Below are 54,328 nucleotides of genomic sequence, written 5' to 3' on the forward strand. Positions count from 1 at the left end.
TCTTCTTCATCGTGTCCGTCCTGCAATCGGCCGGACTCTAATCGATGCTGGTGGGATTTTTCAGGGGCAGGTCACCGGAGCATCGCTCGAGCAACCGGCGGCCGAGTGATCACGGGCGTCAGGGCTACTGTCGTTCGAGATGACGAAGATTCTGGGCGCGTGACGTAACCTCTGCCAGTGATTTTTTGTTGAACGGCGCATTTTTACCGACGCGGAAGCGCGCGTCATAGAGAAGCTGCAAGCCGTTCTTCCCGGCGATGGCGTTGAGCGCCTTGGACATGGAGCCTGCCGGAATTCGGTTCGTCTGCACGACGCCGGCGCGCTGCTCGGCGGGAATGGACGCGCGTGCGAGCCCGACGCCCTTGCGGCTATGGTCGCGACGCTCATCGTCGCGATTGTGATCGTGGCCCCCATCCCGCGCTCGCCTCGAAGTTTGCGTCGCGCCAATCGCCGCTTTCCCTCTCTCGAATGAGGGGCGTCTCTCCCCTCATTCGAGTCACGCGGTCGAAGGCGCAAAGAGGACGTTTGCTGCGAAAAAATCTCCCGTGGCTATTCTTTGATGATGATCAGATATTTGGTCGGATAGATCGTGTGCAGGCCGAGCGCGGTTTCGATCTGCCGCAGAGCGGCGAGCGGATCATCGATGCGGAAGAGGCCCGTCACGCGCCGCTCCCTCGAGGCCGGATCGGCGAAATAGACGAAACCGCGGCGATGTCGCCCGAGAGCATCGGCGACCTCTCCCAAGCGCCGGTTCTCGAACATGAGCTGGCCATCGAACATGAACTGGCCATTCCGCCAGGCGGAAACGCGATCGAGATCGGTCGCAGCGGCGGCTTTCGTCGCCGCGCCACTGACATAGCTCGTCTCCAGGCCCTCGCCGACGACGGTCTCGCGTCCCCCGCTCGCGACCTTGACGCTATGCTGTTCGACGGCGACTTGCGCGGTCCCGCGCTCGAGCGACACGTCGAAGGCGGCGCCGAGCGCCGTGACCGTCTCGCCCGCCGCCTCGACGACGAAGGGACGGGCGCCACGTCGAACCAAGCCTCGCCTTCGAGTAGCACGAGGCGTCGCTTTTTGCCGCTGAAGCGCGCCGTGGCGGCACCCTAAGCCGGGGTGGAGGTTACCCCACCATTGCCCTCGCCGGGATCGTCCCGGCGAAGCATTCGCCTACGTGATTGAGAAGATGGTGGGCGCACAAGGGCTCGAACCTTGGACCCGCTGATTAAGAGTCAGCTGCTCTACCAACTGAGCTATGCGCCCGTCCGTCGCTTCGGCTTGCGCTGAATGAGCGGAACGAGGTGGCAAATACCCAATGACGCCGCTCATGTCCAGCTCTGAAAAGAAAAAATCGTCACATTTCTGTTTCGATCTCTCTTCGCCTCACGGCCGCCATTCCGGCGCGGGCTCGGCCGCTGTCGCCTCCTCATGCGCCGCTGTCTCCTTGGCGGCCGCCAGCGCGCGCAGGGCCGCCGTCACGCCTTCGTTGGTGGCGGAGGACAGCAGCAGCAGGGCAGGGCGCTCTGTGGCCCCCGCAGGGCCGGCGGAGGCCATTGCGCGTTTGAGCCGCTCTTTCTGCTTCTTCAAATGCTCGGGCTCGGCGGCGTCGATTTTCGAAAGCGCGACGATCTCCCGCTTCTCGTCGAGCTCGGCGCCATAGGCCGCGAGCTCGCGGCGGACGATCTTGTAATCCTTGCCGGCGTGCTCGCCGGTGGCGTCCACGAGATGCAGCAGCGCGCGGCAGCGCTCGACATGGCCGAGGAAGCGGTCGCCGAGCCCATGGCCGTCATGCGCGCCCTCTATGAGGCCGGGAATGTCGGCGAGCACGAATTCGCGATCGTCCACCCGCACCACGCCGAGGCCCGGATGCAAAGTGGTGAAGGGATAATCGGCGATCTTGGGCTTGGCGGCGCTGACCGTGGCCAGAAAGGTCGATTTGCCGGCGTTGGGCAGGCCGATCAGCCCGGCGTCGGCGATCAGCTTCAGCCGCAGGATCAGCGTGCGCTCTACCCCCTCCAGGCCGGGATTGGCGCGGCGCGGGGCGCGATTGGTCGAGGTGGTGAAATGCAGATTGCCGAAGCCGCCATTGCCGCCGCGCGCGATGATGGCGGTCTGCCCGACTTCGGTCAGATCGGCGATCAGCGTCTCGCCATCCTCCTCGAGGATCTGCGTGCCGGCGGGCACTTTCAGCACGGCGTCGGCGCCCTTGGCGCCGTGGCGGTTCTTGCCCATGCCATGGACGCCGGTCTTGGCCTTGAAATGCTGCTGGTAGCGATAGTCGATGAGCGTGTTGAGCCCATCGACGCAGATCGCCACCACATCGCCGCCGCGGCCGCCGTCGCCGCCGTCCGGCCCGCCGAACTCGATGAATTTCTCGCGACGGAAGGAGACGCAGCCGGCTCCGCCATCGCCCGAGCGCACGTAGATTTTCGCCTGATCCAGGAATTTCATGACTGTTTCGAGCTCATGTCGCTTGCAGCTTCGGACGCTTGGCGCCGAAGCTCGTCGGAATGGCGCCGCGCCGCAGGTCGAAAAGCTCCACATCGACCTCGCCGCCGCGCGCCGGCGCCGGGAATTTGCCCTGGCCCGCGCGGGTGAAGCCCAGCTTCTCATGCACCCGCAGCGAGGCGGCGTTGCTCGGCAGCGCGCTGGAGACGATTCGCTCCAGCCCTGTCATGCCGAACACCATGTCGATGAAGGCGCCCGCCGCTTCGCTCATCAATCCGCGCCCCCAATAGGGCCGTCCCAGCCAGAAGCCGATCATGCCCGCGCCGCGCGCATTCGCCCCATGCACGCCGATCACGCCGATCGCCTCGTCCGCCTGGCGCTTCTGCGTCAAGGCGAGGGTGAGGCCGGCGCCGCTGGCGTTCTCGGCGCGCGCGGCGAGAATGAAGCCTTCCGCGTGATAGGCCTCATATGGGTGCGGAATCCGCGCCGTCTTCAGGGCGACCTCGGGATCGCCGGCCAGACGGCAGATCGAGCCCTGGTCGGCGGCGCGCGGCCAGCGCAGCCACAGCCGCGAGGTCTCCAATCTGAAAATATCGTCGCGGGCAATTTCGGGAAACATCCGAGGCTCCATGGCGGCCGATGCGAAAAAGGGCCGAAAAAAAGACGAAGGGGAAGCGGGCGTTCCGCTTCCCCTATCGACCCTTTGAGGCCTTTTTTCGGATTTTGCGCCTGGAGCGTCGCCTTAATGGCGGTCGCTCGAGGACCAAATCCGCCGGGGATCGAAACGCCGGCGGAAGGTCCTCGCAGATCCTCCGCCTATTCGGCGGCTGCGGCCGCCGGCTCGACGACCGATACCGAAGCGCGGCCGCCGCTGGATTTGAACAGGACCACGCCGTCGACGAGCGCGAACAGCGTGTGATCCTTGCCGATGCCGACATTGCGGCCGGGATGCCATTTCGTGCCGCGTTGGCGCACGATGATGTTGCCGCTGATCACGGCCTCGCCGCCGAACTTCTTCACGCCGAGACGGCGACCGTCGGAGTCGCGACCGTTGCGCGACGAGCCGCCCGCTTTCTTGTGAGCCATTGTTCCTGCTCCTCAAAATTTCACGCCGAGCCGGCGCTCGCCGCTCGGGGGGGCCGCGCAGGGCGGCCGCTGAATTGGTGCGCGCGCCGGACGCGCGGCGCGCTTGGCTTCTTCTATACGCCGCCGGGCGGCGTCACGCCAATTCTCAGGCGCCGGCCTCGATGCCGGTGATGCGCACGATCGTCAGATCCTGACGATGGCCGCGCTTGCGCTTGGAGTTCTGGCGGCGGCGCTTCTTGAAGGCCAGCGTCTTGGGGCTGCGGGCCTGCTCGGCGATCTCGCCGGTGACGCTCGCGCCCGCGACCAGCGGCGCGCCGATCTTGGCGGAGCCCTCGGCGCCGACGAACAGCACCTCGTCGAAGGTGATCTTGTCGCCCGCCGCGCCCTCGAGGGCCATGACGGTTATCGTGTCTCCGGCGGTGACGCTATATTGCTTCCCGCCGGTCTTGATGACTGCGAACATCTCTTTTTCCTGTGTTCGTCCCGGCTCTGGCGACGATGCGCCGGCCGGCTTTTTTGCAGTAGACCGGTTTTCGCTCCGCTCCTCGCGCCGAAGCGTCGACGCAAAAAGAAAATCGCGGCGAAACCGCCGCGACGAAGCGGGAAAGCCCTAGACGGGCGCGGCGTCTTTGTCAATCGCCGTTCGGGGCGCCGATTCGGCCGCCGCCTCGATCTTCTGCCGCTCATAGGCGGAGATGATCGACTGCACCATGGGGCCGAAGCGCTCGGCCAGCTCTGCGCAGCGCGTGGAATTGATGAGCTCCACGCCGCGGCGCTCGCTGCGGATGAGCCCGGCCTCCCGCAAAATGCGAAAATGCTGGGAAAGCGTCGATTTGGCGAGCGGCGCCTGATCGAGAACATTCAGGAATTGCGAGCAGTTCTGCGCGCATTCCGACGCCGCCAGCCGGGTGAATATCTGCACCCGCACAGGATCGGCCAGGGCGTAGAGAATCCCTTCGACTGTGATCTCTTCCGGCCGCGGATGGTGGAGCTTCCTCATGCGTCACACTAGCACGATTGACATTCATTCAGTAGTTCCGTATTCCTGAACTAATGAATTTAGCGCGAAAGGAGCGCGAGCATGGGTCGTCTTTCAGGAAAAATCGCGGTCGTCACCGGCGGCAATAGCGGCATAGGCCTCGCCACGGCGGAGCTTTTCGCCAAGGAGGGCGCTCAGGTCGTCGTCACCGGCCGGCGGAAGGCGGAGCTCGACGCCGCGGTCGCGCGCATCGGCTCCGGCGTCGTCGGCGTGCAGGGGGACGTTTCGTCGCTCGCCGATCTCGATCGGCTCTTTGCCGAGGTGAAGCAGCGCTTCGGCCGCATCGACATTCTGTTCGCCAACGCCGGCGTCGTCCGTCTCGCGCCGGTCGAGCAGGTGGACGAGGCCTTCTTCGATCATATGTTCGACATCAACGTCAAAGGCCTGCTGTTCACCGTGCAGAAGGCGCTGCCGCTGTTTTCGGACGGCGGCGCGATCGTGCTCAACTCGTCGATCGCCAATACGGTCGGCACGCCCGGCTTCGGCGTCTATTCGGCGACCAAAGCGGCGGTGCGCTCCTTCGCCCGCACCTGGACGGCCGAGCTGAAAGCCCGCAAGATTCGCGTCAATGTGGTGAGTCCCGGCCCGATCGAGACGCCGATTTTCGACACGATGGGCCTCTCCGAGCAGCAGCACGACGAATTGGCGGGGCAATTGGCGACCAGCGTTCCGCTCGGACGCTTCGGCAAAGCGGAGGAGGTGGCGGAGGCTGTCCTGTTCCTCGCCTCCGATGCGAGCAGCTATGTCGCCGGCGTCGATCTCTATGTCGATGGCGGGCTGGTGGCGGTCTGATCGACGAGCGGAGGACGAGGCGATGTCGGAGCTCGACGGAAAAATCGCCGTTGTCACCGGCGGCGCGAGCGGCATAGGGCTCGCGACCGCCGCGCTCTTCGTCGAGCGCGGCGCGGAGGTCATCGTGACGGGTCGTCGTGCACGCGAGCTGGAGGAGGCCGTCGCGCGGCTCGGTGCGAAGGCGCATGGCGTCTGCGGCGACGTCTCGAAGCTCGCCGATCTCGATGCGCTCTATGCAGAGGTCGCTCGAAAATTCGGTCGCATCGATATTTTGTTCGCCAATGCGGCGATCGCGGAATTCGCGCCGATCGGCGCGGTTTCCGAGGAGCATTTCGACCGACTGTTCGACATAAATGTGAAGGGCCTGCTGTTCACTGTGCAAAAGGCGCTGCCGCTGCTGGTCGAGGGCGGCGCGATCATTCTCGATTCCTCGAACGCCAGTGTCGAGGGAACTCCGGCCTTCGGCGTCTATTCGGCGGGCAAGGCCGCCGTCCGTTCCTTCGCGCGCAGTTGGACGAAGGAGTTCGCGCATCGCCGAATTCGCGTCAATGTCGTCAGTCCAGGCGCGACGGAGACGCCGATCTACGGCAAGCTCGGTCTGACGGAAGATCAAGTCGCCGAGCTGCGCGCATATCTGACGACGCGTACCCCCTTGGGGCGCATCGGCAGGCCGGAGGAGGTCGCGCAGGCCGTGCTGTTCCTCGCGACCAATGGTTATGTCGCCGGCGCCGATCTCCTCGTGGATGGCGGCATGTCGAGCGTCTGAGCATCACTTTCGTAGCGGAGCGCCGAGCCGTTTCCCGGCGCTCCGTCTTGCAATTTTGCTTCACGCGCCGAGATCGCGCCGGATCTCGTCATTGGCTCGGGCGAGATGACGCTCGACAGTGCGCAGGGACACGCCGACGCGCGCCGCGATCTCGGCGCTGGTCAGATGCTCGAGGCGTTTCAGCAGAAGTATCTCGCGATAGAGCGGCGGCAGCCGCTCCAGCGCGGCGCGCAGCTTTTGAAATTCCATGAGCGTGGCGATCGCGTCGCCGGAGTTCGACATCTCCGCCTGATCGGCGTCGCGCGCGGCTTCCTCGGTGTAGCGCGAGCGGATGCGATTCCGGCGCATGGCGTCGACCGAGAGATTGGCGGCGATGCGGAAGAGATAGGCGCGCGGGCTCTCGAGCTTGGCGACATCGACGCGCTGCAGCGCGTGGAGATAAATATCCTGCACAATATCTTCCGACTCTTGCATGCCGACGCGGCGACGCGCGAAGCGGCGCAGCGCCGGCGCATAGTCCTGATAGAGCGCGCCGAGGGCTTTGTCCGGGGCGGTCATCGCGCGCCCTCCTGCGTCCCGATGTCAGAAAGTCTCGCGGCGCGGCCGCTCGTGGATTTCAGTCTCGGCATTGGAAAATCCCTTCATCGAGGGCGAGGCTCCGTCGAGCCGCCGATGTCTTGAAAAAAAAGCGAAGTCGGGCGCTGCGCGCGACGAGCGTCGCGCGCGACAAATCTCTGACCGTGCGACAAGGCTCGCGGCGCGACATGTCGGGCCTCGGCGAGCGGCGACGCGCGAAGGGAATCGAGAATGAGCAGTAGATGGAGATCAGATCGCGGCGGGCGGCCCGCGCGCGACGAAGAGGAGATGCGCGATCAGCGGGCGCGACCGCGCATCGCCCGGACGGCGCGTCGGCGTCGGCTTCGACCATGGGACGAGATGCGCCGAGGCGAACGCCGTTTCGAGCCAAGACGCGTCATGCGATGCGCAGCCGAACATGCAGCAGTCGAGCGTTCGGCAATGACGATCTAGAGGCGCGCCGCTCTTTTCCGTCGCGCTCGACGCGCAGGTCGAAGCCAGAGCGCCATGCTCCGGCCGCGGCGCGGGGACGAGCGCGAACAGCGATTGAAAGACGAGAATGCAGAGCAGCATCGCGATATTTCGCGAAGCTCGGCGAGACAGGAACAATCGGCCGAAGATGCGCTGCATATCGACGAAACTAGCATCGACGCCGCAGAAATACAACTAATACGTGTATTCAGAATTATTACAATCCCGTGTCGTCGGGGCCCGACGCGTTTCGCGCGCTCATGCGGCTTCCGGCTGATTGCTTCGGCGCGGCAAACACAATCCCCTCGTCCTGAGGCGCTTTTTGCGGCACGCAAAAAGCCTCGAAGGACGTTCCAGCGACACGCAGCGGCGAGACCCTTCGAGACGCCCGCTTCGCGGGCTCCTCAGGGCGAGGGACGGATGCTTCATCCGAATGGATCGATCGGAAGTCGTATCAGGCGGCGCGCCAATGTCCTGCATCCGCGAGGAAGGCGCCGATCGACTCGGCGATATAGGCGATATGCGCTTCGCTGAGGCCGGGATAGACGCCGACCCAGAAAGTGCGGCGCATGATGGCGTCGGTGGCGGAGAGCGCGCCGGCGACGCGATGCGGGCGGTCCTTCATATAAGGCTGGCGCAAGAGATTGCCGCCGAACAGCAGCCGCGAGCCGATGCGCTTCTCGGCGAGATGCTGCAGCAGCGCCTCGCGTCCAAAAGGCGCGCTCTCGCGCAGCGTCAGCGCGAAGCCGAACCAGGAGGGATCGCTGCGCGGCGTCGCCTCGGGCAGCAGGAAGATATCCTCATAGGGACGCAGCGCTTCCTTCAGCAGCGTGAAATTGCGCTTGCGGGCCGCGATGAAGGCCGGCAGGCGCTCCATCTGCGCCAGAGCGACGGCGGCCTGCATATCGGTGATCTTCAGATTATAACCGAGATGCTGATAGACATATTTGTGATCATAGCCGAAGGGCAGATCGCCCGACTGCCACTCATAGCGCTTCTTGCAAGTGTCGTCCTTGCCCGGCGCGCACCAGCAATCGCGGCCCCAGTCGCGGAAGGATTCGACGCTGCGGCGCAGCGCCGAGCGCGAGGTGAAGACGGCGCCGCCTTCGCCCATTGTGATGTGATGCGCCGGGTAGAAGCTCAGCGTGCCGATGTCGCCGAATGTGCCGACCTGGCGCCCGTCATAGAGCGAGCCGAGCGCGTCGCAGCAATCCTCGACCAGCCACAGGCCATATTTTTCGGCGATGCGCGTCACCTCGGCGAGATCGAAAGGATTGCCGAGCGTATGGGCGATCATTATGGCGCGCGTGCGCGGCGAGATCGCCGCCTCTATGAGATCGGCGCGGATATTGTAGGTCGGAATGTCGACATCGACGAAGACCGGCGTCATCCCATTCTGCAATATGGGATTGAGCGTCGTCGGAAAGCCGGCGGCGACGGTGATGACCTCGTCGCCCGGCTGAAGCGCGCGCTCCTTCAGCAGCGGCGAGGTCAGCGCGGTGAGCGCGAGAAGATTGGCCGAGGAGCCGGAATTGGCGGTCAGCGCATGGCGGACGCCGATGAACGTCTCCAGAGCCTTCTCGAAAGCATCGTTGAAGCGCCCGGTGGTGAGCCAGAAGTCGAGCGCCGAATCGACGAGCGTCTGCATCTCGCGAGCGCCATAGACCTTGCCGGAGACCGGAACGGCGGAGGCGTCGGGACGAAATTCCGGCGTCGCATGGGCGATCTCGGCGTAGCGGCCGACGAGCGCCAAAATCTGCGCGCGCAGCGCTTCTTTCTCATCCGCCGTCTCGGCGGGGGCTTGCAGGGCGGCGGCTGCGGGCGGGGTCATATCATTGCTCCGGGCGTGCGCGCGCCGCGCTCGGCGGCGTCCATGCGTCTCTCATAGGCGTCGATCTGGGCGAGCGATGTGGTCGCCACATCCTCGCCGCGGCGGCGGCGCGATTCCCAATCGACGATCGCCTCCAGCGCCTCGAAGATCGACCATTGCGGGCGCCAGCCGAGCCGGCTGCGCGCCTTGGCGGAATCGAGCTTCAGCAAATGCGCCTCATGCGGCTCGTCGCCGCCGCTCTTCGTCCAGCCGGCGCCCTCGCCATAGGCGCGGCAGAGCGCGTCGGCGATCTCCGCGACCGTGCGCTCGCCGGCGGGATCGGGGCCGAAATTCCAGGCCTCCGCGAAGGGCGCGCCATCGGTCCACAGGCGCTCGGCGAGCGTCAGATAGCCGGCGAGCGGCTCGAGCACATGCTGCCAGGGACGCACCGCGCGCGGAAAGCGTATTTGCGCCGTCTCGCCGCGCTCCAGCGCGCGCAAAATATCGGGCACGAGCCGATCCGCCGCCCAATCGCCGCCGCCGATGACATTCCCGGCGCGGGCCGTGGCCAGCGCCGCCCCGCGCGAGGGCTGCTCCGGCGTCGCGAAATAGGAATTGCGGAAGGAGGCGGCGACGAGCTCCGCGCAGCCTTTGCTGGCGCTATAGGGGTCGAAGCCGCCCATCGCCTCGTTTTCGCGATAGGCCCAGGGCCATTCGCGATTCTCATAGCATTTGTCGCTGGTGACGATGACGATGGCGCGCGCCGACGGCGCGCCGCGCAGCGCCTCCAGCAGATGCGCCGTGCCGAGCGCATTGACCGCGAAGGTCTCGATCGGATTGGCGTAGGAGTAGCGGACGAGCGGCTGCGCCGCGAGATGGAAGACGATCTGCGGCTCGAGCTCCCGTACGGCGCGCGTCAGCCGCTCGGCGTCGCGAATATCGCCGATGACGCTTTCCATCTTCTGGTCGAGGCGCGCGAGCGCGAAAAGGCTGGGCTCGGTCGGCGGCGCGAGCGCATAGCCCGCGACATTCGCGCCGAGCCGCATGAGCCATAAGGAGAGCCAGCCGCCCTTGAAGCCGGTGTGTCCGGTGACGAGGACGCGCTTGCCGGCCCAAAATTGCGGCGTCATCGGGCGTTCGCCGATTGCGGAAGAGCGAGCCTGAAGGCTCGCGGTCCAAGCAGCGCCCTGGACCGCGAGCCTTCAGGCTCGCCTCGATCGCCGCGAATTCTGCTCACGCCCAGACCTTCCAGGGCGCCTCGCCGCCGCTCCACAATTGCTCGAGGAAGCGCTTGTCGCGCAGCGTGTCCATGCATTGCCAGAAGCCGTCGTGGCGATAGGCGCGCAGCTGCCCGTCGGCCGCGATGCGGGTCAGCGGCTGCTGCTCGAGCGCGGTGGAGTCGCCGTCGATATAATCGAGCGCCTTCTTCCACATCACGAAGAATCCGCCATTGATCCAGCCGCCGTCGCCGCGCGGCTTTTCGTCGAAGGAGAGAATGTCGTCGCCATCCATTGTGACGGCGCCGAAGCGGCCCGGCGGACGCACGACGGTCATGGTCGCGAGCCGGCCATGGGCGCGGTGATAGTCGATCTCGCCCGCGATATCGATATCGGCGACGCCGTCGCCATAGGTGAGGCAGAAAGGCTCGTTGTCGGGCAGATAATCGGCGATGCGCTTCAGGCGCCCGCCCGTCAAAGTCTCTATGCCGGTGTCGACCAGCGTGATGCGCCAGGGCTCGGCCATCTTGTTGTGGACGATGGTCTTGTTCTCGGCGAGGTCGAAGGTGACGTCGCTCATATGCAGGAAATAGTTGGTGAAATAGTCCTTGATGAAATAGCCTTTGTAGCCGAGGCAGACGACGAACTCGTTTACCCCGTGCTGCGAGTAGATCTTCATTATGTGCCACAGGATCGGCTTGCCGCCGATCTCGATCATGGGCTTGGGGCGATTGTCGGTCTCCTCGCTGAGGCGCGTGCCGAGACCGCCTGCGAATATTACGGCCTTCACGCGCGGTCTCCTCGAGAATGCGAGGGCGCTCCTCGGCGAATCGGGACGCGCCATCCACGCAGTCTAGCCGCGCGCCTTGCGCGAGGCTGTCGCGCGGCGCGAGTGGCCGAGGGGCGCGGTCCTTGCGCCCTCTCGTGCGCGGGCGCACATTATTTCTCGTTGTGTCGGGCGAGAAGACCGCTCGGCGATCGACATGGATTTTTAGAAGGTCCCGAGACGCTCGGTTCGTTCTCTTTCGATCGGGGGAGCGATCGAAGCGGGGATTTTGAGCGATCGTTTCTTCAATCGAGGGCGGGGGCCGCGAATGCGTTGGTGTATTTGCAAATCGCACGGCATTATCGACTATCGTTCTGCGGACGCCCCGCCGGCGCGCAAGCCGGACGAGGTTCGAATCTCCGAATCCGTCGGCCTCGGCGGCGTCAATTCCTATTCGGACGTGCTGAAGATTCAGCAGCTTCTCGACAAGATTCCGAAGATCAACGGCGGTCCCGCGCCGCTATTGGCGACAGACGGAATATGCGGACCGCTGACGCGGGGCGCCATTCTCGACTTCCAGAAGAAGCAGTTCCCGGCAAATCCGCAATTCCATGACGGCTGGCGCCCCGATGGGCGCGTCGATCCGGGAAAATGGACGATCGACAAGATGAATGTCATCGCCAATTGGGGAAGCCGAACCGATTTGCTGGAGATCGCGCGGGAACAGGCTCCGGTCGCGCGGGCGCGGGTGATGAACGCGCTCCACCGTCTTTCGGTCGTGCGGTCCTCCTACGCATTGCCGAGCCCGCTATTCTCCAATGCGCAGCTGAAACGCGAAGCGGATTGGCATTTCAAATTCCACAAATCGGCCTATCCATTGGACAATATCGACGCGGTGTCGACGATCTACCAGCGCATGAACGCCGCCCTGAGCAAATTCATCGCCGGCAGCTTCCCGCTCTTCCAATTGTCGGATCACTATCGCGAGGACGCTCTCGCCTATGCGCATGTGGGCGGATATTCTTTCAGCATCGCAGAAATCGAATCCGGCGAGCAGGGCGCCTATATCTATGTCGCCAATGAGCGGTTCGGCAGCCTCCCGGTCATCATTCACGAGCTGGGCCACTATTGTGGCGGCCGTTTCAAATCCGGGCGCGAGATCGACCACGTCAGCACGCCGCATCCCAAGCCAAATGGCGCGGCGCGCGAAGCGGGAAAGCACGACTACCGGCGCATGACGCCGGAGGAAGCGCTGAAGAATGTCTATAGCTATCAGGTCTACGCCCTGCCGGAGATGGGCTATGGCCCGCCCGAGTTGGGCGTGATCTGAGCGCGGCGGCGGGAGCCCGCGGCGCGGCAGGGCGGGCGTCAGGGTTAATCGCCCCTTAACCCCGCCTGCCTACCCTCGGCCGTCACGTCAGCCGAGCGCGCCCTTTTTCGGCGTGCTTCGCTGCATTTCTAAATCGTCGCACGAGTAGGCTCATTCGTCATGATGCGCAGCAACGCATTCCGTCACGTTTCCGAGCCGGTGCGCGAGTTCACGGCGCGCCGAGCCGCGGAGCTCGCCGGCGCGGCGCTGATAGCGGCCTCGGTCGCGGCGGCTCTGGCGCTGGTCTCCTGGTCGGCGCGCGACCCCTCCTTCAATCATGCGACCACCGGGCGGGTGCGCAATCTGCTCGGCTCCGGCGGCGCGGTCGCCGCCGATATATTGATGCAGCTGTTCGGCCTCGCGGCGATCGCGGCGATATTGCCGATCGCGGCGCAGGGCCTGCGGCTCGTCACCCAGCGCGCGCTGCATCGGCCGCTGCTGCGCTTCGGCTTGTGGATCATCGGCGCGCTCGCGGCGGCGGCGGTCGTCTCACTCCTGCCCGTCACCGACCGCTGGCCGCTGCCCACCGGGCTCGGCGGCGTGCTCGGCGACGCCGTGCTGGCGCTGCCGCGCCGCTTCTTCGGCGATTCGGCGGCGGCCATGGCGCTGGTGGCGCTGGTCGGCGCCGGAACCGCCATTCTCGCCCTCACCGGCGCCGCCGGCTTCGGCTTCGAGGCCGCTGCGGCCGCCCATGGCGAGGACGAGCCCGCGGGGCGCCGAATCGATGAGGAAGAAGAGGATGACGAGCCCGGCGTCGCCATCGTCTCGCTGGGCGCGCTCATTCACGCCGGCCTCACCATAAAGACGCTGGTCACGCGTCGTTTCGCCGCGCTGCTGGCGCGGCGCCGCAAGCCGGTCGAGATCGAGGAGCCGTCCGGCCCGCCTTTGCTCTCCGCGCGCCGCGAGCCGGTCTTCGACGCTTTCTCCTTCGTCCCGCCGCCGGCGCCCGCGCGCGCCGCCGCGGCCGCGGCCACGCCGCGCGAGGAGGATTACGACGAGCCGCCGCCGGCCTCCGCCCGCGTGATGGAGCCCGCCGGCCCGCTGAAGCAGGGCAAGCGGGTGATGCGCGAGCGTCAGCCGACCTTGTTCGAGAGCCGCAACGAATCTCTGCGCTATGAGCTGCCGCCGCTGCTGCTGCTGAGCGAGCCGAAGAAGCAGGCCGCGGCCGCCAAAATCTCGCAGGATGCGCTGGAGCAGAACGCCCGCCTGCTGGAGGGCGTGCTCGAGGATTTCGGCGTCAAGGGCGAGATCATCAATGTGCGTCCCGGCCCGGTGGTCACGCTCTATGAGCTGGAGCCCGCGCCCGGCATCAAATCCTCGCGCGTCATCGGCCTCGCCGATGATATCGCCCGCTCCATGTCGGCGGTCTCGGCGCGCGTCGCCGTGGTCTCCGGCCGCAACGCCATCGGCATAGAGCTGCCCAACCATCGCCGCGAGACGGTCTTCCTGCGCGAGCTTCTCGCCTGCGAGGATTTCGAGAAGACCAAGCATCGCCTCGCCATTGCGCTCGGCAAGACGATCGGCGGCGAGCCGGTCATCGTCGATCTCGCGCGCATGCCGCATCTTCTCGTCGCCGGCACGACCGGCTCCGGCAAATCGGTCGCCATCAACACGATGATTCTGTCGCTGCTCTACCGGATGAAGCCGGAAGAGTGCCGCCTCATCATGGTCGATCCGAAAATGCTCGAGCTTTCGGTCTATGACAACATCCCCCATCTGCTGACGCCCGTCGTCACCGACCCCAAAAAAGCGGTGGTGGCCCTCAAATGGGCGGTGCGCGAGATGGAGGACCGCTACAAGAAAATGTCCAAGCTCGGCGTGCGCAATATCGAAGGCTTCAACCAGCGCGTCGTCGAGGCGCAGGCCAAGGGCGAGGTCATCACCCGCACGGTGCAGACCGGCTTCGATCGCGAGACCGGCGAGGCGATTTTCGAGCGCGAGGAGATGGAGCTGCATCCTCTGCCCTTCATCGTCGTCATCGTCGACGAGATGGCGGATCTGATGCTCGTCGCCGGCAAGGATATCGAAGGCGCGATCCAGCGCCTCGCGCAAATGGCGCGCGCGGCGGGCATTCATCTCATCATGGCGACGCAGCGTCCCTCGGTCGATGTCATCACCGGCACGATCAAGGCGAATTTCCCGACGCGCATCTCCTTCCAGGTGACGTCGAAGATCGACAGCCGCACCATTTTGGGCGAGCAGGGCGCCGAGCAGCTCTTGGGGCAGGGCGACATGCTCTATATGGCCGGCGGCGGTCGCATCTCGCGCGTGCACGGGCCTTTCGTCTCGGATGTGGAGGTCGAGAAGATCGTCGCGCATTTGAAGACGCAAGGGCAGCCGCAATATCTCGACGCCATCACCACGGAGGACGAGCTCTCCGAGGAGGCGGCCGAGAGCGCCGCGCCGGGCTCCATGGATGCGGAGGAGGGCGCCGATCTCTACGACCGCGCCGTGGCGATCGTGCTGCGCGACCGCAAATGCTCGACGAGCTACATTCAGCGGCGCTTGTCGATCGGCTACAACAAGGCCGCTTCGCTGGTGGAGCAGATGGAGCGCGAAGGCGTGGTGGGCCAAGCCAATCACGCCGGCAAGCGCGAGATATTGGTGGGCGGCGGGATCGATCGCGGGGCGTTCGACATAGATGCGGCGTGAGGGAACCGGAGCCGCGACGGAAGGGCGCCTCCCTTCTCCCACTTGTGGGAGAAGGTGGCCCGACGTAGTCGGGTCGGATGAGGGCGCCTCGGTTTTCGGCGCAACCTCTCGAACGGCAGGGACCCTCATCCGACCCCGCTTCGCGGGGCCACCTTCTCCCGCGTGCGGGAGAAGGGGACACGCCGCACGTCAGGGCGACGCAATCGTGCTCGGCGAATATGATCCAACATTAGCCATATCGCCGTCCTAGTGAGGACGGCGGACGGCTTCCGATCAGCCGCGCCGAAATGTCCCGGAGCACCAATTCCCGTGAAATCGCCTCTCGCCGCCGCGCTGGTCCTCGCCCTTCTCGCCGCCTCCGGCGCCCAGGCCGTGGAGCCGAAGAAAAAGCCGCAACCGGCGCCGGCCGCCAAGGCTCAGGCGGGCAAGCCTGCGGCGGCGGCCAAGGGCAAGCCGGGCGCGGCCGACGCCAAGGCGAAGCCGGCGGCCGATTCCAAAGCGGCTCAGGCCAAGCCCGGCGACGCCAAAACGATTCCCCCCGCCGCGCCCAAGCCGCCCGCGCCCGCCGCCGACGCCGCCAAAGCGGCAGTGGGCGCCGCCGCCGTGGGCGGAGCCGCGGCCGCTGTCGCAGTGGCGGCGCAGCCGCAGGCGCCGCTCACCCGCGACGAGGCGATCAAGCGCGCCGAGGCCTCGCTCAACTCCTCGCCCGTCATGACGGCCGATTTCGTGCAGATCGGCGGCGATGGCCGAAGGGCCGAGGGCAAGCTCTATGTGCATAAGGTCGGGCGCATGCGCTTCGAATATGCGCAGCCGGCCACGATGGAGGTCGTCTCCGACGGCGTGCAGGTCGCCGTGCGCGACCGCAAGCTCAACACGCAGGACCTTTATTTCATCAATCAGACGCCGCTGAAATTCCTGCTCAACGAGAAGGTCGATCTGCAAAAGGACGTGAAGCTCGTCGATGTCGTGATCGACGACGCCGGCGCCTCCATCTCGATAGAAGACAAGGCGACCTTCGGCGGCACGTCGAAGATCAAGCTGATCTTCGATTCCAAGACCTTCCTGCTCAAGCAATGGCAGGTCTCCGACCCGCAGGGCTATGAGACCTTGGTGTCGCTGTTCAATATCGACCGCAGCAGCGCGCCGGACGCCAATCTGTTCAAGATCGACAAGGGCTCGCTGCTCGATTTTCATTGAGCGTTTCCAGCCGAAGTGGACGCCGGTTCGGCGTTGGAAACGCGTCGCAACAAAGAGAGAGCGAGCTCTCGTGAGGCTCACGCGGCTTTCAGCGTCGCCATATCGATGACGAAGCGATATTTCACATCGCTCTTCACCATGCGGGCGTAAGCGGTCTCGATCTCCTGCATGGCGATCGTTTCTATATCGGCGACAATGCCCTTCTCGGCGCAGAAGTCGAGCATCTCCTGCGTCTCCTTTATGCCGCCGATCAGCGAGCCGGCGATCTGCCGCCGCTTGAAGATCAGCCCGCCCGCCGACGGCGAGGGATGCGGCGTCTCCGGCACGCCCACGAGCGTCAGCACGCCATCGCGCTTCAGCAGATTCACATAGGCGTCGAGATCATGGGACACGGCGACCGTATCGAGGATGAAATCGAGGCTGCCTGCGCGGGCCGCCATGGCCTCCGCATCCTTGGAGACCACCACCTCATCGGCGCCGAGCGCGAGAGCGGCCTCGCGTTTCGACGGCGAGGTGGTGAAGGCGACGACATGCGCGCCCAGCGCATGGGCGAGCTTCACGCCCATATGGCCGAGCCCGCCAATGCCGACGACGCCGACCTTCTTGCCCGGCCCGGCGCCCCAATGTTTCAGCGGCGACCATGTGGTGATGCCGGCGCAGAGCAGCGGCGCCACGGCGGCGAGCTGCGCCTCCTGATGGCGGATGGCGAGCACGAAATGCTCATCGACGACGATCGCCGTCGAATAGCCGCCGAAGGTGTTCTCGCCGGAGCCGTCGAGCGCGCCATTGTAGGTGGCGACAAAGCCATGCTCGCAATATTGCTCGAGCCCATCGTCGCAAGAGAAGCAGCGGCGGCAGCTGTCGACCATGCAGCCGACGGCGGCTATATCGCCGGCCTTGAACCGCATTACCTCAGCGCCGACGGCGGTCACGCGGCCGACGATCTCATGGCCCGGCACGCAAGGGTAACGCGTGCCCGGCCATTCGCTGCGCGCCGTATGCAGATCGGAATGGCAGACGCCGCAAAAGAGAATGTCGATCGCGACATCCCTCGGTCCCGGCGCGCGGCGCTCGAGGGAAAAAGGCGCGAAAGGCGCCGTGGCGGATTGGACCGCATAGGCCTTGGTGGGCATGGGTGGGCCTCGGGAATTTCAGAAGGGGATTGGGGGGGCTTGCCTCGGGCGGAGGCGGTTCCCATAGCATGTTTCGGCGGTCGGGTCGAAGATGCGGAAGAGCGATCCCCCTCGTCCTCACGCTGAGGAGGCGGCGAAGCCGCCGTCTCGAAGCGCGAGGTTCCAGAGGGCGGCGCTGACGGTTTCCTCGTCCTTCGAGACGCCGGCTTCGCCGGCTCCTCAGGATGAGGAAACCTTCGATCGGCGCCATGGAGCCGGTGGACAATAGATGTCGATTTCGTCGACTATCACTGATGAAGGCGCGGGCGATGATGAAAAATCCTGCCCATCCCGGTGGGCTCATCCGAGACAATATAGAGGAGCTGGGCCTGAGCGTCGCCGAGGCGGCGAAGGGGCTCGGCGTGACGCGGCAACAGCTCTATCGCCTCATCAACGGCCATCACGGGCTCACGCCGGAAATGGCGCTGCGGCTCGAGCAGGCTTTCGGCGGATCGGCCGACGCGTGGATGCGTATGCAGATCGCCTATGACCTCGCGCGAGCGCGGGCGCGCGCGAGCGTTTCCATTGCGCGACTCACGCCGAAGGTGGCGTGAATTCGGCAGGCTCTGTGAGGTCACATGCTCGAGCGCGATAGACGAATTTTTGGGCGATGCGTTCGACTGATGATCGATGGCGTCGAATCGCTTCTGTGTCATGAGCCCGGCGAACTGTTTCGCGACGGGCGCGAAATCCCGCTCGCCACGCCATATTTCTTTCATGCATTTCAATCCGATCTGGAAGACTACGCCGAACAGCTCGAAAAGCTCGGACTGTTGCGGCCCCTGGTCGATCCTCCAGGCCATGCCTGTTGCTTCGAGCTTGTTTGCGCTTCCGAAGAAGCAGAGCGGATCGCATATGAGCGCGCTTCGTCAGGAGCGCCGCTGCCGAGGCTCCTCGCGAGCCTGTTCTATTTCGCAAGAGACAAAGTAGGCATGACCGACGAAATCGGGGTCGAGTTTCCGCTCGGCTGCTACATGCGTGATCTGATGCCCGACATGTGCGATCTCGGCTACGCCGCTCGAAAAGGGCAGGGGTACGTCTGGCTGCCTCGATTTCAAGAAATTCTCGATATCAAAGTCGTATAGCCGCGTCTGACGTCGTTGGTCTCGCTCCTTCGTCGCTCACCCCCACAACCCCCTCTCTGGCGGAAACACCAGCGACCCTTCATACCGCAGCCCCGGCTCGCGGTCCTTCGCCAGCAGCAGCGGGCCGTCGAGATCGACGAACTCCGCCCCTTGCGCCACGATCAGCGCTGGGGCCATCGCCAGCGAGGTGCCGACCATGCAGCCGGCCATGATCGAGAAGCCGAGCCGCCGCGCCTCGGCGGCGAGCGCGAGCGCCTCGGTGAGGCCGCCGGTCTTGTCCAGCTTGATGTTCACGGCGTCATAGCGCCCGACCAGAGCGGAAAGGCCGATGCGGTCATGCACGCTCTCATCGGCGCAGATCGGCACGAGGCGGGGGAGGCGCGCGAGCGCTGCATCGGCGCCCGCCGGCAGCGGCTGCTCGATCAGCCTCACGCCGGCCTTTGCGCAGGCTTCGCTATTGGCAAGGAAATTTTCTTCGCGCCACGCCTCGTTGGCGTCCACGATCAGCGCCGAATCGTTCGCTCCGGCGCGCACAGCCGCAATGCGCTCGGCGTCGCCATCTCCGGCGAGCTTCACCTTCAGCAGCGGGCGATGAGCCGCCTTGGCGGCGGCCTCGCGCATTTCTTCCGGCGTTCCGACCGAGATCGTATAGGCGGTGACGAGCGGCTCCATGCGCAGGAGCCCGGCGAGCCGATAGGCGGCGACGCCGGTGCGCTTCGCCTCCAAATCCCAGAGCGCGCAATCGGCGGCGTTGCGGGCGGCGCCCGGCGGCAGCAGAGCGGCGAGGGCAGCGCGGTCGGCGCCGGCCTCGAGGAGATCGCGCACGCTCTCCAGCTGATCGACGACGCTCTCCACGCTCTCGCCATAGCGGGCGTAGGGCACGCATTCGCCCTGGCCCAGGGCGTCGCCGTCGGCGAGTCGCGCCACGACGACGACGGCCTCGGTCTTGGCGCCGCGGGAGATGACGAATCGCCCGGCGATGGGGAAACGTTCGACGGAAATGGTCAGTTGGACGCCCATAGCGATTTTTCCAGTTGAAACAGAGAGACTAGGCGCGTCGCGGCCAGGCTCGCGCTCGACTCTGGCTGCGGCGGAAGTTAAGACGCTGCGGGGCGCGGAGAAAGGGAGCCGCCGGCCCATAGGGCCGAAAATAGGCATGGCCACGGACCTCGACCATACGGCCCGTCTCTCGTCGCGACGCGAGGGCGAGGCCGTGCGCTTCACATTGGGCGGCGAATGGGTGCTCGCCGATTCCGCCGCCCTGGAGAAGGACGCCGCCGGCATGGCCGCCGCCGCCCGCGGCGCCGCTCGCGCTATCGTCGATCTCGCGCAAATCGTCCGGCTCGACACCGCCGGCGCCTGGATCATCGGCCGCGCCATGGACGAGCTCGCCCATGCCGGGGTCGCCGTCTCGTTGGAGGGCGCGCGGCCGGAGCATGTCATCTTGCTGCAGGAGACGAAGTTTCGTCCCTTCGAGGCGCCGTCGCGCTGCCGTCGCCTGCTCGTCGTCGACATTCTCGCCGATCTCGGCCGCTCCGTCGTCTCGGCGGCGCAGGACGCCTATAGCGGCGTGGGCTTTCTCGGCGAGTTCGTCGTCGCCTCGGGCGTCTCGCTCATGGCGGCGGGACGCTTTCGCTTCACCTCGCTCGTCTATCATATGGAGAGCTTCGGCTTTCGCAGCCTGCCGATCATCGCGCTCATCAATCTGCTCGTCGGCGCCATTGTCGCGCAGCAGGGCATATTCCAGCTGCGACGCTTCGGCGCGGGCGCCTATGCGGTCGATCTCATCGGCATATTGGTGCTGCGCGAGCTCGGCGTGCTGCTCACCTCCATCATGATCGCCGGCCGCTCCGGCTCCGCCATCACCGCCGAGCTCGGCTCGATGAAAATGCGCGAGGAGGTCGACGCTCTGCGCGTCATGGGCCTCTCGCCGGTCGAGGTGCTGGTGACGCCGCGCGTCTTGGCGCTGGTTCTGTCGCTGCCGCTGCTCACCTTCATCGCCGATATGTCGGCGCTGTTCGGCGGCCTTCTGGTGTGCTGGGTCTATGAGGGCATCAGCCCGGCGGCCTATCTCTCGCTGCTGCAGGCGGCGATCGGCCGCAACACTTTCATCGTCGGCCTCATAAAGGCGCCATTCATGGCGCTGGTCATCGGCATGGTGGCCGCCATGGAGGGCATGGCGACCAGAGGCTCGGCCGAATCGCTCGGCCGCCACGTCACGGCTTCTGTGGTGAAGGCGATCTTCATGGTCATCGTGCTCGACGGCTTCTTCGCCATCTTCTTCGCCTCGATCAAATATTAGCCCGATGACCGACCTCGCCTCGCCGACGATCGAAAAGCCCGCCGCGACGCGCGAGACGGTCATTCGCGTGCGCGATCTCTTCGTCGCCTTCGGGCAGACTTTGGTGATGCGCGGCCTCGATCTCGATGTCTATCGCGGCGAGGTGCTCGGCTTCGTCGGCGGCTCGGGGCAGGGCAAATCGGTGCTGATGCGCACCATTCTCGGCCTCGTCGACAAGCGCTCCGGCCTCATAGAGCTGTTCGGGCAGGATCGCGACAAGCTCTCCGCCGCCGAGCGCCGGCGCGTCGAGCGGCGCTGGGGCGTGCTGTTCCAGAATGGCGCGCTGTTCTCCAGCCTCACCGTGCGGCAGAATATTCAAATGCCCATGCGCGAGACCGGGCATATTTCGGCGCGGCTGATGGACGAGCTGGCGATGCTGAAGCTCGAGCTGGTCGGCCTGCCCGCGAGCGCCGCGGACAAATTTCCGGCCGAATTATCGGGCGGCATGATCAAGCGCGCGGCGCTCGCCCGCGCGCTCGCGCTCGACCCGGAGCTGGTCTTTCTCGACGAGCCGACCTCCGGCCTCGATCCCATAGGCGCGGCGGAGTTCGACGAGCTGATCGCCACTCTGCAACATACGCTCGGATTGACCGTCTTCATGGTGACGCATGATCTCGACAGCCTCTATTCCATCTGCGACCGCATCGCCGCGCTCGCCGAGGGAAAGGTGATCGCCGCCGGGCCGATGGAGGAGATGCTCGCCTGCGAGCATCCCTGGCTGAAGGCTTATTTCCACGGCGTGCGCGGATCGCGCCTCTCCGGCGCGCTCGAGGAGCGCAAGACGAAAGAACTGCGAGGACGAGAGTAGGCCCCATGGAAACCCGCGCCAATTTCGCCCTCATCGGCGCTTTCGCCCTCGCCGTGGTGTTCGCGGCCTTCGGCTTCGTCTTCTGGTTCTCGGGAGCGAGCCAGACGGCGCAATACAAAACCTATGAGGTGCATTTCTACGGCTCGGTCAGCGGCCTGCTGCGCGGCGGCGACGTGCGCTTCAACGGGCTGAAGGTGGGCGAGGTGACGCAGCTCGCCATTTCGGAACAGGATCCGAGCCGCGTCGACGTGCTCGTCAGCATAGACCGCAAGACGCCGGTGAAGACCAACACGCGCGCGCGTCTCGAGCAGGCCGGCTTCACCGGCGTCTCCTATGTGTCGCTCACCGGCGGCACGCCGGGCGCGGAGGAGCTGCGCGCCCGGCAGGGCGAGACCTATCCCGTCATAGAGGGCGAGCGCTCCGAGTTTCAGAATATTCTCGAGAATGTGCAAAAGCTCTCGTCCACCGCGACGGAGGTGCTCGAGCGGGTGGGCAAATTGCTCGACGCCAATTCGCAGACCATCTCGGACACGCTGCGAAACACCGAGAAATTCACCAAGGCGCTCGCCGATAATTCCGGCGGAATCGACTCCTTCATTCACGACATGTCGGAGATCAGCGCCTCGATGAAGCCGCTGCCGGCGCGCATCGACAAGCTTCTCGCCGCGATCGACCCCAAGAAGCTCAACAGCATCGCGACCGACATCGCCGGCGCCTCGGCCAATCTCAAGAATTTCTCCGGCGGCGGCTTGAAGCAATATGAGCAGCTGGCCGTCGACGCGCGCAAGACGCTGGAGACGGTGGAGCGGGCCGTGCGCTCGCTGGAGAAGAATCCGCAGCAGGTGATTTTCGGCGCGAGCCCGTCTCTGCCGGAATATCGCGGCAAGTAGAGGCGTTGCTCTTTGATGGCCAGCGACGTTCGAGTAAGCTTGGAATCACTGTGGAAAGCGCCGCGGCGTCGCGCGCGATCAGCGGGAAGGATCGGTCCATGACGCCGTCGAGAGCGTCGCTCTCCCTCATTCTGCTCGCCGCTCTGGCGCTCGCGGCTTGCGGCGGCGCGCCGCAGCGCGAGAGCTTCGATCTCGGCGGTCCCGGCGATGTTGGGCGCGCGCTGGCGCGGCCCTTGCGCGGCACGCTCGCCGTCGCCGAGCCGCAGGCGGTGCAGCCCATCGACTCCGATCGCATCGTCGTGCGCACCGGGCCGAACGAGGTCGCCAATCTCGCCGAGGCGCAATGGGTGGATCGGCTGCCGCGGCTCGTGCAGGCGCGGCTCATCGCCGGCTTCGACATCGGCCGCCGCGCCGGCTCGGTCGTGCGCGCCGGAATGATCGCGGACCATGTGCTCTCGACCGAGATTCGCCGCTTCGAGATCGATGTGACGACCTCTGAGGCGGTGGTCGAGATCGCCGCCAGAATGCTCGATTCGCGCGGCGCGCCGGTGGGCCAGGGCCGCGTGTTCTCGAGCCGCGCGCCGGCGCCCCATTCCACTGGCGCGGCGGCGACGCAGGCGCTGGACGAGGCGCTGACCGCGACCGTCGGGCAGATCGTGCGCTGGGCCGCGGCGCAGGTTTGACATCACCCCGTCGCGGGCTCGAGGAAAGACTAGCGCGCCCGCTCTGCCGATGATAACTGATCGCGCGATAGGACGAGCGTCGGGCCGAAGCTTCGGGCGAGGGACTTCGGCGGCCCGCCGAAACTTGCGCCAGCGGCAGGCGCGCCGACACGTCAACGGAAGAGACAGAGCACCATGGTGAAGACCAGCCTCTACGACCAAGCGAACCGCTATGGCGCCGAGCCCGGCGGCGGCGCTCCGACCAAGGCGAAGATCACTTTCGTCGATTCGCATGGTCAGGCCCGCACGGTCGAGGGCGAGACGGGCTCCACCGTCATGGAGACGGCGCGCCGCAACGATATCCCCGAGATTCCGGCCGAATGCGGCGGCGCCTGCGCCTGCGCCACCTGCCATGTCTATGTCGACGAGGCCTGGGTCGAGAAGGCCGGCAAGCCCTCGCAGATGGAAGAGGACATGCTGGACTTCGCCTTCGACGTGAAGCCCAATTCGCGCCTCAGCTGCCAGATCACCGTGCGGCCGGAGCTCGACGGTCTCGTGGTGACGACGCCCTCGCAGCAGGGCTGAGCGTCCGCCGGGCGAAGGCGCCGTATTCGAGGGACCAAAACGCCGCCCCGCCGCGGCGTTTTTTTTGGCGTCCGTTTTGCCCTCCCGAAGACATTTGCATGACGGCGCGGATGCTATAGACCATGGCCGTGAAGGGATCGGGCTTCGACCGGAGCTGGCCGCGCCGGCCTGCCTGTTTCGATGGCGGCGGCCATGGTCGATCGAAGCGCGCTCGGCGCGTTTCGATCCGACGAGAGTCGCCCCGCCCTCGCGAAATTTCGTTTCGAACGCGGCGAAGGATGGACAATGACTGAGACAATCGAGACCGACGCGCTGATCGTCGGGGCCGGCCCGGCCGGTCTGTTCGCGGTTTTCGAATTGGGCCTTCTCGATATTCGAGCCCATGTCATCGATATTCTGCCGCGCGCTGGCGGCCAATGCTCCGAGCTCTATCCCGAGAAGCCGATCTACGACATTCCCGGCCATCCGCTCGTCACCGGCCAGGGCCTCACCGACAATCTGCTGGAGCAGATCAAGCCCTTCAATCCGACCTTCCATTTCAATGAGATGGTCGAGACGCTGACGCCCACCGGCACGCCCGAGCAGCCCTCCTTCGAGGTGACGACCGACGCCGGCACGAAGTTCAAGGCCAAGGTGGTCTTCGTCGCGGCGGGCGGCGGCTCCTTCCAGCCGAAAAAGCCGCCGATCGCCGGCATCGACGCTTATGAGAACAAATCCGTCTTCTATGCGGTGCGCCGCATGGAGGATTTCCGCGACCGCGACGTCGTCATCGTCGGCGGCGGCGATTCGGCGCTGGATTGGACGCTCAATCTGCAGCCCATCGCCAAGAGCCTGACGCTCGTCCATCGCCGCGACCAGTTCCGCGCCGCGCCGCATTCGGTCAATGCGCTGCAGGAGCATATCGCCGCCAAGCGGGTCGACTTCCGTCTCGGCCAGGTCACGGCGATCGAGGGCGCCGACGGCGAGCTCTCCTCGGTGACGATCCGCGGCAATGACAATGTCGACACGGTGGTGTCGGCGCATCGCCTGATGCCCTTCTTCGGCCTGACGATGAAGCTCGGCCCGGTGGCGGATTGGGGCCTCAACCTGCACGAGAATCTCGTTCCCGTGGACACGGAGAAGTTCGAGACCAATCACCCCGGCATTTTCGCCATCGGCGACATCAACACCTATCCGGGCAAGCTGAAGCTCATTCTCTGCGGCTTCCACGAGGCGGCGCTGGCCGCGCAGAAGGCGCATCGCTACATCTTCCCGGACAAGAAGCTGCTGTTCCAATACACGACGTCCTCGACCAATCTGCAGAAGAAGCTCGGCGTCTGACGCCGAGCCTCTTCCTTTGGTCGCGCGCGGAGGAGGGGCGAATGTCATCGCAAGCCTGGGGTGAGGTCGACGCCTATATCGCCGATCGGCTGATCGGCGCCGACGCCGCTCTCGATGCGGCCCTCTCCGCCAATGCGGCCGCCGGCCTGCCGGCGATCGACGTCTCGCCGCCGCAGGGCAAGCTGCTGCATCTGCTGGCGCGCTCCATAGGGGCGAAGCGCATTCTCGAGGTGGGCGCGCTCGGCGGCTACAGCACCATATGGCTGGCGCGCGCTCTGCCCGAGGGCGGCCGGCTGGTGACGCTGGAGCTCGAGCAAAAGCACGCCGATGTCGCCGCCGCCAATCTGGCGAAGGCCGGTCTCGCGAGCCGCGTCGAGATTCGCGTCGGCGCGGCGTTGGACACGCTGCCCAAGCTCGCGGCAGAGGCGGCCGCTCCCTTCGACCTCGCCTTTATCGACGCCGATAAGCCCAATAACGCCAATTACTTCGCCTGGGCGCTGACGCTCGCGCGGCCGGGGAGCCTCATCATCGTCGACAATGTCGTGCGGGAGGGCTCTGTGCTCGCCGGGACGGACGCCAACGCCGCCGGCGCGCGCGCTTTGTTCGAGGCGATCGCCGCCGAGCCCCGCGTCACGGCGACCGCCATTCAGACGGTCGGCTCCAAGGGCTGGGACGGCTTCGCCATCGCGATCGTGAACGGCTAACCCCCTGAAACGCCGAGGGCGGCCTTTCGGCCGCCCTGCGTCTTCGATCCTCTTTGTGGAGAGCCGTTCAGGCGTCGGCGAGCGCCCGGTCGCGCGCCGCGGCGCCCTTTTGGACCGGCTCGCCGGCGGCGTCGAAGAAGGAGGCGTCGATCTGGCGGCCTCTCTCGTCATAGCGCCAAGCGATCTTGGCGACGCCGAGGCCCTTGCGCAGGGTCGGCTTGCCGTCGGCGTTGAAATAGGCCTCCTCGACCTTATTGCCGCGCTCGTCATAGCGGCGGGCGACGCGCGCCGCGCCAATGCTCTTGCGCTTCACCGGGCGGCCATCGGCGCCGAAATAAGTCTCCAGCACCTCGATCCGGCGGCGCGCCGGCGCATTGGGCTGTTCCTGGACGGGCGCGGCTCGCGCGGCGCGTCGTCCCTCGCGGGGGGCAATATCGTAATCCATTGTCTCGACTCGGCCTCTCGAGCGATTTTCGAGTCGATCCCCGCGCATCGCGGCGCATGTGGAGTCGATCACGAATTCGCTATTGTCTTCTGGGGGATGCGCCTTCGCTCCGCCCGGGGGACGGGAACGAGAGTGCGCGCCAGCGGCGCAGCCTCTCGGCTGCGTTCAGACGGCGAGGACGGGCGGAGCGCGCGCTCCGACAGGAAGTTGGGCGAGACGTTTATGACCGCCGGACTCGCGCAGAGGCAGGAGAATTCCCGCCTCGGGCGAGCGCGGCGGCTCTAGCTCGGCGAAGCCGCCGATGACGCCGCCGTCGAGCCCCGTGCAATGCTGGACGCAGCAGGCGTCCATTCCATGCGCGGGCGCGCGCGGCCCTTGCGAGCGCTCATCCACCGCCTTGGCGGTGACGCAGATCGCGCTGCCGAGGGCGCTCTGTCCGGCGCGGGCGCCGACGACGAGGCCCGCGGCCAGTCCCTGCAGAACGAGCAGATAGGCGACGAGCAGCGTCGCCGCCGTCTGTCCATACTGCCGTGTTTTGTCGCTCTGCTGGGTCACGATCGCTCCAAGATAGGCGGGCCTCGCGACATGGTCAATGGAGCCTTGCCGGGCGGCTCTTGGAATTTGCTGAAAATGCGAGAGTTTCCGGCGAAAAAAAGTCCGCGGCGCGCAGCAATGGAGATTTGGCTCCCGGGCAAATCTCGAATTGCGGAGCGCGGGCGACTGTTCTATTCCTAGCGCTAGGAATGAGGTCCGCCAATGGCTGAGATCCTGACGCATGCGCAAATCTGGGCGGCGCTGGACGCGCTCGGCGAGCGCTATGGCCTCACCGCCTCCGGCCTCGCCCGCAAGGCCGGGCTGGACCCGACCACTTTCAACCGCTCCAAGCGGCAGACCGCCGATGGGCGGCTGCGCTGGCCCTCGACCGAATCGATCGCCAAGGTTCTGCAGGCGACCGGCGCGAGCTTGGACGAGTTCATGTCTCTGGTCCTGGCCAAGGGGCAGCGGCCGACGCGAAGCGCCCGCCCGCTCATCGGCCTCGCCCAGGCCGGGGTCGGCGGCTATTTCGACGACGCCGGCTTCGCCACCGGCACGGGCTGGGACGAGATCGACGTCTTCGCCGACGCCGACGAGCATTCCTATGCGCTCGAGATTTCCGGCGACTCCATGGCCCCGCTCTATCGCGACGGCGACATTGTCATCGTCTCGCCGGCCGCGCCGGTGCGCCGCGGCGACCGCGTGGTGGTGAAGACCACCGCCGGCGAGGTCCTCGCCAAGGAGCTGAAGCGCCAGACGGCCCGCACGGTGGAACTGAAATCCTTCAACCCCGCCTACCCGGACCGCGTGCTGCCCAAGGAGGAGGTGAGCTGGATCGCCCGCATATTATGGGCGAGCCAGTGAACGGCGCGCGGCGTCATGTTCCCTCGACGTCGAGACGCTAGATTGCGTCCCGACGCATGAGTTCCGGCGCCATTGGTCGGCGCGTTTTCACCAAGGAGCGCGAATGTCTCTCGCCAAACGCAACGCCGTCGTCACCGGCTCCACCAGCGGCATCGGCCTCGCCGTCGTCCGCGCCCTCGCCAAGGAGGGGGTCAATGTCGTCCTCAACGGCTTCGGCGACGCCGCCGAGATCGAGAAGGAGCGCGCCGCCATAGAAACGGAGTTCGGCGTCACCGCCATTTACGACGGCGCCGACATGACCAAGCCGGAAGAAATCGCCGCCATGATCCAGAACGCCGAGGCGAAGCTCGGCTCGGTGGATATTCTCGTCAACAACGCCGGGATACAATTTGTCTCGCCGATCGAGGATTTCCCGATCGAGAAATGGAATCAGATCATCGCGATCGACCTCTCCTCGGCCTTCCATACCATCCGCGCGGCGACGCCGGGCATGAAGAAGCGCCGCTGGGGCCGCATCATCAATACCGCCTCGGCGCATTCGCTGGTCGCCTCGCCCTTCAAGGCGGCCTATGTCGCCGCCAAGCACGGCATAGCCGGGCTCAACAAGGTGGTGGCTCTGGAGCTCGCCACCTATGGCGTCACCGCCAATTGCATCTCGCCCGGATATGTGTGGACGCCTTTGGTCGAGAAGCAGATTCCCGACACGATGAAGGCCCGCAACCTCACCCGCGAGCAGGTCATCAATGACGTGCTGCTGCAGGCGCAGCCGACCAAGGAGTTCGTGACCGTCGATCAGATCGCCGCGCTCGTCCTGTTCCTGTGCTCGGACGCCGCGGCGCAGATCACCGGCTCCAACATTTCCATCGACGGCGGCTGGACCGCGGGATGACCGACGAAAAGAAGAAGGTCACTCTGGCCTTGCAGGGCGGGGGCGCCCATGGCGCCTTCACCTGGGGCGTGCTCGACGCTTTTCTCGAGGATGGGCGGCTGGACGTCATCGGCATCAGCGGCGCCAGCGCCGGCGCGATGAACGCCGTCGTCTATGCGGATGGATTGCGCGAGGGCGGCCCGGCGCGCGCCCGCGCGCAGCTCCAGGAGTTCTGGCGGACGGTCAGCCTCGGCGGCGAGCTCAGCAAGGCGCAGCGCGAGCTCTGCGACATGGTGTTCGGCTTCTGGGATCCGTTGAAGCTGCGCAAGACGATCGCCCAGAACGCCGCCAATTATTTCTCGCCCTATGAGTTCAATCCGCTCGACATAAATCCGCTGCGCGATCTCATCGAGGGGCTCGTCGATTTTCCGGCGCTGCGCGCCACCGACAATCTGAAGCTGTTCATCTCGGCCACCAATGTGCGCACCGGCAAGGTGCGCATCTTCCGCCGGCCGGAGCTCACCATAGACATGCTGATGGCCTCCGCCTGCCTGCCCACTCTGTTCCAGGCGGTGGAGGTGGAGGGCGAGGCCTATTGGGACGGCGGCTATATGGGCAATCCGGCGCTGTTTCCGCTCTACACGGAGACCGATTGTCGCGACATTATTCTGGTGCAGATCAATCCGGTCGAGCGCGACGAGATTCCGCGCACCTCGCAGGAGATCATGGACCGGCTGAACGAGATCACCTTCAACGCCTCGCTCCTGCACGAGTTTCGCGCCATCGACTTCGTGGCTCGTCTCATCGACGCCGGACGGCTGAAGGGCACGCATTATAAGAAGGTGCTGCTGCATCTGGTCGAGGGCGGCGCGGCGATGAAGCGCTTCGGCGCCGACACCAAGCTCGACGCCGATTATGATTTCCTGCGCTCGCTGTTCGATATCGGCCGCGAGGCCGGCAAGGCGTTTCTCGACGAGCATTATGACGCGATCGGCGTCACGGGAACGGCGCAATTGAAGGAGCAGCTCGTCTGAGCGGACCGGCCCACGCGCTGTTTTTCGCAGGAAATTGCTCCGTGCCGCCCGCGGGCGCCGCGGCGATCGGCGGCTCGTGGCAAAGATCGGCCACATTTCTCTCTATTCCTGGTGGAGCGCGGCGAAGGCCGCAATGGAAATTTCATGCCGAGAGGGGTGTTTCGCGAATATTCGTGAAGGCCGCGATCGACGAAAATCGCGAATGATGGCGTCGAGCGTCGCGGGCTTTGGACCGACGCGCCGACGCAATCGGAGGACTGGAAGATGAACGCGCCCGCCGACGAGAAGCTCATCGCCGAGTTCGAGGAGTTCAAGGAGCTGTTGCGTCACACCGGCCCGCAGCCGGAGGAGGAGCCGCCGGCTCATCTTCGGCTGGATCATCCCGCCGACCCGCCGCCGGCCGCCGCCGCCGCCAAGCCGGAGGCCGTGCGGGCGCCGAGCGAGGTCGATCGGCAGATGCGCGCGCGGCGCCGGCCGAAGGCGGAGGATTCGCAGAGCGCGCGCGGCGAGGTTCGTCGAAGTGGGCGCGGTTGGCTGATCGCCGTCGCCGTCGTCATTCTCGTGGTCGGCTTGGGCGCCATCGCCATGGTTTTCATGCCCGGCGATGTAGAGGACGAGCCTCTCGTTTCGGCGACCCAGCGCGAGTCCATCGACCCCGCCGAGCCCGCCGCCACGGGCAATGCCGAGGGCGCCATGGGCGCCGAGCCGGCTCCCGCCGCCGCGGAAGCCGCGCCGGAGACAGAGGCGCCCGCCGCCGCCGAGGAGCCGGCCGCCGCCGCGCCCGCCCCGGCGCGTGCGCCATCGGCTCTGCCGGAAGGGGCGTTGAGCCCGCCGGCCGCCAACGCGGTTCCGCTCGCCGCTCCGAATGCTGCGCCGATTCGCGTCATTCCAACGCCCAAGGCGCCGCCGCCGGCCGCGCCCATCGTCGCCGAGCCGGCAGTCGCTGAGCCGCCGGTCGCCGAGCCGCCGGCTCCCGAGCCTGTCGTCGCCGCGCCGCCGCCCGCGGCCAAGGCCCATGCCGCCAAGCCGGCGCCGCAGCCCAAGCCGTCCCATGCCGCGCAGCCTGCGCCGCCGCCGGCCAAGCCCGCCGCTCAGGCCAAGCCGCCCGCCGCGGCGCCCGTCAAGCCGACTGCTCAGGCGAAGCCCGCCAAGGCCAAGCCCGAGACCAAGCCCGGCGCTGCTCCCGCCGCCGCCGCTCCCATCGCCGCGCCCGCTCCCGTGGCGGAAGCGCCGGCCGCCGCTCCGCCGCCGCCCACTCCGCCGAGCGAGCAGCCCGGCTTCATGCAGCGTGCGGTCGACACGGTCACGGGCGCGGTCGGCGATCTCGGCCGCATGGCGACCGGCGTCATTCCGCGAGACTAAAAAAAGGAAGGGCCTCAGGCCACGCGGCGGTCGGAGCGTCGGCGGCGCAGCAGCTTGCTGGCGTCGCCGATCGGCATCGCCTTGCCGAAATAAAATCCCTGGCCGATCTCGCAGCCATTCTCGGCGAGGCGCCGCAGCACATCCGCCGTCTCGACGCCTTCGGCCACCGTCGTCACGCCGAGATGCTTCAGCAGGCTCAAAATCGCGTCGACGATTCGTCCGGCTTCCTCGTCGTGCTGCATGGCCAGCACGAAGGAGCGATCGATCTTCACCTTGTCGAAATGGAAGGCGCGCAGATGATAGAGGCTCGAATAGCCCGAGCCGAAATCGTCGAGCGAGATGCGCACGCCTTCCGCCTGCAGCGCCGCGAGCGTCGCGCGCGCCGTGTCGACATCGTCGACGAGCGCGCTCTCGGTGATCTCGACGTCGAGACGCGACGGCGGAAACATCTCCTCCTCCAGCGTCGACAGCAGGCGGGAGGCGAGCAGCGGATCTTTCAGCTGCATGGGCGAGACATTGACCGATAGCCGCACTTGGGCGCCCCATTGCAGCGCCTCGCGGCAGGCGCGCCGCACCACCGACCAGGTGAGATCGGCGATGACGCCGATCTGCTCGGCCAGCGGAATGAAGACGTCCGGCGGGATGGAGCCGAGCCTGTCGTGCGTCCAGCGCGCCAGCACCTCGAAGCCATAGACGCGATTGTCGCGCAGATCGACGAGCGGCTGATAGAAGGGACGGATGTCGCCGGCGGCGACGGCTTTCTTCAAGGCGGATTCGAGCTCGGCGCGCCGGCGCAGATCTTCATCCATGCTCTGCTCGAAGAAGCGGAACAGGCCGCGTCCGTCGCGCTTGGCGTGATACATCGCAATATCCGCGGCGCGCAGCAGAGTGCTGACGTCGAGGCCGTTCTCCGGGCATAGCGAGACGCCGACGCTGGCGCTGAGCTCCACGCGCCGCTCGCCGATCTCGATCGGCTCCGCTATGGCGGCGAGCGCGCGGCCGGCGACGCGCATCGCCTGATCGGCATGAGTCGCCGGAGTCATCTCCATCAAAATCGCGAATTCGTCGCCGCCGAGACGCGCGACGACGTCGTTCTTGCGCGAGGCTTGGCGCAGGCGTCGCGCCACCTCGCAGAGCACGGCGTCGCCGAAGCGATGGCCCTCGAGATCATTGATCGGCTTGAATCGATCGAGATCGACGAAGAGCAGAGCGCAAGAGGTGGCGCCGTCCTCGACGCGCTCGATCGCGGCGTGGAGATCGGCGACCAGCATGCGACGATTGGGCAGGCCGGTGAGCGAATCCTGACGCGCGAGAATTTGCGCATGCTCCTGCGCGGCGCGCGTCGCCTCATGCGCGCGCTCAAGCGCCTGCGCATTGGCGCGGAACACGTCGAGCGATTTCGCCATCACGCCGATCTCGTCGTCGCGGCCGATCTCGGGAACCTCGACATAGCGCTTGCCCTCCGCCAGCTCGGTGAGCGCGGCGGTGATCGCGGCGAGCGGGCGCGTGATCCGCTCCTTGATGCGAAACAGCAGCCAGATCGCCAGAGCGAGGGCGAGCGCCGAGGCGAGCATCGTGACCTTCAGCGCGCCTTCGGTCACGCGCGCGGCCGTCTCCGCTTCCGCATGCGCAGACCATCGAAGCTCGTCGATCGTGGCGTCGGCGGCTTCGTCCGTCGTCCTGTAGAGCTCGTGCAGAGCCATGACGTCGCTCGCGTCGCGGATCGAGGCGGCGTCTGGCGCGCGCGCCATCCAGGCGTCATGGGCGATGAGATAGGCGGAAAGCGCAGCCTCGAATTTGGCGAGGTCGGGACGCGGCTCCGCGCCGAACAGATCGAGATACTCGCGCCGAAGCGCGTCGATGACGCGGCGATGCTCGGCGGCGCGCCGCTCTGCGGCGATGCGGTCTTCTTCCGTCTCCGCCAGCCCGCGATAGGTCTCCGCGATCCTGAACTCCGACACGCGGTCCGACAATTCGCCGAGAATGCGCGTTCCGTCGACCCATTTCGAGGCGAGCGCGTCCGTCTTGGCGTCGACCGCGCGCAGGCTCAGCGCCGACAGCAGCGCCAGCCCCAGAACGATCGCCAGAAACGCGCCGATGAACAGCGTCAATTGGGCTTGCAGCGTGAAGCGAAAGCTCGTCATTGAGCGCGCCCGAGGCGGTGAACTTGTCTCATCGACAGAGATAATTGTAATTTGATCCGCGTATGTCCAGTTGCGCCGGGCGCTATCGCGAGCGCGCAATTGTCGCGGGGGCGGCGTCACGGCCTTGCTCCAGCAGCGGAGTCGAAGGATAGGCGCGCCGCGCTTTCGCTTGCGTGAGATAGAAACGCTCGCCCTCGCGATAGGCCGCGTTTCCGCTCACCACCTCGAACTCGCAGAAGGCGCGCGCTTCCTGTGGCGCGGCCAGCAGGCGCACGCTGCGCGGCAGCAACGCGAAGCCCGCGCCCTCGTCCTTCTCCAATATCGTCAGCAGCGCTTCCATGTTCCGCCCCTGCTTCGCCATGCCGAGCATATGGCGCGGAGCTGTGGGACGGTCCAATTGTCAATTTCGATCCGATGATGCATTTCTCGCATCATGGAGCTGCAGTGGATCGACGATTTCCTGGCGCTCTGCCAGACGCGCAATTTCACCCGCGCGGCGCAGGCGCGCGGCACGACGCAATCCGCCTATAGCCGCCGCATGCAGCGGCTGGAGGATTGGCTCGGCGCGCCGTTGTTCGATCGCGAGCGTCGCCCGGTGACGCTGACGCCGGCGGGCGAAGAGTTTTTGGCGCGCGCGCATCGTCTGCGCGACGAAATCTATGATGCGCGCCGCGCCGTGCTCTCCGTGTCCAGCCATTTGGAGAAGGCGCTGCGCATCTACGCGACCAACACGCTGGCGGCGACCTTTCTGTCGCCTTGGTTGATAAAACATGAACTGCGCAATTACTCCGTCGTCGTCGCCTCCGTCTCCGGCTGCATAGAGGCGGTCAAGCGCGGCCATGGCGATCTCGCCATGGTTCCCGATTTCGGCGACGCCGATCATCTCGCCGGGCTCGCGCTCGAGGCGATCGGCGAGGATCGCCTGATCCTCGCGCAGCGCCGCGGCGGCGAGAGCCTCGTAGCGCTGGAGGGCGACTCTCTTATCGGGCGGCTCATGGTCTATGCGCCGGGCACGCATTATGGCGCGCGCATCGCCGCAATGCTCGCCGCGCATGGAATAGGATTGCGCGATCCGCCGATCTGCGAGAGCGCTTCGGCGGAAGCGCTGCTGGCGCAAGTCGAGGCCGGCCTCGGCGCCGCCTGGATTCCGGCGATCCTCCTGCGCGGGGAGAGCGTCGCGCGCTGCCCGCTCCCCGATTATTTCGATATCGCCTATAAGATTCTGCTGGCGCGCGCGTCCGAGCGCAAAGACGCCTGAGCGCGGCTATTTTCGATCCAGATAATCGAACACGACCTCGCCCAGCGCGAGCGTGAGATCGGCGGTGAAATGCGTCGCCGAAATAATCTCGCGCACCGGCAGGCGGGCGACGTCGCAGGCGACATGCGGATGCAGCGCGAGCGCCGCCGGCGAGGCCCAGGCGCCTTTCACCACCACATCGGTCATGTGATAGCGCACCAGCTCCAGCACGCGCGGCGAGCCGTCGACATGGGGAATGATCTTCAAAAGAAAATTCGGCTGCTGGATCGCCTCGGCGATCGGCGCCGTCTCCAATATGCGATGCTTGTAGCCGACCGAAGCCTCGACGCAGAGGGCGGGGCCGTATTTCAGCGTGCAGAGAATGACGTCGCCGTCATGCTCGATCTTGGGCGAGGCGAGCTTTTTCGGAAAGCCCCACAGCTCGCGGCCGCCGGCGATGGGCGCGTCATCGTCGAGATACATGGCGTGGACATAGGCGCCCTTCTGACCGTTGAAGCGCACCGGTATCACCTGGCCGCTCTCGGTATAGTCGCCGAAGCCGGTCGAGTCCGGCATGCGGATGAACTCGTATTTGACGATGGGCTCGTCCACCTCGAGCGGCTCCGGCACCACCGCGCGCAGCGCGTCGATGTCGGTGCGATAGGTGATGACGATGAATTCGCGATTATAGAAACGATAGGGTCCGCGCGGATAGGCGGGATTGGTCAGCGGCATCGCATAGGCGGTCTCGAGCACTTCGTCGATCTTCATCTTCGCGGCTCCTGTCCATCAGATTCGAGGCCATCGTTATTCGAGGCAATGAGGCGAATAGATAGCGCGCTTTCGTGACGATCCGACGCTCGCGCGCCGTCGATCAACGCGCCGAGGCGTCCAATTGCACGAGCACCCATTGGTTGCCGTAGAGGTCATGGAAACGAAAATGGAACGATCCTTCGTCGCTCTGGACCGATTCCGCGATCTTCACGCCCTTGTCGGCAAGACGTGCGAAATCGCCATGAATATCGTCGGTGTAGACCACTCCGACGGGCTGACCGCCAGTCTGGTTTCCGACTCGCGCGCGCGCTTCGGCGCTATCGGCGAGCAGCAGCCAGACGCCGCCCTCACCGAAACCGAGATGCAGGAAGCGTCGGGCGCCTTCGCCTGCGTCGAAAAGCGTGTCGAGGCCGAGCTTGTCCCGATAGAAATTCGCGGCCTCGTCATAGTCGTTCACCAGAATGACGATGCGTCCCAATGTCTGCATCACGGTCCTATCGGCCCTTGTCCGCGAGCTGCGGAAGATTTGCGAAAAATTCGAGCGCTTCGGGATTGGAGAGCGCGCCGACATTCTTCACCGGCCGCCCATGCACGATCTCCTTCACCGCGAGCTCGACGAGCTTGCCGGAGCGCGTATGCGGCAGATCGGGCGCCTCGATGATGACCGAAGGCACATGGCGCGGCGAGGCCTTCTCGAACAATTCGCGCTTGATGCGCGCGGCGAGCGCGTCGTCCAGCTCCGCGCCCTCGCGCGTCTTCACGAACAGCACGATGCGCGTCGTGCCTTCCCATTCCTGATCGATGGCGAGAGATTCGAGAATCTCCGGCAGGCGCTCGACGATATTGTAGATATCCGCCGTGCCGATGCGAACGCCTTGCGGATTGAGCGTCGCGTCCGAGCGGCCATGGATGAGGAATCCCTTGTGCTCGGTCTGCGTGGCGAAATCGCCATGGCGCCAAATGCCCGGATGTTCCGAAAAGTAAGCCTTGCGATATTTCTCGCCGTCGGCGTCGTTCCAGAAATAGATCGGCATCGAAGGAAAGGGCTGCGTGCAGACGAGCTCGCCCTCATGGCCGGCGACGCGCTTGCCGTCCTCGTCCCACACTTGCACCGCCATGCCGAGGCCGGCGCATTGAATCTCGCCGCGATAGACCGGGCTCCACGGATTGCCGCCGACGAAGCAGGAGACGATGTCGGTGCCGCCGCTGATCGAGGCGAGCTGCACATCCGTTTTGAAGTCGCGATAGACATAATCGAAGCTGTCCGGCAGCAGCGGCGAGCCGGTGGAGGCGATGCTGCGCACGGTGGAAAGATCGTGGCTCTCGCGCGGCTTCAGCCCTTGCTTCTCGATCTGCTTCAAATAGCCGGCCGAGGTGCCGAAGAAGGTCGCCTTCTCCTTGGCGGCGAAGTCGAGCAATATCGCGCCATCCTTGCCGGCGTTGAAGAAGCCGTCATAGAGCAGCAGCGTCGCCTCGCTGGCGAGGCCGCTCGCCAGCCAGTTCCACATCATCCAGCCGGTGGAGGTGGCGTAGAAGAAGCGGTCGCCCGGCTTTATGTCGCTCTGCAGCCGATGCTCCTTCAAATGCTGCAGCAACGTGCCGCCGGCGCCGTGCACGATGCATTTGGGCGCGCCCGTCGTGCCGGAGGAGAACATGATGTAGAGCGGATGGTCGAAGGGCAGGCGCTCGTAGCGCAGCGCTGCGCCTTCATGCGCGGCGATCGCCTGCGGCAGCAGCAGCGCATTGGCGAGGCCGTCGAGCGAGGGCGACTCGCTGGTATAGGGAACGACGAGGATTTTCTGCACGGTCGGCAGCTTGCTGGCGATCTCGCGAATATTATCGGCGCGATCGAGCGTCTTGCCCTTGTAGAAATAGCCGTCCACCGCGATGAGAATGCGCGGCGCGATCTGGCCGAAGCGGTCGAGCACGCTCTGCACGCCGAATTCCGGCGCGCAGGAGGACCACACCGCGCCGAGCGAGGCGGCCGCCAGCATGCCGATGATCGCCTGCGGCCCATTGTGAATATAGGCGGCGATGCGGTCGCCGGGCTCGACCCCCTGAGCGCGGAAGAAGGCGGCGAGCGCGCCCGCCTTTGCGACGATCTCGCCGAAGGTGAGACGCCGCTCGACCTTGTCCTCGCCCCAGAAGACGATGGCCTCTGTCTCCGCCGGGCGCGGGCGCAGCAGATTTTCCGCGAAATTCAGCCGGGCGTCCGGGAACCAGCGCGCGCCGGGCATTTTATCGGCGTCGATGAGAACGCGTTCGCCCTTCTCGCCGATGACGCCGCAGAAGTCCCAGATCGCAGACCAGAATTCGGGCGAATGGGCGAGGCTCCAGCGATAGAGCCCGTCATAGTCGAAGCTCTCGGCGAAGGGCCTCGTCGCCTCGATGGATTGCGCGAAGCGGGTGAGAATGGCGTTTTTCTGGCGATCGAGGTCGGGCTTCCAGATCGGCATCGATAAATCCTTGGGGCGCGGCATTGGGGCTCCGCTCGTCATAGAAGCTCCCGATTGTGCGCGATAGGGGATCGGCCTGCGTATTTTGGGACGGCGGCCGGCGCTGCGACAAGCTTTGGTTTCGGGCTCGGCGCCGCTATGTTGGGCGCCGCGGCGGTTCGTTCGGCATTTATTCATCTTGGCCGCGGCATTGTCATGGCGCCGTCCCGCGCCGTGGACGCCCCTCATAGAGGAGATCGATTATGACGAAGAAGTTCATCGCCGTGCTGGCTCTGGGTTTCGCCGTGGCCATGGCTCCGCTCGCCGCCTCGGCCCATCCGGGTCCCCATCACCATCACCATCATCATCACCACCATCACCATCATCATCACCACCATCACCACCACCACCACCATCATCATCATCATCATTGACGATCATGGCGCGAGGCGCTCGGTTTCGGGCGCCTCGGCCGCGCCCGGGCTCATCTTCGCTCTACCGCCCGAGAGCGCGTATGCGTGAGGTCAGCTCGTCCTGATCATAGGGCTTGGCGAGGAAGGGCGCGCCGCAGAGCGGCTCCGGCAATTGCCGCTGCAGATAGCCCGACAGCACGAAGAAGGGCAGATTGCGCGCCTTCAGCGCGTCGGCGATGGCGGCGCTGCTGGCGCCGCGTAGATTGGCGTCGAGGATCACGCCGTCTATGTCCGCGTCCTCGAGCAGCTTCAAGGCTTCGTCCACCGAGCTCGCCGTCCCTCCGATCTCATATCCGACCTCCTCGACGACGAAGCAGAGATCGGCGGCGATGGCCGGCTCGTCCTCGACGACGAGAATGCGGATGGGCTCGTTACCCTTCATCTAATCCTCTCCTTGCGCGGGCTCGATGACATTGTCGAGCGGCGCGCTCACCTTCCAGACGACGCCGCTCGGCGCATAATCGAGCGTGACCTGTCCGCCGAGCGCGTGTTTGGCCATTTGTAGAATCACCATATGGCCGAAGCCGTGGCGCTTGGGCGCGACGACGGGCGGGCCGCCGCTCTCGCGCCATTCCATCTCGAAATGCGGCGCATCGCCGTCGCCGATGACGCCGAAGGCGATGCGCACCACGCCCGAGTCATTGGAGAGCGCGCCATATTTTCCGGCGTTGGTGGCGAGCTCGTGCAGCGCCATGCCGATGGCCTGGCTCGCCGCCGGCCTCACCACCGTCGTCGGCCCCTCGATGCAGATGCGCGAGCCGAAGAGATCGCGGAAATGGGCGAGCTGCGAGCGCGTCAGCGCATGCAGCTCGACGCCGCGCCATTCGTTCTGCACCAAGAGATCATGGCTCGCGCCGAGCGCCGCTATGCGCTGATCGAAGCGTTGCGAGAAAGCGAGCGGAGAGTCGCGCCGCGCCGTCTGCCGCGCCACCGCGCGCACGACGGTGAGGAGATTCTTGGCGCGATGCGTCACCTCGCGCAGCAGCAGCTCGACGCGCTCCTGCGCGTGCTTGCGCTCGGTGATGTCCTGAATCGTGCTGCGCAATCCGACGATGGCGCCGCGCTCGTCGCGCACCGCCTCGCCGCGAATGGTGACATGAATGGCGACGCCGTCGGCGCGATGCGCGGGCAGATCGAGCTCGAAGCCTTCGCCGGTGCGCAAGGTCTCGCGGGTCGCGGCGTCGAGCCGATCCCAATCGGCGGGCGCGTAGAGCAGGCCCTTCTGCTCGGCGAAGCTCGGCGGCGGCGCATCGGGGTCGAGGCCGAAAATATGCGCGATATAGGGCGAGGCGCCGCCGCGGTCGTCATGGCGGCCGCTCCAGCGCCAGCTGCCGATGCGGCCGAGCCTCTGCGCCTCGCGCAGCTCCGCCTCGGTTCGCTGCAGCGCCAGCTCGCGCACGCGGATTTCCTCCGCGCGCTCGCGCTCGGCCGCATAGGCGCGGGCGTCGGTCATGGAGGAGGCGATCTTCGCGGCGACGCGATCGAGGAAATAGGCATAGGCGGCGTCCAGCCGCTTGAACGGATTTATGGCGGCGATCAGCGCCGCGGCGGCGCGGTCCTGGCCGAGCAGCACGATGGGAAAGAGCACGGCCTCGTCCGGCGCGGCCGGCCAGGGGCCGCAGGGCGGCTCGCCGAAGCGCGCGTCGATCGCGCGTATCGCGACACGGCCCGGCGTCAGCCGCGCGACCTCGGCGAGGCCCCATATGTCGCCGCGAACCGGATCGGGATCGCCGAGCGGGATGCGCAGCGGCGCGACGCGGCCGCCCGGCCGCGCGCCGGTCGCAGCCATCAACTCGGCCTCGCCGCGCTCGTGATCGAAGCGATAGATGACGGAGAAGGGCAGGTCATAGCCATTGACGGCGAGCACGCTGGCGGCGAGGCGGCAGGCCTCGCCCTCGTCCTCGGCGCGGCTCAGCGCGGCGAGGTCGCGCAACGTGCGCAGCCGCCGCTCGCCGATGACGCGGTCCGTCGTCTCCACCACCGGGCAGAAGACGCCGCCTATCCCGCCGTCGTCATCGGGAATCGGGCTGTAGGAGAAGGTGAAATAGCCCTCGTCCCGGCGGCCGTTGCGGATCATGTGCAGCTGCAGATCTTCCGAGCGCGTCGGCGCGCCATTGGTGAGCGCGCCCTCCAGCATGGGGCCGATGACGTCCCAAATCTCCGGCCACACCTCGCGGGCCGGCCGGCCGAGCGCGCGCGGATGCTTGTCGGCGAGCAGGCCGTGATAGGCGTCGTTATAGAGGAGGCAGAGATCGGCGCCCCAGAAGATGGCGATGGGAAAGGCGCTGTTGAGGCAAATCTCCAGCGCGACGCGCAGGCGCTTCGGCCAAGTCTGCGGCAGGCCGAGCGGCGACCGCGCCCAATTGGCGGCGGCGATGGCCGCTGCGGTTTCGCCGTCTCCGAAGAAAAATCGGCCGGATCGCCTCTCCGAGACGTCGATCCAGGCTGCGCCGGCTGTCACTGCGACGACCCCGGGTCGTTCGAGGCCAGCCCCCCGCGTGTCATATCGAGCCGCCATTCGGCCGCTTCAACCCCGCGGCGGCGAAACGCGCCGCTGGCCCTTCGTCGCGCCCTGGTGTAGCAATCGGCCGCGACCGCGAGGTACCATGAGCGAAGCCGAAGAAAAAAAGGGACTCTTCGCGCGGCTGTTCGGCCGTGGAGGAACGCCCGCCGAAGAAGCCGGCGCAGATCGTCCGAAAAAGCGTTCCTGGTGGGAGCGGCTGACCGGGGGGCTGTCGCGCTCCTCGCAGGCCATCGTCCAGGGCATTTCCGATCTTTTCAGCAAGCGCAAGCTCGACGCGCTCACCCTCGAGGAGCTCGAGGATGTGCTGATCCGCGCCGATTTGGGCGTCGCCGCCGCGCAGCGCATCGCCGGCAAGGTCGGCGCCGCGCGCTATGAGAAGGACATAGGCCCGGACGAAGTGCGCGCCATTCTGGCGGAGGAGGTCGAGCGCGTGCTCGAGCCCGTCGCGCTCCCCTTCGAGCTGGACCAGACGAAGAAGCCGTTCATCGTGCTCGTCGTCGGCGTCAACGGCTCCGGCAAGACCACGACCATCGCCAAGCTCGCCGCCAAATGGACCGGCGAGGGCAAGAAGGTGATGCTCGCCGCCGGCGACACTTTCCGCGCCGCGGCCGTGGAGCAGCTCCGCATTTGGGGAGAAAGGCTCAACTCGCCCGTCTGTTACGCGCCGGAGGGCGCCGACGCCGCGGGCCTCGCCTTCGACGCCATCAAATCCGCGCGCGAGCGCGACTCCGACATTCTGCTGATGGACACGGCCGGCCGGCTGCAGAATCGTGCCGAGTTGATGGCGGAGCTGGCCAAGATCGTCCGCGTGATGAAAAAGGCCGAGCCCGAGGCGCCGCACGCCGTTCTTCTGGTGCTGGACGCGACCGTCGGCCAGAACGCCATCGCCCAGGTCGACGCCTTCGAGCGGACCGCCGGCGTCACCGGCCTGGTGATGACCAAGCTCGACGGCACGGCGCGCGGCGGCATTCTCGTGGCCATCGCCGAGAAATACGGTCTGCCCATTCACTTCATCGGCGTCGGCGAAGGCTCGGAGGATCTCGAGCCTTTCACCGCACGCGATTTCGCCCGCGCCATCGCCGGGCTCGACTCCGACGCCGAGGCGGGCGAGCAGCAATCATGACACAAGAGACCGCAGCGCCCGCCAAGAGGCGCCTTCACCCGGGACTGAAATTCGCGCTGGAGATGGGGCCGCTGGTCCTGTTCTTCATCGTCAATCAGAAGTTCGGCATCTTCCAGGCGACGGCGGCGCTGATGGTCGCCGTGGTGGCGACGCTCGCCGTCTCCTATTCCATCACGCGCCATTTGCCGACCATGCCGATGGTCACGGCGATCTTCGTGCTCGTCTTCGGCTCGCTGACCTTTTTTCTGCAGGACGAGAATTTCATCAAGCTGAAGGTCACGATCCTCTACGCTCTCTTCGGCTCGGCGCTGCTCGGCGCGCTCTGGTTCGACAAGCTGCTGCTGCCGGCGGTGTTCGAATCCGCCTTTCGGCTGGACGACGCCGGCTGGCGCAAGCTCACCTGGCGCTGGGCGCTCTTCTTCTTCTTCCTCGCCGCGCTCAACGAATTCGTGCGCCGCGGCTTTCCGACCGACGTCTGGGTGAATTTCAAGGTCTTCGGCATTTTGCCGCTGACGCTGCTCTACGCTCTGTCGCAAATCCCGCTGATGATGCGCCACGAGCTGAAGGAAGAGGCGGGCGAGGAGCCGGACAGCCATTTCTGACGTAATCTCGGCCTGCTGATTTCCGGCTCTTTCTCGTCCGGCGCGCCTTGTGCGGTCTCGCACAGGCGCCCGCGGACGGCGGCGCTAATTCTCATGGCGTTCGCCGCCGATGCGGCTTTTCCGACGAGAAGGAAGCCCGCCATGACCGAGTTCGTCCAGCTCTTCGCCGCTCTTCTGGCCGCGATCGTCATCGGCGCCGTTTTCTCGCTCTTCAACGCCGAGGCCGCCATCGCCTCTGCGCCGGCCGGCGCCGTTCATTCGGTGATCTGCGGCGGCGGCTGGTGCGGCTGAGGGCGCACCCCAAAATCGCTTCTTTCTGTGCTAGCCGGAATGCGATCTCGATGAGGAGCGCATTCTCATGGCCGAATATGAATTGCTGTCGTCGCTCAGCCGCCGTGTCCTGCTCGGCTCGTTCGCCGCAATGGCGGGGGGCGCGGCCTTCCGCCCGGCTCGGGCGCAGGAGAACAATCTCTTTCCGATCATGGCCGACGACGGCCAGCCGATCGCCAATTACCGTCTACCGTCGGAACTCTCGCCGGCCGATCTTCCCGGTCTGCTCTGGCATGGGCCGGCGACCGCCGATGTGGTCGTGTTCGAGTTCTTCGATTATAATTGTCCCTATTGCCGCAAGGCCGCGGGCGATCTCGACGCGCTCCTCGGCAAGGACAAGAATGTCCGGCTCGGCCTCGCCGACAACGCCGTCCTCGGCCTCGGCTCCTTTCTGGCGGCGCGGGTGAAGCAGGCGGTTCTGCGCCTCTACGGGCCGGAGAAGGCCTATCAGCTCCACAAGCAATTATTCGCGCATCGCGGCGCCATTGATGGGATCTCCGCTCTCGCGGTCGCCAAAGCCATGGGCCTCGACGCCGCCAAGATCGAGGAATCGGCGAATTCGGACATGATCGGCGGCGTGGTGAAGCGCCATGTCCAGCTCGCCGCCGATCTCGGCTTCGCCGCCTCGCCGTCCTTCGTCATCAGCTCTGTGGGCGTTCTCGGCTATCCCGGCGCCAAGTCGATCGCGCGGATGATCGCCGCCAGCCGCAAATGCGATGCGCCGGTCTGCGGCTGAGCCCGCGGCGCCGCTCTCGACTTTGCGGGCGATCTCTCGCAGATTGCGGCTCCGTTCCAGCCGAGACATTCCCATGACCATTCGCACCATTTCCATTTCTCTCGTCACCGAAGACATTTCCCGTTCCGTCAAATTCTATGTCGAGGAGCTCGGCTTCGTCTGCCTGCTCAAATTGGAGGAATTCGCGCGCGTGCGCTCGGGCGCGGCGGACATAATGTTCGTCTCCCCCAATGCGCATCGCGAATGGCGAGGGCCGCAGCTCACCGGCGCCGTCTATCTCGGCGTCGACAATATCGACGAATTATGGGAACGGCTGAAGGATCGCGCGCGCATCGTCTATCCGATCGCGACCATGGATTATGGCGTGCGCGAGTTCGGCCTGCTGGACGACAGCGGCTATCAGCTCTCGCTGGCGCAGCCTGTCGCCCGCTGAGCCCGGCGGAGGATGCGATGCGCGGAACGACCGGAGTTTTTCTCGTCACGCTCTGTCTCGGCGCCGCTGCGGCGCGGGCCAATGATTCGACGGCGGCGCTGACGACCGGCGGTCTCGTCCTGCGCGCCGACGCCGACATAGAGATGCGCTCGGAAGATTTGTCGATCTCGCGCGAGCGGATCGCGGTCCGCTACCGCTTCTTCAACCATTCCGCCGCCGATCGCACGGTGACGGTGGCTTTTCCAATGCCGGAGATCGACTTTCGCGAGTCGGTCAATGTCTCCGTGCCGGACGAGGATTCGGACAATTTCCTGAAGTTTCGCACCCTCGTCGACGGGCGAGAAATCGTCGCGCATATGGAGCAGAAGGCTTTTCTCGACGGGGGCGAGGTCGGCGAGCGGCTGAGGGCGCTCGGCGTTCCGCTGCAGCCGCGCGCCAAGAAGACGCTGGCGACGCTGGACGCGCTGCCGAAGAACGTCCAGCGACAGCTGCTGAAGGAGAGGCTCGTCCGCGAGGACGATTACGACCAGGGCAGGGGCATGGAGCATCATGTCGCGCCGGAATGGAGCCTGCGGACGAGCTTTTATTGGGAGCAGACGTTTCCGGCCGGCCGCGAGATCATCGTCGAGCACGCTTACGCGCCGAGCGTCGGCGGCTCGGTGCAGATCCCGCACGCCCGCCGAAATCGAGGCTTATCGGACGCGCTATTGCCCCGACAAATCTTTCATCGCCGCCGTCGCCGCCATGACCAAGAAGAATGGCGCGCCGCCGCCGGAGCAACGCATCGCCTATGTGCTGAAGACGGGCGCCAATTGGGCCGGGCCGATCGGCGATTTTCACCTCGCCGTCGACAAGGGCGACCCCGCCGCCCTGGTCAGCTTTTGCGAGACCGGCGTGACGAAGACCGGCCCGACTCGTTTCGAGGTCCATAAGACCGATTTCAAGCCGACGCGCGACCTCGATATTCTCATCATCGACGCGTCCCAGTGACGGCGCCGGGTCATATCGGCTCCTCGGCGTCGATCTCATAGGAGATGAGCCGGCGATCGCCGACGCCGAGCGCCTCCCAGCCGTCGCGCCATCGGCGCAAATGGTCGGACGCGAAATGCGCCGCGAGCGCGGCGCGGCTCTCCCATATCTCCGTCACGCGGACGAGCCCGGGCTCCAGCACGTCTTCCGCATAGGAATAGGCGAGGCAGCCCGCTTCCGCGCGGCTCGCATGGATCATCGCCGCCATGGCCGGGCGCGCCCGCTCGAGCGAGCCCGGCGGGATGCGAATGGTTCCGACGATCAGAATTCGGTTCTGCGGCACAGGAAGCCTCCAATCGTCCGCGCGAAGCGCTGTCGCATCATTGAAACAAACGTCGTGCAGTGATTATACTTCACGACGCCGGCGCCGCCGGCCATTGCGTGAAACGGCTTTTTCGCCTTCGTCCGGGCGCTCACCCATGAAGCTCGCATCCTATAATCTCGAAAATCTCTTCCTGCGTGCGCATGCGCTGAACGGCGAAAGCTGGTCCGAGGGCAAGAAGGCGCTGGAGGCGCAGGCCGAGCTCTCCGCCATTCTCGGCAAGCCGGTCTATACTGTCGCCGACAAGAAGAAGATCATCAAGCTGCTCGGCGAGCTGAAGCTCGAGAAATCCGACGATGGCGGGCCTTTCGCAATCCTGCGCCAAAATCGCGGCCATCTCGTCAAGCGCGCCAAGACCGGAATCGAGGTCGTCGCCGGCGGCCGCAATGATTGGATCGGCTGGGTCGAGCTGAAACGCGAGGAAGTGAATGAGGAGGCGACGCGCAACACGGCGCGCGTCATCATCGATGTCGACGCCGATGTGCTCGGCGTCATCGAGGCGGAGAGCCGGCCGGCGCTGGTGCGCTTCAATGACAATATCGTCAAAGGGGAGGGCGGCAAGCCCTATGCCCACGCCATGCTGATCGACGGCAATGACGATCGCGGCATAGATGTCGGCCTCTATGCGCGCGCGGGCTATGAGATCGTCGCCATTCACAGCCATGTCGATGACGCCGACAACACCGGCCGCATCTTCAGCCGCGATTGCGCGCATTATGAAATCCGCACGCCCAAGGGCAATTTGCTGCATCTCCTTATCAATCATTTCAAGAGCAAGGGCTTCGGCTCGCAGACGACCTCCAACGCCAAGCGCGAGCGGCAGGCGGCGCGGGTGAAGGAGATTTACGACGCGCTGCGCAAGAGCGCGGAGCATGTCGCCGTCATCGGCGATTTCAACGACACGCCGGACAGCGCGCCGCTGGCGCCGCTGCTGCTCCAGACCGATTTGAAGGATATCAGCGAGCACGCGCGTTTCGACGACGGCGGACGGCCCGGCACTTTCGCCGCCGGCGCGGCGTCCAACAAGATCGACTATATTCTTCTCTCGCCGGCGCTATTCGCCGCGACGAAGGGCGGCGGCATTTTCCGCAAGGGCGTGTGGGGCGGCAAGAACGGGACGCTCTTTCCGCATTACCCCGAGATCACAAAAGCCTCGGAGGCGGCCTCCGACCATGCGGCGATCTTCGCCGAGATCGACGTCTAGAGTCTGCTCTCGAGGAGCGAGCCTGAAGGCTCGCGGTCCAAGCGCGCCCGGTCCAAGCGCGCCCCTGGACCGCGAGCCTTCAGGCTCGCCCTTTCGTAGCCCGACAGCCTATCTGTTCCACTCGCGCTGATGCAGCTCCAATTCGAGATGGCGCAGGAATTTCGCATCCGGCAGCGCGCGCAGCGCCGCTTCGATGCGATCTATGTCGGCGCCTTCGACATCGGCCGCGAACAGCACCATCAGGCCGCCGTCGCCGCTTTCGACGATCGCATCCTCGAGCCGTGAGACATCGCCGCCGCGCTCCCCTTTGACCACGGCGAAATCGAAGACGATCCGCAGATCGTCCGAGCGCAATATGATCGCCTCCAGGCTTTCCAGCTCGGCTTCCAGCGCCTCATGGGCGAGCCGATAGGCGAATTCTGGATCGCCGGCCGCGAGGACGGCGAGCTGGAGCTGCGGGCTCCAGCCTTGCTCGCGCAAGCGGCGGAGCGCCTCGACGAGAGGCAGGGGATCGGCGGCGAGGGAATAGGCGCGCTGCGCCATCGCTTGCGGCATGGGCGGGACTCTCTCTCTTTTTCTTTTTCGGCGTCCGAGCGCTGTCTCGAGCTTGCTACAGACTGTCGCGTCGGAATTCCCAGGCAAGAAGCGCGCCGGCCGGCGAAGGGGCGCCGCCTCGCCCCCGCCCGGCGTGAACGCGGGCGTTTTCTATTCGTCAACCATAAAAAATGCTTCAGATTTACGATTAAAATTCAGGGTTTATTCTTCGCCCGGTCCAGCTAGAGCAAGATGATCGCGCCGGCCCTCGGGCGGCGCGACGGGCGGTGCGTTTCATGTCCAAAAGAGTCTCCTGTCTCCTCGCCATTCTTCTTTCGTCTTCGGTCGGCGCAGCCGCCGCGGCTCCGCGCGTCATCACCGGAATCGGCGAGCGCGAGGCCGGCCGGCTCTTTCCGGCCGAGGAGCCGGCGCCCGAGCCGGCCTATGTCGCGCCGCCGCCGGTTGCTCCGATCGCGCCGCCGGCTCCCGCCTATGTCGCGCCGCCGCTGCGCGTGGCGATGGCGCGCGCGGAGCCGCCCGCGGCCCCCGGAGCCTATGGCGGCGGCTTCATCGAGCTGCTCGTCACCGGCCAGACGCCGCAGCCGCAGCCGCAAGCGGGTCGTCGCGTCGCGGCCCTCGGCGCGGGCGAGGCCATTGTCCAGCGCCAGATCGATCCGGTCTTCCTCCGCACCGAGGTCGATTACGCGGGCGCTGAGCATCCCGGCACGATCGTCATCGATTCGGAGAACAAGTTTCTCTATCTCGTGCAGGGAGGCGGGCGCGCGCTGCGCTATGGCATAGGCGTCGGTCGTCCGGGCTTCACCTGGGCCGGCGTCAAGACCATCTCCCGCAAGGCGGAATGGCCGGATTGGACGCCCCCCGGCGAGATGCTGGCCCGTCGCCCCGATCTGCCGCGCCACATGGACGGCGGGCCGGCCAATCCGCTCGGCGCGCGCGCAATGTATCTCGGCTCCTCGCTCTACCGCATCCACGGCACCAACGAGCCCTACACGATCGGCCAGAACGTCTCCTCCGGCTGCATTCGCATGATGAACGACGATGTGGCCGATCTCTATGATCGCGTCCATGTCGGAACCAAGGTTGTGGTTCGTTGACTCTGGCGAGCGATCGCCGGTGGCGGAACAGCCGCCGCGCGCCTATCTCACGAGACGCGCGGACGGTTGCAAAACAACCGGCTTCGGGCGATAGCTGCCATGCGTTTTCTTCGAAAGGGGCCGATTCTTGCCCAGCCTCATCCGCTTTTTGGTCATTGTCGGCGTGCTCGCGGCTCTCGGCTATGCGGGGATGCTGGCGATCGTGGCCTATGTCTCGCCGCAGCCGCGCGAGATGACGCAGACGATCTCGCCGCAGCGCCTCAACAAGTGAGACCTTCAGAATGGGCGACGGCAAGCGCCATCCGCTGATCGCCGCCTTTCTCGACATGCTGGCCGCCGAGCGCGGCGCCGCGCGCAACACGCTCGACGCCTATCGCCGCGACCTCGAAGATTATTTCGAATTCTTGAAGAAATCCGGCGCCGATCCTCTGCGCGCCGACACGGACGGCCTGCGCGCCTATCTCGCGGCGCTGGAGGCGCGCGGCATGACCGGCGCGACGGCCGCGCGGCGGCTCTCGGCGCTGAAGCAGTTTCACAAATTCCTCTATGTCGACCGCTATCGCGCCGATGATCCGGCGACGGCGCTCGAGGGGCCGCGTCGCCATCGCAGCGCGCCGGATATTCTCTCGGTGGACGAGGTGACGCGCCTTCTGGACACGGCGCGGGAGGGGATAGACGACGAGTCGCGCCCTCTCGGCGAGCGCATGCGCTCCGCGCGCCTCCACGCCGCGCTCGAGACTCTCTACGCCAGCGGTCTGCGCGTGTCCGAACTCGTCTCCTTGCCGGCGAGCGCGGCGCGCGCGCGCGAGCCTTTCGTCGCCGTGCGCGGCAAGGGCGCGAAAGAGCGTCTCGTGCCGCTCTCCGAGCAGGCGCGCGCCGCGCTTCACGCCTATCGCGCGCTGCTCGCGAAGCATTCGCCGGGGCTCGCGGCCTCGCCTTTTCTGTTTCCGTCCGATGCGGCGGAAGGGCATCTCACGCGCCAGGCCTTCGCGCGCGATCTCAAAAGCGCCGCCGCCGCCGCGGGACTTCCGTCGCGCGACATCAGCCCGCATGGGCTGCGCCACGCCTTCGCCAGCCACCTTCTGCAAAATGGCGCGGATTTGCGCGTCGTGCAGGAATTGCTCGGCCACGCCGATATTTCGACGACGCAAATCTACACGCATGTGCTGGACGAGCGCATCCGCGCCATGGTGCGCGACCTGCATCCGTTGAACATGGCGAGTAGCGAGTAGCGAGTAGGGAATAGCGAGTAGCGAGTAGGGGGCGGTCGCCTGTGGGTGACTATTCGCTACTCGCTATTCGCTCACCCGACTCTCTCCACGAAATCCCCTATCGCCCGGATCGTCCCCTCGTCCAGCAGCAACGGCGCATGGCCTTGGCCGGGCACGGTCAGCCGCTCGAGCAGCGGATGGCCGTCGGCCATCGCCGCGAAGGTCTCCTCCGAGAGCAGATCGGAATTGCCGCCGCGGATCACCAGCGTCGGAATGGCGGCCATGGCCTTCCATTCGTCGTGGAGCAGAATCGGCCCGCTGTCCGGCCCCACCTCGTCGAGCGTATGCGAGAGCGCGGGATCATAGCGCAGCTGCAGATGTCCGTCGGTCTCGACGAAGGTCGTGCGCGCCCATTCCTCCCATTCGGCTTGGCCGAGGCTGGTGAATTGCGGTCCGGCGATGAGCTTCAGCGCGGCGAGGGCGACGGCCATCGTCGCCGAGCCCGGCTGGCGGCCGACATAGCCCTTTATGCGGCGCAGCCCGCCGGCGTCGATCACCGGGCCGATGTCGTTGACGACCGCGGCCTGCAAAATCTCGGGCCTTCGCGCCGAAAAGCGCATCACATGAATGCCGCCGCGCGAGGTGCCGACGAAAATCGCTTTTTCGACGCCGGCCGCCGCGAGCGTGGCCAGAATATCGGCCTCCTCGACATCGAGGCTGTAATGCGTCCAGTCCTCGTCCCAATCCGAGAGGCCGCGGCCGCGATAGTCGAGTGCCAGCACGCGGCGTCCGCGCTTCGCCAGCGCTCGCGCCAGTGCGTCGAAATCCAATGCCGTGCGCGTCAGTCCGGCGAGGCAGACGACCGGAATGGCCGCGCCGCCGCCCGTCGGAAGGTAATCGACATAGTGGAGCCGCAGCCCGTCGCCCGCAGTGAGATATCGGCTTTCGCGCCGCACGCTCTGCTCCGCCATCCGCACCCTCGGTTTCGGCCTCTCGCCCGCGCGGCCGGCCTTTCGCGGATATAGGCGCCGCGGCGCCGGAATGTCTTCCCCCGCGCGGGCGGCGCCTAGAAATTCTCCGGCCTTTGCGGCGGTTGCGCATTCTGCCGCTATTTCGCGCAGGAGCCGAGCCCGCTTCCGCGCCAGTCAGCCTTGATGCGCGCGCCATTTCTCAATAATTTGCGTTTACCGCTCTTCGAAACGGCAAATAGCGCGTTTCGAGCGAGCAGATCGTCGCGCCGCCCGTGTTTCGAGCGGGCGCGCTTCCCGAATATGACTGGCGGCGCTATTGCGCCCCGACGCCCCAGGGGCTCGAATGTCCGTCCTCATCGACAAGAACACCAAGGTCATCTGTCAAGGCTTTACCGGCAAGACCGGCACTTTCCACTCCGAGCAGGCGGTGCGTTACGGCACCCGCATGGTCGGCGGCGTTTCGCCCGGCAAGGGCGGCTCGACGCATCTCGATCTTCCCGTCTTCGACACTGTGGCGCAAGCGCGGGAGAAGACCGGCGCCGAGGCTTCGGTCATCTATGTGCCGCCGCCGGGCGCGGCCGACGCCATTTGCGAGGCGATCGACGCCGAGATCCCCCTCATCGTCGCCATCACCGAGGGCGTTCCGGTCCATGACATGATTCGCGTCAAGCGCGCGCTGTCGGGCTCCAAGTCCCGTCTCATCGGCCCCAATTGCCCGGGCGTCGTCACCGCGGGCCAGAGCAAGATCGGCATCATGCCCGGCAATATTTTCAGCCAGGGCTCCGTCGGCGTCGTCTCGCGCTCCGGCACGCTGACCTATGAGGCCGTGTTCCAGACGACTCGCGAGGGTCTCGGCCAGACCAGCGCCGTCGGCATCGGCGGCGATCCGGTCAAGGGAACCGACTTCATCGAGATCTTGGAGTTGTTTCTGGCCGACGACGCCACCAAATCCATCATCATGATCGGTGAGATCGGCGGCTCCGCGGAAGAGGACGCGGCCCAATTCTTGATCGACGAGGCCAAGCGGGGCCGCAAGAAGCCGATGGTCGGCTTCATCGCGGGCCGCACCGCCCCTCCCGGTCGCCGCATGGGTCACGCCGGCGCGATCGTCTCCGGCGGCAAAGGCGACGCCGAGAGCAAGATCGCGGCGATGGAATCGGCCGGGATCGTCGTCTCGCCGTCGCCGGCTCGGCTCGGCAAGACTTTGGTCGAAACGCTGAGCCGCTGAGGTTCGGCGACAATGCGCGTCGGCGAATCGCCGGCGCGTCCCCCGAAAAAAGAGCGCGGGGCGAAATCTTTAAAGAATTGTTAAAATGATTTCGCTCAACTTCGAGAAGTTTCGGCGCTCGGGAGACTGAACAGAATGGCGCGTCTCGAGACGAATGGCGGACCGGCGGGCGGCGAACAGCAGCCCTCGCCGCGCGGGAACGCTTCTGCCCAGAACGGACTGCTGCAGAGCGTCGACCCGAGATACCTCGAGCATCTGCTCGCAGCCTATGAGGCCGATCCCTCCTCGGTCGGCCCGGCTTGGCGCGACTATTTCGCGAGCCTCGGCGCCGACGCCGCGCTCGCGGAGGCAGGCGCTGGTCCGTCTTGGGCGCGGCCGGGCTGGCCGGCGACGCCCGCGGACGATCTGGTCGCGGCTCTGGGCGGCGAGGCGCCGCGCGAGACCGCCAAGTCCAAGGATGGCAAGCCCACTGATGGTAAGTCCGCGGCCGGCAAGGGGGCGTCGGCCGATCATGCGCCTTCGGCGGAGGAGATTCAGCGCGCCGCGCGGGACAGCGTGCGCGCGCTGATGATGATCCGCGCCTATCGCATGCGCGGCCATTTGCACGCCAATCTCGATCCGCTCGGCCTCGAGCAGCGCCATGACCATGGCGAGCTGCATCCCGAGACCTATGGCTTCACCGATGAGGATTATGATCGCAAGATCTTCATCGATGGCGTGATGGGCATGAAATACGCCAGCGTCTTCGAGATGGTGGCGATCCTGCGCCGCACCTATTGCGGTCCCATCGGCTATGAGTTCATGCATATCTCCAATCCAGAGGAGAAGGCCTGGATTCAAGCGCGCATCGAGGGTCCGAAGAAGGAGATCGTCTTCACCGAGGAGGGCAAGAAGGCGATTTTGCGCAAGCTGGTCGAGGCGGAAGGCTTCGAGAAATTTCTCGACGTCAAATACACCGGCACCAAGCGCTTCGGCCTCGACGGCTCGGAAGCGATCATTCCGGCGCTGGAGCAGATCATCAAGCGCGGCGGCGCGCTCGGCGCCAAGGAGATCGTGCTCGGCATGGCGCATCGCGGCCGGCTGAACATTCTCTGCCAGGTGATGGCGAAGCCGCATCGCGCTCTGTTCCATGAGTTCAAGGGCGGCTCCTTTTTGCCGGACGAGGTCGAGGGCTCGGGCGACGTCAAATATCATCTCGGCGCCTCGTCCGATCGCGAGTTCGACAATAACAAGGTGCATCTCTCGCTGACCGCCAATCCGTCGCATCTCGAGATCGTCGATCCCGTGGTGCTCGGCAAGGCGCGCGCCAAGCAGGATCAATATCGCTGCACGGAGACCGACCGGCGCGAGGTGATGCCGCTGCTCATCCATGGCGACGCGGCCTTCGCCGGCCAGGGCGTCGTCGCAGAATGCTTCGGCCTCTCCGGGCTCAAGGGCCATCGCACCGGCGGCTCGGTGCATTTCATCATCAATAATCAGATCGGCTTCACCACCTATCCGCGCTACTCGCGCTCCTCGCCTTATCCATCCGATGTGGCGAAGATGGTCGAGGCGCCGATCTTCCATGTGAACGGCGACGATCCCGAGGCGGTCGTCTACGCCGCGCGCATAGCGACGGAGTTTCGGCAGCAGTTCCACAAGCCCGTCGTCATCGACATGTGGTGCTATCGCCGCTTCGGCCATAACGAGGGCGACGAGCCGGCTTTCACCCAGCCGCTGATGTACAAGAAAATCCGCGCGCATAAGACGACGCTCGAGCTCTATAGCGAGAAGCTGATCGCCGAAGGGCTGATGACGCGCGAGGAGATCGACGCGGTCAAGAACGAATGGCGCCAGCGCCTCGAGCAGGAGATGGAGGCCTCGCAATCCTACAAGCCCAATAAGGCCGATTGGCTCGACGGGCGTTGGGCGGGCGTGAAGCCCGGCTATCAATCCTCCGAGGACGAGCGGCGCGGCAAGACCGGCGTGCCGGTGGAGAGCCTGCGCCGCATCGGCGTGGAGCTGACCAAGGTTCCCGAGAATTTCCACATTCACCGCACCATTCAGCGCTTTCTCGATGCGCGCCGCACGGCGATCTCGAGCGGCGCCGGCATAGATTGGGCGACGGCGGAGGCGCTGGCTTTCGGCTCGCTGCTGGCGGAGGGCTATAATGTCCGCCTCTCCGGCCAGGACAGCGAGCGCGGCACCTTCTCGCAGCGCCATTCCGTGCTGATCGATCAGGAGGACGAAGCCCGCTATCTGCCGCTCGATCACGTCGGCGTCGGGCAGGGGCGTTTCGAGGTCATCAATTCGATGCTCTCGGAAGAGGCTGTGCTCGGCTTCGAATATGGCTATTCGCTCGCCGAGCCGCGCTCGCTGGTTCTGTGGGAGGCGCAATTCGGCGATTTCGCCAATGGCGCGCAGGTGGTCTTCGATCAGTTCCTCTCCGCCGGCGAGCGCAAATGGCTGCGCATGTCCGGCCTCGTCTGCCTGCTGCCGCATGGCTATGAGGGGCAGGGGCCGGAGCATTCTTCCGCGCGGCTCGAGCGCTATCTGCAGCTCTGCGCGGAGGATAATCTGCAAGTCGCCAATTGCTCGACGCCGGCGAACTACTTCCACATTCTGCGTCGGCAGCTGCATCGCGACATTCGCAAGCCGCTGGTGCTGATGACGCCGAAGTCGCTGCTGCGCCATAAGCGCTGCGTCTCGCGGCTCGAGGAGATGGGCGAGGGGACGATGTTCCATCGCTTCATCTCGGACGACGCGGAATTGCAGCCCTCCGACAAATTCCGCCTGGCGCCCGACGACAAGATCGCGCGCGTGATCCTGTGCTCCGGCAAGGTCTATTACGATCTCTTGGAGGAGCGCGAGTCGCGCGGCGTCAACGATGTCTATCTCCTGCGCGTCGAGCAGCTCTATCCCTTCCCGCTGAAGGGGCTGGTGACGATGATGTCGCGCTTCAAGCAGGCCGATATCTTCTGGTGCCAGGAAGAGCCGAAGAACATGGGCGCCTGGTCCTTCGTCGAGCCTTATCTCGAATGGGTGCTGACGCAGGTCGGCGGCA

Annotated in this window: 57 protein-coding genes, 1 tRNA gene and 1 pseudogene (1 of these 59 cut by a window edge); 31 read left to right on the plus strand and 28 right to left on the minus strand. The window is 65.9% G+C overall.

Annotation, left to right across the window (positions count from 1 at the left end):
• Positions 1-124: 124 nt before the first annotated feature.
• The 8 genes from ACT53T_RS14845 to ACT53T_RS14880 all read right to left on the minus strand — a co-directional run bounded on the left by ACT53T_RS14845 (position 125) and on the right by ACT53T_RS14880 (position 4,531).
• The gene (locus ACT53T_RS14845; RefSeq protein WP_476161785.1) at positions 125-280 is read right to left on the minus strand and encodes a hypothetical protein; all 156 of its coding nucleotides are present in this window, start codon (positions 278-280) and stop codon (positions 125-127) included.
• Between the two features lie 269 nt (positions 281-549).
• On the minus strand, positions 550-1,041 hold the full coding sequence (locus tag ACT53T_RS14850) for a FecR family protein (protein WP_476161786.1): 492 nt from the start codon (positions 1,039-1,041) through the stop codon (positions 550-552).
• Between the two features lie 143 nt (positions 1,042-1,184).
• A tRNA-Lys gene (locus ACT53T_RS14855) sits at positions 1,185-1,260 on the minus strand.
• Between the two features lie 120 nt (positions 1,261-1,380).
• A complete protein-coding gene (obgE, locus tag ACT53T_RS14860) occupies positions 1,381-2,448 on the minus strand; it encodes a GTPase ObgE (protein WP_476161787.1) in 1,068 nt (355 codons plus the stop codon).
• Between the two features lie 13 nt (positions 2,449-2,461).
• On the minus strand, positions 2,462-3,064 hold the full coding sequence (locus ACT53T_RS14865) for a GNAT family N-acetyltransferase (protein WP_018264459.1): 603 nt from the start codon (positions 3,062-3,064) through the stop codon (positions 2,462-2,464).
• 197 nt (positions 3,065-3,261) lie between these two features.
• Positions 3,262-3,531, minus strand: a complete 270-nt coding sequence (rpmA, locus tag ACT53T_RS14870; protein ID WP_018264460.1) for a 50S ribosomal protein L27 — start codon at positions 3,529-3,531, stop codon at positions 3,262-3,264.
• Between the two features lie 145 nt (positions 3,532-3,676).
• A complete protein-coding gene (gene rplU / locus ACT53T_RS14875) occupies positions 3,677-3,994 on the minus strand; it encodes a 50S ribosomal protein L21 (protein ID WP_024878998.1) in 318 nt (105 codons plus the stop codon).
• Between the two features lie 147 nt (positions 3,995-4,141).
• Positions 4,142-4,531, minus strand: coding sequence for an ArsR/SmtB family transcription factor (locus ACT53T_RS14880; protein ID WP_400766540.1), 390 nt, complete (start codon positions 4,529-4,531; stop codon positions 4,142-4,144).
• Between the two features lie 81 nt (positions 4,532-4,612).
• Here ACT53T_RS14880 and ACT53T_RS14885 point away from each other — a divergent pair, with 81 nt between their 5' ends.
• Together ACT53T_RS14885 and ACT53T_RS14890 are read left to right on the plus strand one after the other, a co-directional pair.
• Entirely contained in the window at positions 4,613-5,362 is a 750-nt protein-coding gene (locus ACT53T_RS14885; RefSeq protein ID WP_476161788.1) for a glucose 1-dehydrogenase, read from the plus strand.
• Positions 5,363-5,384: 22 nt separating this feature from the next.
• A complete protein-coding gene (locus tag ACT53T_RS14890) occupies positions 5,385-6,128 on the plus strand; it encodes an SDR family NAD(P)-dependent oxidoreductase (protein ID WP_476161789.1) in 744 nt (247 codons plus the stop codon).
• Between the two features lie 60 nt (positions 6,129-6,188).
• Here ACT53T_RS14890 and ACT53T_RS14895 read toward each other — a convergent pair whose 3' ends face one another.
• The 5 genes from ACT53T_RS14895 to rfbF form a co-directional block, all read right to left on the minus strand.
• Positions 6,189-6,686: an RNA polymerase sigma factor gene (locus tag ACT53T_RS14895; protein ID WP_476161790.1), complete on the minus strand. Its 498-nt coding sequence runs from the start codon at positions 6,684-6,686 to the stop codon at positions 6,189-6,191.
• 267 nt (positions 6,687-6,953) lie between these two features.
• A complete protein-coding gene (locus ACT53T_RS14900) occupies positions 6,954-7,277 on the minus strand; it encodes a hypothetical protein (protein WP_476161791.1) in 324 nt (107 codons plus the stop codon).
• A 352-nt stretch (positions 7,278-7,629) separates the two neighbouring features.
• Positions 7,630-9,006: a lipopolysaccharide biosynthesis protein RfbH gene (gene rfbH, locus ACT53T_RS14905; protein WP_476161792.1), complete on the minus strand. Its 1,377-nt coding sequence runs from the start codon at positions 9,004-9,006 to the stop codon at positions 7,630-7,632.
• Positions 9,003-10,115: a CDP-glucose 4,6-dehydratase gene (rfbG, locus tag ACT53T_RS14910; protein ID WP_476161793.1), complete on the minus strand. Its 1,113-nt coding sequence runs from the start codon at positions 10,113-10,115 to the stop codon at positions 9,003-9,005. Before rfbG ends, rfbH begins: the two co-directional genes overlap by 4 nt.
• 103 nt (positions 10,116-10,218) lie before the next feature.
• The gene (gene rfbF, locus ACT53T_RS14915) at positions 10,219-10,992 is read right to left on the minus strand and encodes a glucose-1-phosphate cytidylyltransferase (RefSeq protein WP_476161794.1); all 774 of its coding nucleotides are present in this window, start codon (positions 10,990-10,992) and stop codon (positions 10,219-10,221) included.
• Between the two features lie 304 nt (positions 10,993-11,296).
• Between rfbF and ACT53T_RS14920 the strand changes: the two genes are divergently transcribed.
• The 3 genes from ACT53T_RS14920 (at position 11,297) to ACT53T_RS14930 (ending at position 16,186) form a co-directional block, all read left to right on the plus strand.
• Positions 11,297-12,298: a peptidoglycan-binding domain-containing protein gene (locus tag ACT53T_RS14920; protein ID WP_476161795.1), complete on the plus strand. Its 1,002-nt coding sequence runs from the start codon at positions 11,297-11,299 to the stop codon at positions 12,296-12,298.
• Positions 12,299-12,460: 162 nt separating this feature from the next.
• Complete coding sequence (locus ACT53T_RS14925; RefSeq protein ID WP_476161895.1) at positions 12,461-14,989, plus strand: FtsK/SpoIIIE family DNA translocase; 2,529 nt, start codon at positions 12,461-12,463, stop codon at positions 14,987-14,989.
• 309 nt (positions 14,990-15,298) lie between these two features.
• Entirely contained in the window at positions 15,299-16,186 is an 888-nt protein-coding gene (locus tag ACT53T_RS14930) for a LolA family protein (protein ID WP_476161796.1), read from the plus strand.
• A 77-nt stretch (positions 16,187-16,263) separates the two neighbouring features.
• On the opposite strand, the gene ACT53T_RS14935 is transcribed toward ACT53T_RS14930, so the two are convergent.
• Complete coding sequence (locus ACT53T_RS14935; RefSeq protein ID WP_476161797.1) at positions 16,264-17,319, minus strand: NAD(P)-dependent alcohol dehydrogenase; 1,056 nt, start codon at positions 17,317-17,319, stop codon at positions 16,264-16,266.
• Between the two features lie 308 nt (positions 17,320-17,627).
• On the opposite strand from ACT53T_RS14935, the gene ACT53T_RS14940 reads away from it, so the two are divergent.
• Both ACT53T_RS14940 and ACT53T_RS14945 read left to right on the plus strand, forming a co-directional pair.
• Positions 17,628-17,912 (plus strand): HigA family addiction module antitoxin, encoded by a 285-nt coding sequence (locus tag ACT53T_RS14940; protein WP_476161798.1) that lies wholly within the window; start codon positions 17,628-17,630, stop codon positions 17,910-17,912.
• A gap of 69 nt (positions 17,913-17,981) precedes the next feature.
• Complete coding sequence (locus tag ACT53T_RS14945) at positions 17,982-18,443, plus strand: hypothetical protein (RefSeq protein ID WP_476161799.1); 462 nt, start codon at positions 17,982-17,984, stop codon at positions 18,441-18,443.
• A gap of 36 nt (positions 18,444-18,479) precedes the next feature.
• On the opposite strand, the gene dgcA is transcribed toward ACT53T_RS14945, so the two are convergent.
• Complete coding sequence (gene dgcA / locus ACT53T_RS14950; protein WP_476161800.1) at positions 18,480-19,463, minus strand: N-acetyl-D-Glu racemase DgcA; 984 nt, start codon at positions 19,461-19,463, stop codon at positions 18,480-18,482.
• A 136-nt stretch (positions 19,464-19,599) separates the two neighbouring features.
• On the opposite strand from dgcA, the gene ACT53T_RS14955 reads away from it, so the two are divergent.
• The 7 genes from ACT53T_RS14955 (at position 19,600) to ACT53T_RS14985 (ending at position 25,753) form a co-directional block, all read left to right on the plus strand.
• Entirely contained in the window at positions 19,600-20,745 is a 1,146-nt protein-coding gene (locus ACT53T_RS14955) for an MlaE family ABC transporter permease (protein ID WP_476161801.1), read from the plus strand.
• A 4-nt stretch (positions 20,746-20,749) separates the two neighbouring features.
• The gene (locus ACT53T_RS14960; RefSeq protein WP_018264482.1) at positions 20,750-21,592 is read left to right on the plus strand and encodes an ABC transporter ATP-binding protein; all 843 of its coding nucleotides are present in this window, start codon (positions 20,750-20,752) and stop codon (positions 21,590-21,592) included.
• A 5-nt stretch (positions 21,593-21,597) separates the two neighbouring features.
• Positions 21,598-22,482 (plus strand): MlaD family protein, encoded by an 885-nt coding sequence (locus ACT53T_RS14965; RefSeq protein WP_476161802.1) that lies wholly within the window; start codon positions 21,598-21,600, stop codon positions 22,480-22,482.
• A 98-nt stretch (positions 22,483-22,580) separates the two neighbouring features.
• Complete coding sequence (locus ACT53T_RS14970; protein ID WP_036290186.1) at positions 22,581-23,165, plus strand: ABC-type transport auxiliary lipoprotein family protein; 585 nt, start codon at positions 22,581-22,583, stop codon at positions 23,163-23,165.
• A gap of 174 nt (positions 23,166-23,339) precedes the next feature.
• The gene (locus tag ACT53T_RS14975; protein ID WP_024879018.1) at positions 23,340-23,729 is read left to right on the plus strand and encodes a 2Fe-2S iron-sulfur cluster-binding protein; all 390 of its coding nucleotides are present in this window, start codon (positions 23,340-23,342) and stop codon (positions 23,727-23,729) included.
• A gap of 285 nt (positions 23,730-24,014) precedes the next feature.
• Entirely contained in the window at positions 24,015-25,049 is a 1,035-nt protein-coding gene (locus tag ACT53T_RS14980; protein WP_026191173.1) for an NAD(P)/FAD-dependent oxidoreductase, read from the plus strand.
• A 41-nt stretch (positions 25,050-25,090) separates the two neighbouring features.
• Complete coding sequence (locus ACT53T_RS14985) at positions 25,091-25,753, plus strand: O-methyltransferase (RefSeq protein WP_476161803.1); 663 nt, start codon at positions 25,091-25,093, stop codon at positions 25,751-25,753.
• A 67-nt stretch (positions 25,754-25,820) separates the two neighbouring features.
• On the opposite strand, the gene ACT53T_RS14990 is transcribed toward ACT53T_RS14985, so the two are convergent.
• A complete protein-coding gene (locus ACT53T_RS14990) occupies positions 25,821-26,198 on the minus strand; it encodes a hypothetical protein (RefSeq protein WP_400766588.1) in 378 nt (125 codons plus the stop codon).
• Positions 26,199-26,363: 165 nt separating this feature from the next.
• On the minus strand, positions 26,364-26,753 hold the full coding sequence (locus tag ACT53T_RS14995; RefSeq protein ID WP_400766590.1) for a hypothetical protein: 390 nt from the start codon (positions 26,751-26,753) through the stop codon (positions 26,364-26,366).
• Positions 26,754-26,954: 201 nt separating this feature from the next.
• Between ACT53T_RS14995 and ACT53T_RS15000 the strand changes: the two genes are divergently transcribed.
• From ACT53T_RS15000 to ACT53T_RS15015, 4 genes are all read left to right on the plus strand, one after another.
• A complete protein-coding gene (locus ACT53T_RS15000) occupies positions 26,955-27,596 on the plus strand; it encodes a S24 family peptidase (RefSeq protein ID WP_476161804.1) in 642 nt (213 codons plus the stop codon).
• A gap of 103 nt (positions 27,597-27,699) precedes the next feature.
• Entirely contained in the window at positions 27,700-28,485 is a 786-nt protein-coding gene (locus ACT53T_RS15005) for a 3-hydroxybutyrate dehydrogenase (protein WP_400766594.1), read from the plus strand.
• Positions 28,482-29,498: a patatin-like phospholipase family protein gene (locus ACT53T_RS15010; protein WP_476161805.1), complete on the plus strand. Its 1,017-nt coding sequence runs from the start codon at positions 28,482-28,484 to the stop codon at positions 29,496-29,498. The genes ACT53T_RS15005 and ACT53T_RS15010 overlap by 4 nt, the downstream gene beginning before the upstream one ends.
• A gap of 264 nt (positions 29,499-29,762) precedes the next feature.
• Positions 29,763-30,860 carry a hypothetical protein gene (locus ACT53T_RS15015; RefSeq protein ID WP_476161806.1) on the plus strand — a complete coding sequence of 366 codons (1,098 nt, stop codon included), beginning with the start codon at positions 29,763-29,765 and terminating at the stop codon, positions 30,858-30,860.
• A gap of 14 nt (positions 30,861-30,874) precedes the next feature.
• Here the strand turns inward: ACT53T_RS15015 and ACT53T_RS15020 are convergent, their stop codons facing one another.
• On the minus strand, positions 30,875-33,004 hold the full coding sequence (locus ACT53T_RS15020; protein ID WP_476161807.1) for a putative bifunctional diguanylate cyclase/phosphodiesterase: 2,130 nt from the start codon (positions 33,002-33,004) through the stop codon (positions 30,875-30,877).
• A gap of 82 nt (positions 33,005-33,086) precedes the next feature.
• Complete coding sequence (locus ACT53T_RS15025; protein ID WP_400766605.1) at positions 33,087-33,401, minus strand: hypothetical protein; 315 nt, start codon at positions 33,399-33,401, stop codon at positions 33,087-33,089.
• Between the two features lie 36 nt (positions 33,402-33,437).
• On the opposite strand from ACT53T_RS15025, the gene ACT53T_RS15030 reads away from it, so the two are divergent.
• Positions 33,438-34,262 carry a LysR family transcriptional regulator gene (locus ACT53T_RS15030; RefSeq protein WP_476161808.1) on the plus strand — a complete coding sequence of 275 codons (825 nt, stop codon included), beginning with the start codon at positions 33,438-33,440 and terminating at the stop codon, positions 34,260-34,262.
• 6 nt (positions 34,263-34,268) lie between these two features.
• Here ACT53T_RS15030 and ACT53T_RS15035 read toward each other — a convergent pair whose 3' ends face one another.
• From ACT53T_RS15035 to ACT53T_RS15060, 6 genes are all read right to left on the minus strand, one after another.
• A complete protein-coding gene (locus tag ACT53T_RS15035) occupies positions 34,269-35,012 on the minus strand; it encodes an acetoacetate decarboxylase (protein ID WP_476161809.1) in 744 nt (247 codons plus the stop codon).
• A 103-nt stretch (positions 35,013-35,115) separates the two neighbouring features.
• Positions 35,116-35,502, minus strand: a complete 387-nt coding sequence (locus tag ACT53T_RS15040; protein WP_476161896.1) for a VOC family protein — start codon at positions 35,500-35,502, stop codon at positions 35,116-35,118.
• A gap of 7 nt (positions 35,503-35,509) precedes the next feature.
• Positions 35,510-37,471 (minus strand): acetoacetate--CoA ligase, encoded by a 1,962-nt coding sequence (locus tag ACT53T_RS15045; protein ID WP_476161810.1) that lies wholly within the window; start codon positions 37,469-37,471, stop codon positions 35,510-35,512.
• A 224-nt stretch (positions 37,472-37,695) separates the two neighbouring features.
• Positions 37,696-37,881 carry a hypothetical protein gene (locus tag ACT53T_RS15050; protein WP_476161811.1) on the minus strand — a complete coding sequence of 62 codons (186 nt, stop codon included), beginning with the start codon at positions 37,879-37,881 and terminating at the stop codon, positions 37,696-37,698.
• A 64-nt stretch (positions 37,882-37,945) separates the two neighbouring features.
• Positions 37,946-38,305: a response regulator gene (locus ACT53T_RS15055; RefSeq protein WP_400766617.1), complete on the minus strand. Its 360-nt coding sequence runs from the start codon at positions 38,303-38,305 to the stop codon at positions 37,946-37,948.
• Positions 38,306-40,384, minus strand: coding sequence for a sensor histidine kinase (locus ACT53T_RS15060; RefSeq protein WP_476161812.1), 2,079 nt, complete (start codon positions 40,382-40,384; stop codon positions 38,306-38,308).
• On the opposite strand from ACT53T_RS15060, the gene ftsY reads away from it, so the two are divergent.
• From ftsY to ACT53T_RS15090, 6 genes and pseudogenes are all read left to right on the plus strand, one after another.
• Positions 40,287-41,570, plus strand: a complete 1,284-nt coding sequence (gene ftsY, locus ACT53T_RS15065) for a signal recognition particle-docking protein FtsY (RefSeq protein ID WP_476161813.1) — start codon at positions 40,287-40,289, stop codon at positions 41,568-41,570. The genes ACT53T_RS15060 and ftsY overlap by 98 nt on opposite strands.
• Positions 41,567-42,172 (plus strand): septation protein A, encoded by a 606-nt coding sequence (locus ACT53T_RS15070; RefSeq protein ID WP_476161814.1) that lies wholly within the window; start codon positions 41,567-41,569, stop codon positions 42,170-42,172. Before ftsY ends, ACT53T_RS15070 begins: the two co-directional genes overlap by 4 nt.
• Positions 42,173-42,313: 141 nt before the next feature.
• Entirely contained in the window at positions 42,314-42,463 is a 150-nt protein-coding gene (locus ACT53T_RS15075; protein WP_157234784.1) for a hypothetical protein, read from the plus strand.
• Positions 42,464-42,530: 67 nt separating this feature from the next.
• Entirely contained in the window at positions 42,531-43,238 is a 708-nt protein-coding gene (locus ACT53T_RS15080) for a DsbA family protein (protein WP_476161815.1), read from the plus strand.
• Positions 43,239-43,311: 73 nt separating this feature from the next.
• Positions 43,312-43,671: a VOC family protein gene (locus ACT53T_RS15085; protein WP_476161816.1), complete on the plus strand. Its 360-nt coding sequence runs from the start codon at positions 43,312-43,314 to the stop codon at positions 43,669-43,671.
• Between the two features lie 17 nt (positions 43,672-43,688).
• Positions 43,689-44,661, plus strand: a pseudogene (locus ACT53T_RS15090) (DUF4424 domain-containing protein).
• 10 nt (positions 44,662-44,671) lie between these two features.
• Here the strand turns inward: ACT53T_RS15090 and ACT53T_RS15095 are convergent.
• Positions 44,672-44,983, minus strand: coding sequence for a putative quinol monooxygenase (locus ACT53T_RS15095; protein WP_476161817.1), 312 nt, complete (start codon positions 44,981-44,983; stop codon positions 44,672-44,674).
• A 136-nt stretch (positions 44,984-45,119) separates the two neighbouring features.
• Here ACT53T_RS15095 and ACT53T_RS15100 point away from each other — a divergent pair, with 136 nt between their 5' ends.
• Positions 45,120-46,226: an endonuclease/exonuclease/phosphatase family protein gene (locus ACT53T_RS15100; protein ID WP_476161818.1), complete on the plus strand. Its 1,107-nt coding sequence runs from the start codon at positions 45,120-45,122 to the stop codon at positions 46,224-46,226.
• Between the two features lie 108 nt (positions 46,227-46,334).
• Here the strand turns inward: ACT53T_RS15100 and ACT53T_RS15105 are convergent, their stop codons facing one another.
• Positions 46,335-46,781, minus strand: coding sequence for a hypothetical protein (locus ACT53T_RS15105; RefSeq protein ID WP_476161819.1), 447 nt, complete (start codon positions 46,779-46,781; stop codon positions 46,335-46,337).
• 275 nt (positions 46,782-47,056) lie between these two features.
• On the opposite strand from ACT53T_RS15105, the gene ACT53T_RS15110 reads away from it, so the two are divergent.
• The 3 genes from ACT53T_RS15110 to ACT53T_RS15120 all read left to right on the plus strand — a co-directional run bounded on the left by ACT53T_RS15110 (position 47,057) and on the right by ACT53T_RS15120 (position 49,107).
• Positions 47,057-47,875: a L,D-transpeptidase gene (locus tag ACT53T_RS15110; RefSeq protein ID WP_476161820.1), complete on the plus strand. Its 819-nt coding sequence runs from the start codon at positions 47,057-47,059 to the stop codon at positions 47,873-47,875.
• 127 nt (positions 47,876-48,002) lie between these two features.
• Positions 48,003-48,146: an oxidoreductase gene (locus ACT53T_RS15115; protein WP_400766636.1), complete on the plus strand. Its 144-nt coding sequence runs from the start codon at positions 48,003-48,005 to the stop codon at positions 48,144-48,146.
• Positions 48,147-48,156: 10 nt separating this feature from the next.
• Positions 48,157-49,107, plus strand: a complete 951-nt coding sequence (locus ACT53T_RS15120) for a site-specific tyrosine recombinase XerD (protein WP_476161821.1) — start codon at positions 48,157-48,159, stop codon at positions 49,105-49,107.
• A gap of 71 nt (positions 49,108-49,178) precedes the next feature.
• Here the strand turns inward: ACT53T_RS15120 and ACT53T_RS15125 are convergent, their stop codons facing one another.
• Positions 49,179-50,057: an alpha/beta fold hydrolase gene (locus ACT53T_RS15125; RefSeq protein ID WP_400766640.1), complete on the minus strand. Its 879-nt coding sequence runs from the start codon at positions 50,055-50,057 to the stop codon at positions 49,179-49,181.
• Between the two features lie 343 nt (positions 50,058-50,400).
• Here ACT53T_RS15125 and sucD point away from each other — a divergent pair, with 343 nt between their 5' ends.
• Both sucD and ACT53T_RS15135 read left to right on the plus strand, forming a co-directional pair.
• Positions 50,401-51,285 carry a succinate--CoA ligase subunit alpha gene (gene sucD, locus ACT53T_RS15130; RefSeq protein ID WP_400766641.1) on the plus strand — a complete coding sequence of 295 codons (885 nt, stop codon included), beginning with the start codon at positions 50,401-50,403 and terminating at the stop codon, positions 51,283-51,285.
• 135 nt (positions 51,286-51,420) lie between these two features.
• A protein-coding gene (locus ACT53T_RS15135; protein WP_476161822.1) for a 2-oxoglutarate dehydrogenase E1 component crosses the window boundary here: on the plus strand, positions 51,421-54,328 show its 5' portion. Its footprint extends 137 nt past the window's final position; 2,908 of the gene's 3,045 nt are visible here — the first part of the coding sequence; its start codon is at positions 51,421-51,423; the stop codon falls past the right edge of the window.

This window comes from Methylosinus sp. DMC45, assembly GCF_056313885.1.

Coding starts and splice junctions, on each gene's coding strand:
- ACT53T_RS14845 (WP_476161785.1), bottom strand. CDS start 280: ATGTCCAAGGCGCTCAACGCCATCGCCGGGAAGAACGGCTTGCAGCTT.
- obgE (WP_476161787.1), bottom strand. CDS start 2,448: ATGAAATTCCTGGATCAGGCGAAAATCTACGTGCGCTCGGGCGATGGC.
- ACT53T_RS14865 (WP_018264459.1), bottom strand. CDS start 3,064: ATGTTTCCCGAAATTGCCCGCGACGATATTTTCAGATTGGAGACCTCG.
- rpmA (WP_018264460.1), bottom strand. CDS start 3,531: ATGGCTCACAAGAAAGCGGGCGGCTCGTCGCGCAACGGTCGCGACTCC.
- rplU (WP_024878998.1), bottom strand. CDS start 3,994: ATGTTCGCAGTCATCAAGACCGGCGGGAAGCAATATAGCGTCACCGCC.
- ACT53T_RS14880 (WP_400766540.1), bottom strand. CDS start 4,531: ATGAGGAAGCTCCACCATCCGCGGCCGGAAGAGATCACAGTCGAAGGG.
- ACT53T_RS14885 (WP_476161788.1), top strand. CDS start 4,613: ATGGGTCGTCTTTCAGGAAAAATCGCGGTCGTCACCGGCGGCAATAGC.
- ACT53T_RS14890 (WP_476161789.1), top strand. CDS start 5,385: ATGTCGGAGCTCGACGGAAAAATCGCCGTTGTCACCGGCGGCGCGAGC.
- ACT53T_RS14895 (WP_476161790.1), bottom strand. CDS start 6,686: ATGACCGCCCCGGACAAAGCCCTCGGCGCGCTCTATCAGGACTATGCG.
- ACT53T_RS14900 (WP_476161791.1), bottom strand. CDS start 7,277: ATGCTGCTCTGCATTCTCGTCTTTCAATCGCTGTTCGCGCTCGTCCCC.
- rfbH (WP_476161792.1), bottom strand. CDS start 9,006: ATGACCCCGCCCGCAGCCGCCGCCCTGCAAGCCCCCGCCGAGACGGCG.
- rfbG (WP_476161793.1), bottom strand. CDS start 10,115: ATGACGCCGCAATTTTGGGCCGGCAAGCGCGTCCTCGTCACCGGACAC.
- ACT53T_RS14920 (WP_476161795.1), top strand. CDS start 11,297: ATGCGTTGGTGTATTTGCAAATCGCACGGCATTATCGACTATCGTTCT.
- ACT53T_RS14925 (WP_476161895.1), top strand. CDS start 12,461: ATGCGCAGCAACGCATTCCGTCACGTTTCCGAGCCGGTGCGCGAGTTC.
- ACT53T_RS14935 (WP_476161797.1), bottom strand. CDS start 17,319: ATGCCCACCAAGGCCTATGCGGTCCAATCCGCCACGGCGCCTTTCGCG.
- ACT53T_RS14940 (WP_476161798.1), top strand. CDS start 17,628: ATGATGAAAAATCCTGCCCATCCCGGTGGGCTCATCCGAGACAATATA.
- ACT53T_RS14945 (WP_476161799.1), top strand. CDS start 17,982: ATGATCGATGGCGTCGAATCGCTTCTGTGTCATGAGCCCGGCGAACTG.
- dgcA (WP_476161800.1), bottom strand. CDS start 19,463: ATGGGCGTCCAACTGACCATTTCCGTCGAACGTTTCCCCATCGCCGGG.
- ACT53T_RS14955 (WP_476161801.1), top strand. CDS start 19,600: ATGGCCACGGACCTCGACCATACGGCCCGTCTCTCGTCGCGACGCGAG.
- ACT53T_RS14960 (WP_018264482.1), top strand. CDS start 20,750: ATGACCGACCTCGCCTCGCCGACGATCGAAAAGCCCGCCGCGACGCGC.
- ACT53T_RS14965 (WP_476161802.1), top strand. CDS start 21,598: ATGGAAACCCGCGCCAATTTCGCCCTCATCGGCGCTTTCGCCCTCGCC.
- ACT53T_RS14970 (WP_036290186.1), top strand. CDS start 22,581: ATGACGCCGTCGAGAGCGTCGCTCTCCCTCATTCTGCTCGCCGCTCTG.
- ACT53T_RS14975 (WP_024879018.1), top strand. CDS start 23,340: ATGGTGAAGACCAGCCTCTACGACCAAGCGAACCGCTATGGCGCCGAG.
- ACT53T_RS14980 (WP_026191173.1), top strand. CDS start 24,015: ATGACTGAGACAATCGAGACCGACGCGCTGATCGTCGGGGCCGGCCCG.
- ACT53T_RS14985 (WP_476161803.1), top strand. CDS start 25,091: ATGTCATCGCAAGCCTGGGGTGAGGTCGACGCCTATATCGCCGATCGG.
- ACT53T_RS14990 (WP_400766588.1), bottom strand. CDS start 26,198: ATGGATTACGATATTGCCCCCCGCGAGGGACGACGCGCCGCGCGAGCC.
- ACT53T_RS15000 (WP_476161804.1), top strand. CDS start 26,955: ATGGCTGAGATCCTGACGCATGCGCAAATCTGGGCGGCGCTGGACGCG.
- ACT53T_RS15005 (WP_400766594.1), top strand. CDS start 27,700: ATGTCTCTCGCCAAACGCAACGCCGTCGTCACCGGCTCCACCAGCGGC.
- ACT53T_RS15010 (WP_476161805.1), top strand. CDS start 28,482: ATGACCGACGAAAAGAAGAAGGTCACTCTGGCCTTGCAGGGCGGGGGC.
- ACT53T_RS15015 (WP_476161806.1), top strand. CDS start 29,763: ATGAACGCGCCCGCCGACGAGAAGCTCATCGCCGAGTTCGAGGAGTTC.
- ACT53T_RS15020 (WP_476161807.1), bottom strand. CDS start 33,004: ATGACGAGCTTTCGCTTCACGCTGCAAGCCCAATTGACGCTGTTCATC.
- ACT53T_RS15030 (WP_476161808.1), top strand. CDS start 33,438: ATGGAGCTGCAGTGGATCGACGATTTCCTGGCGCTCTGCCAGACGCGC.
- ACT53T_RS15035 (WP_476161809.1), bottom strand. CDS start 35,012: ATGAAGATCGACGAAGTGCTCGAGACCGCCTATGCGATGCCGCTGACC.
- ACT53T_RS15040 (WP_476161896.1), bottom strand. CDS start 35,502: ATGCAGACATTGGGACGCATCGTCATTCTGGTGAACGACTATGACGAG.
- ACT53T_RS15045 (WP_476161810.1), bottom strand. CDS start 37,471: ATGCCGATCTGGAAGCCCGACCTCGATCGCCAGAAAAACGCCATTCTC.
- ACT53T_RS15050 (WP_476161811.1), bottom strand. CDS start 37,881: ATGATGATGATGATGATGGTGGTGGTGGTGGTGATGGTGGTGATGATG.
- ACT53T_RS15055 (WP_400766617.1), bottom strand. CDS start 38,305: ATGAAGGGTAACGAGCCCATCCGCATTCTCGTCGTCGAGGACGAGCCG.
- ACT53T_RS15070 (WP_476161814.1), top strand. CDS start 41,567: ATGACACAAGAGACCGCAGCGCCCGCCAAGAGGCGCCTTCACCCGGGA.
- ACT53T_RS15075 (WP_157234784.1), top strand. CDS start 42,314: ATGACCGAGTTCGTCCAGCTCTTCGCCGCTCTTCTGGCCGCGATCGTC.
- ACT53T_RS15080 (WP_476161815.1), top strand. CDS start 42,531: ATGGCCGAATATGAATTGCTGTCGTCGCTCAGCCGCCGTGTCCTGCTC.
- ACT53T_RS15085 (WP_476161816.1), top strand. CDS start 43,312: ATGACCATTCGCACCATTTCCATTTCTCTCGTCACCGAAGACATTTCC.
- ACT53T_RS15100 (WP_476161818.1), top strand. CDS start 45,120: ATGAAGCTCGCATCCTATAATCTCGAAAATCTCTTCCTGCGTGCGCAT.
- ACT53T_RS15105 (WP_476161819.1), bottom strand. CDS start 46,781: ATGCCGCAAGCGATGGCGCAGCGCGCCTATTCCCTCGCCGCCGATCCC.
- ACT53T_RS15110 (WP_476161820.1), top strand. CDS start 47,057: ATGTCCAAAAGAGTCTCCTGTCTCCTCGCCATTCTTCTTTCGTCTTCG.
- ACT53T_RS15120 (WP_476161821.1), top strand. CDS start 48,157: ATGGGCGACGGCAAGCGCCATCCGCTGATCGCCGCCTTTCTCGACATG.
- ACT53T_RS15125 (WP_400766640.1), bottom strand. CDS start 50,057: ATGGCGGAGCAGAGCGTGCGGCGCGAAAGCCGATATCTCACTGCGGGC.
- sucD (WP_400766641.1), top strand. CDS start 50,401: ATGTCCGTCCTCATCGACAAGAACACCAAGGTCATCTGTCAAGGCTTT.